General features: G+C 59.2%; 42 protein-coding genes and 2 riboswitches (2 of these 44 running past the window's edge). Of the genes, 25 read left to right on the top strand and 17 right to left on the bottom strand.

Annotated elements, in window-relative coordinates; genetic code table 11:
* Positions 1–1,713, bottom strand: the 5' portion of a protein-coding gene (gene leuS / locus PL640_RS15785; RefSeq protein WP_271362565.1) for a leucine--tRNA ligase. Its footprint begins 918 nt before the window's first position; the window shows 1,713 of its 2,631 coding nt (coding positions 1–1,713); its start codon is at positions 1,711–1,713; its stop codon lies beyond the left edge, outside the window.
* Positions 1,714–1,905: 192 nt separating this feature from the next.
* On the opposite strand from leuS, the gene PL640_RS15780 reads away from it, so the two are divergent.
* The gene (locus PL640_RS15780; RefSeq protein WP_271362564.1) at positions 1,906–2,565 is read left to right on the top strand and encodes a YggS family pyridoxal phosphate-dependent enzyme; all 660 of its coding nucleotides are present in this window, start codon (positions 1,906–1,908) and stop codon (positions 2,563–2,565) included.
* Positions 2,566–2,626: 61 nt separating this feature from the next.
* On the opposite strand, the gene PL640_RS15775 is transcribed toward PL640_RS15780, so the two are convergent.
* Complete coding sequence (locus PL640_RS15775; protein ID WP_046799628.1) at positions 2,627–3,328, bottom strand: DUF1013 domain-containing protein; 702 nt, start codon at positions 3,326–3,328, stop codon at positions 2,627–2,629.
* A gap of 235 nt (positions 3,329–3,563) precedes the next feature.
* Between PL640_RS15775 and acs the strand changes: the two genes are divergently transcribed.
* Positions 3,564–5,519, top strand: coding sequence for an acetate--CoA ligase (gene acs / locus PL640_RS15770; protein ID WP_269700996.1), 1,956 nt, complete (start codon positions 3,564–3,566; stop codon positions 5,517–5,519).
* Positions 5,520–5,615: 96 nt separating this feature from the next.
* On the opposite strand, the gene PL640_RS15765 is transcribed toward acs, so the two are convergent.
* From PL640_RS15765 to PL640_RS15740, 6 genes are all read right to left on the bottom strand, one after another.
* Entirely contained in the window at positions 5,616–6,623 is a 1,008-nt protein-coding gene (locus PL640_RS15765) for a TRAP transporter substrate-binding protein (protein ID WP_046799626.1), read from the bottom strand.
* A 30-nt stretch (positions 6,624–6,653) separates the two neighbouring features.
* On the bottom strand, positions 6,654–7,931 hold the full coding sequence (locus PL640_RS15760; RefSeq protein ID WP_269347228.1) for a TRAP transporter large permease: 1,278 nt from the start codon (positions 7,929–7,931) through the stop codon (positions 6,654–6,656).
* A gap of 4 nt (positions 7,932–7,935) precedes the next feature.
* The gene (locus PL640_RS15755) at positions 7,936–8,466 is read right to left on the bottom strand and encodes a TRAP transporter small permease (RefSeq protein WP_142842195.1); all 531 of its coding nucleotides are present in this window, start codon (positions 8,464–8,466) and stop codon (positions 7,936–7,938) included.
* A gap of 116 nt (positions 8,467–8,582) precedes the next feature.
* A complete protein-coding gene (locus tag PL640_RS15750) occupies positions 8,583–9,743 on the bottom strand; it encodes a fumarylacetoacetate hydrolase family protein (RefSeq protein WP_271362563.1) in 1,161 nt (386 codons plus the stop codon).
* 209 nt (positions 9,744–9,952) lie between these two features.
* On the bottom strand, positions 9,953–10,669 hold the full coding sequence (locus PL640_RS15745) for a FadR/GntR family transcriptional regulator (protein ID WP_142842197.1): 717 nt from the start codon (positions 10,667–10,669) through the stop codon (positions 9,953–9,955).
* 117 nt (positions 10,670–10,786) lie between these two features.
* Positions 10,787–12,232, bottom strand: a complete 1,446-nt coding sequence (locus PL640_RS15740; RefSeq protein WP_271362562.1) for an FAD-binding oxidoreductase — start codon at positions 12,230–12,232, stop codon at positions 10,787–10,789.
* 217 nt (positions 12,233–12,449) lie between these two features.
* On the opposite strand from PL640_RS15740, the gene denD reads away from it, so the two are divergent.
* From denD to PL640_RS15720, 4 genes are all read left to right on the top strand, one after another.
* Entirely contained in the window at positions 12,450–13,436 is a 987-nt protein-coding gene (denD, locus tag PL640_RS15735; protein ID WP_271362560.1) for a D-erythronate dehydrogenase, read from the top strand.
* Positions 13,433–14,335: an NAD(P)-dependent oxidoreductase gene (locus PL640_RS15730; protein ID WP_271362559.1), complete on the top strand. Its 903-nt coding sequence runs from the start codon at positions 13,433–13,435 to the stop codon at positions 14,333–14,335. The genes denD and PL640_RS15730 overlap by 4 nt, the downstream gene beginning before the upstream one ends.
* 9 nt (positions 14,336–14,344) lie before the next feature.
* On the top strand, positions 14,345–16,129 hold the full coding sequence (locus PL640_RS15725; protein WP_271362558.1) for an IlvD/Edd family dehydratase: 1,785 nt from the start codon (positions 14,345–14,347) through the stop codon (positions 16,127–16,129).
* Between the two features lie 123 nt (positions 16,130–16,252).
* Positions 16,253–17,227, top strand: coding sequence for a threonine ammonia-lyase (locus tag PL640_RS15720; protein WP_271362557.1), 975 nt, complete (start codon positions 16,253–16,255; stop codon positions 17,225–17,227).
* A 15-nt stretch (positions 17,228–17,242) separates the two neighbouring features.
* On the opposite strand, the gene PL640_RS15715 is transcribed toward PL640_RS15720, so the two are convergent.
* Positions 17,243–18,346, bottom strand: a complete 1,104-nt coding sequence (locus PL640_RS15715) for an NAD(P)/FAD-dependent oxidoreductase (protein ID WP_271362556.1) — start codon at positions 18,344–18,346, stop codon at positions 17,243–17,245.
* Positions 18,347–18,574: 228 nt separating this feature from the next.
* Here PL640_RS15715 and PL640_RS15710 point away from each other — a divergent pair, with 228 nt between their 5' ends.
* Positions 18,575–18,718, top strand: coding sequence for a hypothetical protein (locus tag PL640_RS15710; protein WP_142842205.1), 144 nt, complete (start codon positions 18,575–18,577; stop codon positions 18,716–18,718).
* Positions 18,719–18,794: 76 nt separating this feature from the next.
* Here PL640_RS15710 and PL640_RS15705 read toward each other — a convergent pair whose 3' ends face one another.
* Complete coding sequence (locus PL640_RS15705; RefSeq protein ID WP_271362555.1) at positions 18,795–19,973, bottom strand: M20 aminoacylase family protein; 1,179 nt, start codon at positions 19,971–19,973, stop codon at positions 18,795–18,797.
* A gap of 575 nt (positions 19,974–20,548) precedes the next feature.
* Between PL640_RS15705 and PL640_RS15700 the strand changes: the two genes are divergently transcribed.
* Both PL640_RS15700 and PL640_RS15695 read left to right on the top strand, forming a co-directional pair.
* Positions 20,549–29,044 (top strand): GH36-type glycosyl hydrolase domain-containing protein, encoded by an 8,496-nt coding sequence (locus PL640_RS15700; RefSeq protein ID WP_271362554.1) that lies wholly within the window; start codon positions 20,549–20,551, stop codon positions 29,042–29,044.
* Between the two features lie 369 nt (positions 29,045–29,413).
* The gene (locus PL640_RS15695) at positions 29,414–29,659 is read left to right on the top strand and encodes a hypothetical protein (RefSeq protein WP_271362553.1); all 246 of its coding nucleotides are present in this window, start codon (positions 29,414–29,416) and stop codon (positions 29,657–29,659) included.
* An 80-nt stretch (positions 29,660–29,739) separates the two neighbouring features.
* Here PL640_RS15695 and PL640_RS15690 read toward each other — a convergent pair whose 3' ends face one another.
* Positions 29,740–31,503 (bottom strand): glucan ABC transporter ATP-binding protein/ permease, encoded by a 1,764-nt coding sequence (locus tag PL640_RS15690; protein WP_142842208.1) that lies wholly within the window; start codon positions 31,501–31,503, stop codon positions 29,740–29,742.
* A 338-nt stretch (positions 31,504–31,841) separates the two neighbouring features.
* Between PL640_RS15690 and PL640_RS15685 the strand changes: the two genes are divergently transcribed.
* The 6 genes from PL640_RS15685 (at position 31,842) to PL640_RS15660 (ending at position 40,377) form a co-directional block, all read left to right on the top strand.
* On the top strand, positions 31,842–32,579 hold the full coding sequence (locus PL640_RS15685; protein ID WP_142842209.1) for a helix-turn-helix transcriptional regulator: 738 nt from the start codon (positions 31,842–31,844) through the stop codon (positions 32,577–32,579).
* A gap of 106 nt (positions 32,580–32,685) precedes the next feature.
* Complete coding sequence (gene pyc, locus PL640_RS15680; RefSeq protein ID WP_271362552.1) at positions 32,686–36,147, top strand: pyruvate carboxylase; 3,462 nt, start codon at positions 32,686–32,688, stop codon at positions 36,145–36,147.
* Positions 36,148–36,273: 126 nt separating this feature from the next.
* Positions 36,274–37,074 (top strand): DeoR/GlpR family DNA-binding transcription regulator, encoded by an 801-nt coding sequence (locus PL640_RS15675; protein WP_271362551.1) that lies wholly within the window; start codon positions 36,274–36,276, stop codon positions 37,072–37,074.
* A 12-nt stretch (positions 37,075–37,086) separates the two neighbouring features.
* On the top strand, positions 37,087–38,277 hold the full coding sequence (locus PL640_RS15670) for an MFS transporter (RefSeq protein WP_271362550.1): 1,191 nt from the start codon (positions 37,087–37,089) through the stop codon (positions 38,275–38,277).
* A 120-nt stretch (positions 38,278–38,397) separates the two neighbouring features.
* Complete coding sequence (gene ispG / locus PL640_RS15665) at positions 38,398–39,648, top strand: flavodoxin-dependent (E)-4-hydroxy-3-methylbut-2-enyl-diphosphate synthase (protein WP_271362549.1); 1,251 nt, start codon at positions 38,398–38,400, stop codon at positions 39,646–39,648.
* A gap of 66 nt (positions 39,649–39,714) precedes the next feature.
* A complete protein-coding gene (locus PL640_RS15660) occupies positions 39,715–40,377 on the top strand; it encodes an OmpA family protein (protein ID WP_065114337.1) in 663 nt (220 codons plus the stop codon).
* A 31-nt stretch (positions 40,378–40,408) separates the two neighbouring features.
* Here the strand turns inward: PL640_RS15660 and PL640_RS15655 are convergent, their stop codons facing one another.
* Positions 40,409–41,323 (bottom strand): polyprenyl synthetase family protein, encoded by a 915-nt coding sequence (locus PL640_RS15655; protein ID WP_142842218.1) that lies wholly within the window; start codon positions 41,321–41,323, stop codon positions 40,409–40,411.
* A gap of 135 nt (positions 41,324–41,458) precedes the next feature.
* Between PL640_RS15655 and mtgA the strand changes: the two genes are divergently transcribed.
* A complete protein-coding gene (gene mtgA / locus PL640_RS15650) occupies positions 41,459–42,205 on the top strand; it encodes a monofunctional biosynthetic peptidoglycan transglycosylase (protein ID WP_271362548.1) in 747 nt (248 codons plus the stop codon).
* Positions 42,206–42,219: 14 nt separating this feature from the next.
* On the opposite strand, the gene PL640_RS15645 is transcribed toward mtgA, so the two are convergent.
* Both PL640_RS15645 and metA read right to left on the bottom strand, forming a co-directional pair.
* The gene (locus PL640_RS15645) at positions 42,220–43,239 is read right to left on the bottom strand and encodes an aldose epimerase family protein (protein WP_271362546.1); all 1,020 of its coding nucleotides are present in this window, start codon (positions 43,237–43,239) and stop codon (positions 42,220–42,222) included.
* A 74-nt stretch (positions 43,240–43,313) separates the two neighbouring features.
* Complete coding sequence (gene metA, locus PL640_RS15640) at positions 43,314–44,240, bottom strand: homoserine O-acetyltransferase MetA (protein ID WP_271362545.1); 927 nt, start codon at positions 44,238–44,240, stop codon at positions 43,314–43,316.
* Between the two features lie 82 nt (positions 44,241–44,322).
* Positions 44,323–44,399: riboswitch (SAM riboswitch) on the bottom strand.
* 89 nt (positions 44,400–44,488) lie between these two features.
* On the opposite strand from metA, the gene PL640_RS15635 reads away from it, so the two are divergent.
* From PL640_RS15635 to PL640_RS15605, 7 genes are all read left to right on the top strand, one after another.
* On the top strand, positions 44,489–45,142 hold the full coding sequence (locus PL640_RS15635) for a thiamine diphosphokinase (RefSeq protein WP_271362544.1): 654 nt from the start codon (positions 44,489–44,491) through the stop codon (positions 45,140–45,142).
* A 4-nt stretch (positions 45,143–45,146) separates the two neighbouring features.
* Positions 45,147–46,973, top strand: coding sequence for an ABC-F family ATP-binding cassette domain-containing protein (locus PL640_RS15630; protein WP_271362543.1), 1,827 nt, complete (start codon positions 45,147–45,149; stop codon positions 46,971–46,973).
* Between the two features lie 91 nt (positions 46,974–47,064).
* Positions 47,065–47,457, top strand: coding sequence for a VOC family protein (locus tag PL640_RS15625; RefSeq protein ID WP_137085453.1), 393 nt, complete (start codon positions 47,065–47,067; stop codon positions 47,455–47,457).
* Positions 47,458–47,502: 45 nt separating this feature from the next.
* Positions 47,503–47,613: riboswitch (TPP riboswitch) on the top strand.
* Between the two features lie 37 nt (positions 47,614–47,650).
* Positions 47,651–48,664 carry a thiamine ABC transporter substrate binding subunit gene (gene thiB, locus PL640_RS15620; protein ID WP_271362540.1) on the top strand — a complete coding sequence of 338 codons (1,014 nt, stop codon included), beginning with the start codon at positions 47,651–47,653 and terminating at the stop codon, positions 48,662–48,664.
* 19 nt (positions 48,665–48,683) lie between these two features.
* Positions 48,684–50,324, top strand: coding sequence for a thiamine/thiamine pyrophosphate ABC transporter permease ThiP (gene thiP / locus PL640_RS15615; protein ID WP_271362539.1), 1,641 nt, complete (start codon positions 48,684–48,686; stop codon positions 50,322–50,324).
* Complete coding sequence (locus PL640_RS15610; protein WP_271362537.1) at positions 50,321–51,037, top strand: ATP-binding cassette domain-containing protein; 717 nt, start codon at positions 50,321–50,323, stop codon at positions 51,035–51,037. The genes thiP and PL640_RS15610 overlap by 4 nt, the downstream gene beginning before the upstream one ends.
* Positions 51,038–51,344: 307 nt before the next feature.
* The gene (locus PL640_RS15605; RefSeq protein ID WP_271362656.1) at positions 51,345–52,805 is read left to right on the top strand and encodes a M48 family metalloprotease; all 1,461 of its coding nucleotides are present in this window, start codon (positions 51,345–51,347) and stop codon (positions 52,803–52,805) included.
* A 4-nt stretch (positions 52,806–52,809) separates the two neighbouring features.
* On the opposite strand, the gene PL640_RS15600 is transcribed toward PL640_RS15605, so the two are convergent.
* The gene (locus PL640_RS15600) at positions 52,810–53,406 is read right to left on the bottom strand and encodes a TetR/AcrR family transcriptional regulator (RefSeq protein WP_271362654.1); all 597 of its coding nucleotides are present in this window, start codon (positions 53,404–53,406) and stop codon (positions 52,810–52,812) included.
* A gap of 97 nt (positions 53,407–53,503) precedes the next feature.
* On the opposite strand from PL640_RS15600, the gene PL640_RS15595 reads away from it, so the two are divergent.
* The gene (locus PL640_RS15595) at positions 53,504–54,013 is read left to right on the top strand and encodes a DinB family protein (protein WP_271362536.1); all 510 of its coding nucleotides are present in this window, start codon (positions 53,504–53,506) and stop codon (positions 54,011–54,013) included.
* Between the two features lie 57 nt (positions 54,014–54,070).
* Here PL640_RS15595 and leuC read toward each other — a convergent pair whose 3' ends face one another.
* A complete protein-coding gene (gene leuC / locus PL640_RS15590) occupies positions 54,071–55,480 on the bottom strand; it encodes a 3-isopropylmalate dehydratase large subunit (protein WP_271362535.1) in 1,410 nt (469 codons plus the stop codon).
* Between the two features lie 412 nt (positions 55,481–55,892).
* Between leuC and PL640_RS15585 the strand changes: the two genes are divergently transcribed.
* The gene (locus PL640_RS15585) at positions 55,893–57,170 is read left to right on the top strand and encodes an MFS transporter (RefSeq protein ID WP_142842243.1); all 1,278 of its coding nucleotides are present in this window, start codon (positions 55,893–55,895) and stop codon (positions 57,168–57,170) included.
* 48 nt (positions 57,171–57,218) lie between these two features.
* Here PL640_RS15585 and PL640_RS15580 read toward each other — a convergent pair whose 3' ends face one another.
* Positions 57,219–57,671, bottom strand: partial view of an amino acid ABC transporter permease gene (locus PL640_RS15580; protein ID WP_271362534.1) — the 3' portion only. It continues 381 nt past the right edge of the window; the window shows 453 of its 834 coding nt (coding positions 382–834); its start codon lies off the right edge, out of view; its stop codon occupies positions 57,219–57,221.

The following is a 57,671-nucleotide window of genomic DNA, read 5'->3' as shown; positions in this document are numbered from 1 at the left end:
GACGCCGACATGGCCGGTCTCGCGCATGGCGCGGGTGAAGAAGCGCGAATAGAGCAGGTGCAGGATGGCATGCTCGATGCCGCCAATATATTGATCGACCGGCAGCCAGTGATTGGCAACTTTCGGGTCGGTCGGCTGGTCTTCCCACGGCGCTGTAAAGCGGGTGTAATACCAGCTGGAATCGACGAAGGTGTCCATCGTGTCGGTTTCGCGCCGCGCATCATGGCCGCATTGGGGGCAGGAAACATGACGCCATGTGGGGTGGCGATCCAGAGGGTTGCCGGGCACGTCGAAAGTGACATCGTCGGGCAGCTTGACCGGCAGATCCTTTTTCGGAACCGGAACCACGCCGCAGACTTCGCAGTGAATAACCGGGATCGGGCAACCCCAGTAACGCTGGCGGGAAATGCCCCAGTCGCGCAGGCGGAAATTGACCTTGCGTTCGGCCTGCGGCGCATTCCCCAGCATCTCGGCGGACAGCTTCTGCACGACGGCTTCGAAGGCGTCGGCCGTCTTCATGCCGTTCAGGAAGCCGGAATTGATCATCACGCCATCATCGGTGAAGGCGGTGTCTTCAACGGTAAAGCTTGCGGCGTCGGGACCTTCGGGTGCGACGACGGCCACGACCGGCAGGCCGTATTTGCGGGCGAAGTCCAGATCGCGCTGGTCACCCGAGGGGCAGCCGAAGATTGCGCCGGTGCCGTAATCCATCAAGACGAAATTGGCGACATAGACGGGCAGTTCCCAGCTGGGATCCAGCGGGTGAACGACCTTGACGCCGGTGTCGATGCCCTTCTTTTCAGCGGTTTCAAGCGCTGCCAGAGAGGTGCCATGGCGGCGGCATTCGTCGCAGAACGCGGCAATATCAGGGTTCTTCGCCGACAGTTCCTTTGCCAGCGGATGGTCGGCGGCGATCGCCAGAAAGGAGGCGCCGAACAGGGTGTCGGGACGCGTTGTATAAACGGTGATGTCGGAAAAACCTTCCGGCGCCGTCTTAGTGACGGTCTGCCAGCGCAGCGACAGGCCTTCGGAACGGCCGATCCAGTTCTTCTGCATCAGGCGCACTTTTTCCGGCCACTGGTCCAGTTCATCCAGTTCGTCCAGCAGGTCCTGGCTGAAATCAGTGATGCGGAAGAACCATTGCGTCAGTTCGCGCTGTTCGACCAGTGCGCCGGAGCGCCAGCCGCGGCCGTCGATCACCTGCTCATTGGCCAGAACCGTGTGGTCGACCGGGTCCCAGTTGACCTTGGACTGCTTGCGGTAAACCAGGCCCTTTTCCATGAAATCGACAAACAGCGCCTGCTGACGATGGTAATATTCCACATCGCAGGTTGCGAATTCACGGGTCCAGTCCAGTGACAGGCCCATGGATTTCAGCTGGCCGCGCATGGTGGCGATGTTCTGGTAGGTCCAGTCCTTGGGGTGGACCTTGTTCTGCATGGCTGCGTTTTCCGCAGGCATGCCGAAGGCATCCCAGCCCATCGGGTGCAGAACGTTGAAGCCACGCGCGCGCTTGTAACGCGCAACCACATCACCCATCGCGTAGTTGCGGACATGGCCCATATGGATGCGTCCCGAGGGATAGGGAAACATCTCCAGAACGTAATACTTCTCGCGCGGATCGCTGTTATCGGTGACGAAAACCTTGTCTTCGTTCCATTTTTGCTGCCAGCGCGGCTCGGCGTCGCGAGGATTGTAACGTTCGATGGCCATTGTCTAAAATTCCGGGTATCGAGGGGAAAAATTTGCGCTGACCTTCACCATGAAACGACCGGGGCGTCAAGTTTGGCGGGGCATTCGGGCGTTCAATCTTGGTCAGCGTGCCTCAAATGGTGCTAAAGGTGCTTGGCATCAAGGTAATCGGCGTCTAGTTAGCGGTTCGAACGGTTTAAAAAAGGTCTTGTGATGGAAATCGAAGCACGTCTTGAAGATGTCAGGCAGCGCATTGCGGATGTTGCGGAAAAATCCGGTCGCAAGGCGACGGATGTTGCCCTGGTTGCTGTATCGAAGACATTCGACGCAGAAGCGATCCAGCCCATCATCGATGCCGGCCAGCGCGCGTTTGGCGAAAACCGCGTGCAGGAAGCACAGGGCAAGTGGCCTGCCCTCAAGGAGAAGACATCTGATATCGAGCTGCATCTGATCGGCCCGCTGCAATCCAACAAGGCGGCGGATGCGGTGGCGCTGTTTGACGTCGTGCAGAGTATCGACCGGGAAAAGATCGCCCGCGCGCTTGCCGAAGAATGTGCCATACAGGACCGCAGCCTGCGATTTTATGTGCAGGTCAACACCGGCCTCGAGCCGCAGAAGGCCGGCATCGACCCGCGTGAAACCGTTGCCTTCGTAGCTTTTTGCCGCGACGAGTTGAAATTGCCGGTCGAGGGATTGATGTGCATTCCGCCGGCAGAAGAAAATCCCGGGCCGCATTTTGCGCTTCTGGCCAAGCTTGCCGGGCAATGCGGCCTTGAGAAGCTTTCCATGGGCATGTCCGGCGATTTTGAAACCGCCGTCGAGTTCGGCGCCACCAGCGTTCGGGTGGGCTCGGCGATCTTCGGCAGCCGGTAAAATCCTTAAAAATAAAAAACCCGGCGCTGCGGCCGGGTTTCAAATGTCGGAAAGACTTCGATCAGTATTGATCGTCCTCGTCTTCGTCCTTCGGTGCAGACTTCAGCGAGGAGAGCTTCTTGAACACGGCGTCGGCGTCGATCTGCTCTTCTTCCTCACGCTGGAAGTTGTAATCCAGACCTTCCGTCGCCGTTGCCGGCTGCAGTGTGTTGCCAAGCTCTTCGGCTGTTGGCAGCGGACGGCCGCGCGAAGCGCGTTCGACTTCAAGATCAAGATCGATCTGGCTGCAAAGGCCGAGCGTTACCGGATCCATCGGCGTCAGGTTGGCCGAGTTCCAATGGGTGCGGTCGCGAATCTGCTCGATGGTGGATTTGGTGGTGCCGACGAGGCGCGAAATCTGCGCGTCCTTCAGTTCCGGATGGTTACGAACCAGCCAGAGAATGGCGTTCGGACGGTCCTGGCGCTTGGAAACCGGCGTATAACGCGGGCCACGGCGCTTGGATTCCGGCACGCGCACCTTCGGCTCGGAAAGCTTGAGCTTGTGGTTGGGGTTGCCTTCGGCGCGGGCGATCTCGTCGCGGGAAAGCTGTCCCGTCGCGATCGGATCGAGACCCTTGATGCCCTGTGCGGCTTCACCGTCGGCAATCGCCTTGACTTCCAGCGGATGCAATTTGCAGAACGTGGCTATCTGGTCGAACGACAGCGCGGTGTTGTCAACCAGCCATACAGCAGTTGCCTTTGGCATGAGCAATTGTTGAGCCATAGATACAGTCCTTCTGTCCGTCCGCGCCGGTGTCGCGGGCGTGGTATCAACCACTGAATTTCCGGGATATGACGGCTCTATAGCGGCATTGCATCAGAATTGCAATTCTTTGCGAAACAAATGACCTTTGTCTAATTGCCGTGTGCATTTGAACTGCTATGAATTCAACACATGCCTGAGGTGGGAGTCTCAAGGCGCGCTCATAACAGGACATACTTGGTTTCAGGAGGAGTTTATGTCTGCCAAAATCTACCCGGTGCTCAAATCGGCGAAAGCCCGCACGCTCATCGATAATGAGCGGTACCAGAAATGGTATCAGGAGAGCGTCGAGGATCCGGAAAAATTCTGGGACAAGCACGGCCGGCGGATCGACTGGTTCAAGCCCTATACCAAGGTGAAGAACACCTCCTTCAAGGGACGTGTACCGATCAAGTGGTTCGAGGATGGCCTGACGAACGTCTCCTACAACTGTATCGACAGGCATCTGAAGACGCATGGCGAGCGTACGGCGATCATCTGGGAAGGCGACAATCCCTATATCGACAAGAAGATCACCTATAACCAGCTCTATGATTATGTCTGCCGTCTGGCCAATGTGCTGAAGAAGCACGGCGTCAAGAAGGGTGACCGCGTCACCATCTACATGCCGATGATCCCCGAGGCAGCCTATGCCATGCTCGCCTGCGCCCGCATCGGTGCCGTGCATTCCGTCGTTTTTGGCGGCTTCTCGCCGGAAGCGCTGGCCGGCCGTATCGTCGACTGCGAATCAACCTTCGTCATCACCTGCGATGAAGGCGTGCGCGGCGGCAAGCCGATCCCGCTCAAGGAAAATACCGACAAGGCGATCGATATCGCCGCCAAGCAATATGTCATCGTCAACAAGGTTCTTGTTGTGCGCCGCACCGGCGGCAAGACCGGATGGGCGCCGGGCCGCGATATCTGGTACCATCAGGAAATCGCCACGGTGAAACCGGATTGCCCGCCGGCGAAGATGCGGGCGGAAGATCCGCTGTTCATCCTCTACACATCGGGTTCCACCGGCAAGCCGAAGGGCGTTCTGCACACGACGGGTGGTTACCTCGTCTATACGTCGATGACGCATGAATATGTGTTCGACTACAAGGATGGCGAGGTCTTCTGGTGCACGGCGGATGTCGGTTGGGTTACCGGCCATTCCTACATCGTCTACGGGCCGCTTGCGAATTGTGCGACGACGCTGATGTTCGAAGGCGTTCCCAACTTCCCGGATCAGGGTCGTTTCTGGGAAGTCATCGACAAGCACAAGGTCAATATATTCTATACCGCACCGACGGCGCTCCGGTCGCTGATGGGGGCGGGCGACCAGTTCGTCACACGTTCGTCGCGCGACAGCCTGCGGCTGCTTGGAACGGTCGGCGAGCCGATCAATCCGGAGGCATGGGAGTGGTATTACCATGTGGTCGGTGAGGACAAGAGCCCGATCGTCGACACCTGGTGGCAGACGGAAACGGGTGGCATTCTGATATCGCCGCTGCCGGGGGCGACCGATCTGAAACCGGGTTCGGCGACACGGCCATTCTTCGGCGTGCAGCCGCAGCTTGTCGATGCTGAAGGCAATGTGCTGGAAGGGCCGGCCGACGGCAATCTCTGCATCACCGACAGCTGGCCTGGCCAGTCACGGTCGGTTTATGGCGATCACCAGCGCTTTGTCGATACCTACTTCTCGACCTACAAGGGCAAGTATTTCACCGGCGATGGCTGCCGGCGTGACGAGGACGGTTATTACTGGATCACCGGTCGTGTCGATGACGTGCTGAACGTCTCCGGCCACCGCCTCGGTACCGCCGAAGTCGAATCCGCGCTGGTGTCGCATCACCTCGTTTCGGAAGCGGCCGTGGTCGGTTATCCGCATCCCATCAAGGGACAGGGCATTTATTGCTATGTCACGCTGATGGCGGGGCAGAATGGCGATTATGCGCTGCGCGAAGAGCTAGTGAAGCATGTGCGCAACGAGATCGGGCCGGTTGCAACGCCGGACAAGATCCAGTTCGCGCCTGGCCTGCCCAAGACCCGCTCCGGCAAGATCATGCGTCGTATTCTGCGCAAGATCGCCGAGGATGATTTTGGTGCGCTTGGGGATACATCGACGCTTGCCGATCCGGCGGTGGTGGAAGACCTCATCGCCAACCGCCAGAACCGCACGGCGTCCTGATTTTCCGGAAAGGCTGCTTCGGCAGCCTTTTTCTTTCCGGAAACGAAAACACCCGGAAGCGAACTTCCGGGTGTTTCTTATTCAGTACAGACAGGCTTACTGGCCGCGGATTTTCTTCAGGTCGGCCAGAACGGCGTCAACAACGTCCGCACCGATTTCAGCCTTGTGCTTTTCGTAAACGACCATCGACTTCTCGCGGATACGCGCCTGCTCTTCCGGAGACAGCGAGTTGACCTCGAGACCGGCAGCCTTGATCTTTTCCAGCGACTTCTGGTTCAGTTCACGGATGACCTTGCGCTCTTCGTCGCGGCCGACGACTGCGCATTCACGCAGGGCCGTCTGTTCTTCGGGCGTGTAGCTGTCGAAGATCGGCTTGGAGAAAAGGAAGAGGAACGGCGTGTAAGCGTGGTTCGTCTCGGTGATGTACTTCTGCACCTCGTAGAACTTGGAGGTGTCGATCGTCACATAGGGGTTTTCCTGCGCGTCGATCGCGTTGGTTTCAAGCGCCGAGAAGACTTCGCCGAAAGCCATCGGCGTCGCGTTGGCGCCGAGGTTCTGGAAGGTGTCGAGGAAGATGTTGTTCTGCATCACGCGGACCTTGAGGCCCGAGAAATCTTCCCACTTGTTCACGGCATGCTTGGAGTTCGACAGGTTGCGGAAGCCGTTTTCCCAGTAGGCCAGGTTTACGAGGCCCTGTTCTTCCAGCTTCTTGTTCATCATGTCGCCGAAAGCGCCGTCCATGACCGCGTCAGCTTCCTTGTCGTTCGCAAAGAGGAACGGCAGGTCGAAGACGCCGAGCGACGGGATGAGACCGACGAGCGGCGACGAGGACGTCACGACGGCTTCCTGAACGCCGGAGCGCAGGGCCTGCGTTGCCTGAAGGTCACCGCCGAGAGCGCCGCCCCAGAATGCCGTCAGCTTCAGCTTGCCGCCCGACTTGTCGTCGAGGCAGGCCTGCATGGCCTTGATGCCGTTGCCGACCGGGTGATCCTGGTTGATGCCGTTTGAAACGCGGATGTTACGGCTGTTGAATTCGGCCATTGCCGGAGCAGCGGCGCCTACGGCGAAAGCGATGGCCGTGGTGGTCAGAAGAAGCTTTCTCATAATATCCTCCCTTGGATTGTGTTCGAGAAATTAACGAAGGTACTGCAACGGAACCATGACGATGTCGGGGAAAATCACCAGCAGCGCCAGGACGATGGTTTCGGCAACGAGGAACGGCCACACGCCGATCGTGACCTTGCCGAGCGGGATGCGGCCGACGCCGCTGACGACGTTGAGAACCACGCCGACAGGAGGGGTAATCAGGCCGATGGCGTTGTTGATAATGAAGAGAACGCCGAAATAGACCGGGTCGATGCCCGCCTGCTTGATGATGGGCATCAGAACAGGCGTGAGGATCAGGATGGTCGGCGTCAGGTCGAGCGCGGTGCCGACGATGAAGACCAGCACCATGATGACGACCATCAGCAGCATCGGACGATCGATCAGCGGCTCGATATAGCTTGCGACTTCGTTCGGAATGTTCGCTGCCGTGATGAGCCATGCGGAGACGAGCGCTGCGCAGACGAGGAACATGATGATCGAGGTGCTTTTGGCGGCGCGCAGAAGCACATGGAAGAGATCCGCCGGCTTCAGTTCGCGGTAGATCACCATGCCGACGAAAAGCGCGTAAGCGGCTGCCACGACGGCGGCTTCCGTCGGCGTCATGATGCCGGCCTTGATGCCGCCCAGAATGATGACGGGCATGCCCAGCGCCCAGCCGGCACGCGCGGTGGCGACGAGACGTTCCTTGGCGGTGGTTTTCGGCAGCGGCTTGATGTTGTCCTTGCGCACCACGATCAGCCAGGCGACGATCAGCGAAATACCCATCAGAATGCCGGGAACGATACCTGCAAGAAACAGCTGGGTGATCGAGACGTTGGCGGCGACACCGAAAACGATGAAGGCCATGGACGGCGGAATGACCGGGGCGATGATGCCGCCTGCGGCGATGAGGCCACCGGAGCGCGGAATATTGTACCCGGCCTTGGCCATCATCGGGATGAGGATTGCGGCGAGAGCTGCGGTATCAGCTGCTGCCGAGCCGGAGATGCTGGCCATGATGATGGCTGCGACGATGGCAACGATGCCGAGGCCGCCCCTGATATGGCCGACGCAGGCAATGGCGAAATCAATGATGCGGCGCGACAGGCCGCCGGAATTCATCAGTTCGCCAGCCAGAATGAAGAAGGGAATGGCGAGCAGCGTGAAGGTGTCGGCGCCCGAAATCATGTTTTGGGCGATGATCGCGGTGTTGAACATGCCCATGTACCACATGAGCACGACGCCGCAGAACATCAGCGAGAAAGCGACGGGAACGCCAATCGCCATGGCTCCCAGAAGAGAGCCGATAAAAACGAGAAGGGTCATGGTATCAGCGCTCCGAAAGCTGTTCGATCGTCAGGTTCTCGCCCGCAAACTGGGCGATTTCGTCTTCTGTGACGCGGCCCGTCAAAAGACGGTACAGGCGTTCCAGTGCGATGATGAACATCAGGCCGCCGGTGAACATGCCGATGCCATAGACCCAGATCATCGACAGCTTGGTAACCGGTGCATGCATGCTGGCGTTGATGCCTGACTGCTTCCAGGTTCCCCAGAAGAAGATGGCGGAACAGGCCAGAATGATGATGTTCGACGCGATCATGCAGACGATGCGGGCACGGCGGGAGAGGAACATCACGAGCGTTTCGATGCCCATGTGACTGTTCTCACGAAATGTCAGCACCGCGCCGATGAAGGTCAGCCAGACGAAGAAATAACGCGACAGTTCTTCCGAGACGTTGATGCCGGAATTCATCGTGTAACGCATGACGACGTTGACGAAGACCATGATCGACATGCCGGCGAGCAGCAGGACGAGAATGATTTCGAGAATCCGGTAAAAGAGATTGATGGTCTTTGGCATTTTCCCCTCCCGAAGAAACATCTGGAGCATTTTCGGCGAAGGATCGCCGTCAATGCGCCACCTATTGGTTTTTGCAATTCCGGAGGCAAAACCGCGATGCGGTTTTGCTGAATTGCTTAGAGCAACCCACGTTTCGCCAGGTTGCGCATCAAGGCCACGGTGCCGAATGTCCATTCAGGGCATTCATCCGTCGTCGTGACCCAGTTGATCAACTTGCCGAGCTTGGGCGTGGAGATTTCGACACGGTCGCCCTTGGCGTGGGTGAAGCCGAGACCCGGGCCATGGCGGTCCTTGACCGGCGCGAACATCGTGCCAAGGAAAAAGACGGCGCCATCTGGATATTGATGGTTGCGGTTCAAGAGCTGAGACGCGAGGTTTTCCGGCGTGCGGCTGATTGCCTGCATCGCGCTGACGCCCGTCATGGTGAAACCGTCTTCACCTTCGACCAGAAGCGAGATCTGCGACTGCTTCACGTCTTCAATTGTGAAGTTGCCGTCGAACAGGCGGATGAAAGGCCCAATCGCGCAGGAAGCGTTGTTGTCCTTCGCCTTGCTGAGGAGCAGGGCGGAACGGCCTTCGAAATCGCGCAGGTTGACGTCGTTGCCGAGGGTTGCGCCGACAATGCGGCCGTCGGAGGTGATGGCGAGCACCACTTCCGGCTCCGGGTTGTTCCATTGCGATTTCGGGTGAACGCCGATCAGTGCGCCGCAGCCGACCGAAGCCATGGCCTGCGCCTTGGAGAATATTTCCGCATCCGGGCCGATACCCACTTCCAGATATTGCGACCAGAGGCCCATTTCCTGGAGCAGTTTCTTGACCTCGGCGGCCTTTTCGGAGCCGGCCTCAAGTCCGCGTAGATTGTCGCCGAGAACCGGCGCCAGCCGTCCGCGGATTTCCTGTGCGCGAAGCGGGTCGCCCTTGGCCTGCTCTTCGATCACGCGTTCCAGCATGCTGTCGGCGAAGGTGACGCCGGCGGCCTTGACGGCCTGAATGTCGTTGGGCGCAAGAAGTTCGCCGGCGGAGCCGTCCAGAAAGGCTTCGAACGCACCCAGCGCCACGAACGTACCGGTGTCGGCAAGCCGCTCCACCAGATCCGTCTTTTCCAGAAGTTCCGACATGGTGGGGGAGATGGAGGTGAGGTCATAAAGCACGCCGCCCTTGAGCAGGACGGGGCAGGGGCCGCCTTCGCTTTTCGACCAGACGCGGCCAACGAGCAAAGCGTTTTCATAATCCTCAGGCAAAATTGCGGTAGCGTCGATGGACCTTGCGCCGGTCATATATGTCCTCCCCTTTCAGCCTTCCGACAGGCCGCCTCCTGCGGTCTTATTGTCTGGATGTCTGACAACCTAATCTCATTCTTCTTAGTATGACTTTTCCAACGAGTCTAGCGGTCTCGCCGACAAAATTATCGTCTTTTGTTGCTGGATATCCGCAAAGCCCGGAAACCTGTCCTATAGCTTTACGATTCACGCATTTATTCTTCTATTCAGAAGATATCCAGTTCGAGATTGACCCGGCTTGCGGCACCGATCAGGTGCTTGCGCATGGCGTTTTTGGCGGCGGTCGCATCGGCCTTCTCGACGGCTTCATAGATTGCCACATGTTCGGCGATCGTCACCTCGAGAATCTCACCAAAAACCGCGCGGGAGAAAGCGATGTTGATGGCCGAGCTGATGCGTTCCGCGATGAAGCCGAGGAACATCAGGAAATATTCGTTCTGGGTTGCCTCCGCTAGAATGCGGTGAAAGTCGAGATCGGCGGCAACACCTTCCGTCGACCAGTCGTCAGCGGTCTTCATCTTTTCCAGCGCCGCGGCCAGCCGCGCCAGCTGCTGCGGGCTGCGGTGCAATGCTGCGAGCCCCGCCGCCTCGATTTCGAGCGGCATGCGAAGCTGGAAGAGATCGCGGAAGTTCTCCGGGTCGTTGAGACGGGAGCGCTCAATGCGGATGGACAGCCTCTGCCGGGGATCGGTGACGAATGCACCCACGCCCTGGCGGGTTTCGACGAAACCTTCATTGCGCAACTGCGCGATCGCTTCGCGAATGACCGAGCGGCTGACGCCGAAGGTTTTCGCCAGAACATGTTCCGTTGGCAACCTGTCTCCCGGCCCGAGTTTCGAATCATTGATCTCGCGTGCGATCTCTGCGGCAATCCGGCCGGGCAGATGGTCGTTGCGATGTATCTGATTGAACTCCAGCGTCATGATTGCTCCCGTTCCGCAGAAACGATTGGTTCATTTTACCCGCTGCAGGCGACTTCCTCCTTCGCCGTCAGCGGGTTTTAAAGGGCGGCGAACTCAGCCGCCCTTGCCATTCTTCGATTAGCTATCCGGTTGCAGGCTTATCTGGCAACCGGGATTCATCCGCAAATCGGGGTCGAAGGCATTTTTCAAACCCGTGATCATCCGGCGCTGCACATCCGATAGCCGGCTTTCGAAATCGGAGCGTTTCAGGCGGCCGATGCCGTGCTCGGCACTGATGCTGCCGACGTAACGGTCGAGGACCTCGTTAACGAGCGTCTTGGACTTGTAGATGAACGCCTCACGCTCCTCCGGTGTCGCACCATTGGGCGGCAGGACGTTGAGATGGACGTTGCCGTCGCCGACATGGCCATAGGAAACCGCAAGGCATTCCGGCAGCTTTTCCGCCAGTTCGGCTTCCGCCTCGGCCACGAAAGCCGAAAGTTTCGAAAGCGGCACCGAAATGTCGGTACGCATATGGCTGCCGCGCAGCGCCTGACCCTCGTTCATGCCCTCACGGAAAAGCCACAGCGACTGCGCCTGCGCCCGCGAGGAGGCGATGACGCCGTCCAGTACCAGACCGTCTTCCATGACGCCCTCAAGGAAGCGGCCCATCAGATCGGCGGTATCCACCAGACCGGAGCCGGAAATTTCCATCAGCACATAGGCCGGGTAATCGCCGGCGATCGGCATCTTGAGGTCGGGGATTGCCTCGATCGCCAGCGTGAAGGCCACCGGCGGCATGAATTCGAAGGCGGACATCAGGTCGCAGCATTCGCGGCGGGCGCGACGGTAAAGCTTGATGGCATCGTCAAGCGAATTGAGGCCGAGCAGCGCCGTCTCGACATGTTCAGGATTGGGGTAAAGCTTGACGGCAACGGCGGTGATGATGCCGAGCGTTCCTTCCGCGCCGATGAAAAGCTGCTTCAGGTCAATGCCGCGATTGTCCTTGCGCAGCGTCGACAGGCCGTTCCAGATGGTGCCATCCGGCAGGACGACTTCGAGACCCAGAACCAGCTCGCGGGTCATGCCGTAACGCAGGACATTGATGCCACCGGCATTGGTTGAAACGTTGCCGCCGATGCGGCAGCTGCCCTGCGCGCCGAGCGACAGCGGGAAAAACATGCCCTTGTCTTCAACGGCGTCCTTGAATTCCGAGAGAATGCAGCCGGCTTCCACGACGGCGGAAAAATCGTCGCTGTCTATGGCGCGGATGGCGTTCAGCCGCTCAAGGTTCAGCACGACCTGATGTTTCGGGGCATCGGGAATGCCGCCGAGCACCAGCCCGGTATTACCGCCCTGGGGGATGATGGCGAGGCCGAGTTCAGCGCAGGCGCGCACCGTGTCGGACACTTCCTGCGTAGAACGAGGGCGGATGACGGCCACGGCCGAACTGGTGACATCACCGTGCCAGTCACGGCAATAGCGCAACATGTCTTCCTGCGATGTCAGCAGCAGGGCTTCGCCAAGCCTGTTCTTCAGCGAGAACCGCAATTCCTCGATATCGTGTTCACTCACGATCGTCATTCCACCCTCTCCGTCCAATCCGCCCTAAAATATGAAGGCAAGGGTTTGTGGCCTTGCTTTTGCCGGCGCCCCTGCTTTTGTTAGTTTGTGAAAAAATACTATTTTCAATCGGATCATATAAGGTTATCAGACAACCTTACAAGCTAATTTATCGGTCCATCGGCCGATGATGTTTTTTCGGTCTCGGGAGAATGACCGGGACACAGAGGAGGAAGACATGCATATCGCAATCATCGGCGCCGCAGGCATGGTTGGCCGCAAGCTGACGCAGCGTCTCGTGAAAGATGGATCGCTGGGTGGCAAGCCGATCGAAAAATTCACGCTTATCGACGTGTTCCAGCCCGAAGCGCCCGCCGGTTTTTCCGGTGCTGTCGATGCGCGCGCAGCTGATCTCTCCGCTCCGGGTGAAGCTGAAAAGCTGGTAGATGCCCGTCCGGATGCCATCTTCCATCTCGCCGCCATCGTGTCCGGCGAAGCCGAACTCGATTTTGACAAGGGCTACCGTATCAATCTCGACGGCACCCGTTATCTCTTCGATGCCATCCGCATTGCCAACGGCAAGGATGGTTATAAGCCGCGCGTGGTCTTCACCTCGTCGATTGCCGTGTTTGGTGCGCCGCTTCCCTATCCGATCCCGGATGAATTCCACACCACGCCGCTGACAAGCTATGGCACACAGAAAGCGATCTGCGAGCTGCTGCTGTCCGATTACAGCCGACGCGGGTTCTTCGATGGTATCGGCATCCGCCTGCCCACCATTTGCATCCGCCCCGGCAAGCCGAATGCGGCCGCCTCCGGCTTCTTCTCCAATATCCTGCGTGAGCCGCTGGTCGGCCAGGAAGCAGTTCTGCCGGTGCCGGAAAGCATTCGCCACTGGCACGCCTCGCCGCGTTCTGCCGTCGGTTTCCTTCTTCATGGTGCGACGATTGACGTCGAAAAGGTCGGTCCGCGCCGCAACCTGTCGATGCCCGGCCTCAGCGCCACTGTTGGCGAACAGATTGAGGCGCTGCGCAAGGTGGCTGGCGAAAAGGCCGTTGCCCTCATCCGCCGCGAGCCGAACGAGATGATCATGCGCATGTGCGAGGGCTGGGCACCCGGCTTTGAGGCCAAGCGTGCCCGCGAGCTGGGCTTCACGGCTGAAAGCTCCTTCGAAGAGATCATTCAGGTGCATATCGAAGACGAACTGGGAGGTTCATTGAAATGAGTGTCGGTCGGGAGGAGAAAAAGCGGTCGGTTGCCTTTATCGGCACGGGCCTGATGGGTGGGCCGATGGCCCGGCGTCTGTTGGGTGCGGGCTTTTCGGTTTCGGTCTGGAACCGCAGTGTTGATAAGGCGCAGGCTCTCGTTGCCGATGGCGCGGTTGTTGCGGCATCGCCCGCTGAGGCCGCCAAAGGCGCCGACATCGTCATCACCATGTTGAGCGATGGCAAAGCCGTGGGTGAGGTGCTGTTCGAGAATGGGGTCGCTGAAGCGCTCGAAAAGGGTGCTGTCGTGATCGACAGCAGCTCGATTGCGCCGCCGATCGCACGCGAGCATTCCTCGCGGCTTGAGGCGCTTGGCATTCATCACGTCGATGCGCCGGTCTCCGGCGGTGTTCCGGGCGCGACGGCCGGCACGCTTGCCATCATGGCTGGCGGTGACGAGGCTCTGGTCGCCGGTCTTGCGGATGTCTTTGCGCCGATGGGCCGGCTGACCTATGTCGGTCCCTCAGGTGCTGGCCAGCTCTGCAAACTCGCCAACCAGCAGATCGTCGCCATCACCATCGGCGCTGTTGCCGAGGCGATGATGCTGGTGGAAGCGGGTGGCGCATCCCGGGAAGGTTTCCGCAATGCCATCCGCGGTGGTTTTGCCGAAAGCCGGATTCTGGAGCTGCATGGCGAACGCATGGTGAAGCGTAATTTCGTGCCGGGCGGCCCATCCAAGTTCCAGCTCAAAGATCTGAACGGCGTGCTGGCAATGGCGAAGGATATGTCGCTCACATTGCCGCTGACCCAGCAGGTGACGCGGGAATTCGACGACTTCGTCGGCGATGGCGGAGCCGATATCGACCATAGCGGCATCCTGCTTTACCTCGAAAAACTCAACAACCGGGAACAGGGCTGAGGCGATCTGATGAGCGACGACAAGGCACCCATGCGCCGCCTGCGATCCCAGGACTGGTTCGACAATCCAGACCATCTCGACATGACGGCGCTCTATCTGGAGCGCTTCATGAATTACGGCGTGACGCCGGAAGAGCTGCGTTCCGGCAAACCGGTCATCGGTATTGCCCAGAGCGGCAGCGATCTGACGCCCTGCAACCGCGTCCATGTGGAACTGGTCAAACGGGTGCGCGATGGTATCCGTGATGCGGGCGGTATTCCCATCGAGTTTCCGACCCATCCGATGTTTGAAAACTGCAAGCGCCCGACGGCGGCGCTTGACCGCAATCTTGCCTATCTCAGCCTTGTGGAAGTGCTTTACGGTTATCCGCTCGATGGCGTCGTTCTGACGACGGGCTGCGACAAGACCACGCCTTCGGCGCTGATGGCGGCAAGCACGGTCGATATTCCGGCCATTGTGCTTTCCGGCGGGCCGATGCTCGACGGTTATCATGACGGTGATCTGGTTGGTTCCGGCACCGTCATCTGGCGTATGCGCCGCAAATATGGTGCGGGCGAAATCACCCGTGAGGAATTCCTGCAGGCGGCGCTGGAATCAGCCCCGTCGGTCGGCCATTGCAACACCATGGGCACGGCGTCCACCATGAATGCCATGGCGGAAGCGCTCGGCATGTCGCTCACCGGCTGCGGTGCTATCCCGGCCGCTTATCGCGAGCGCGGCCAGATGGCCTATCGCACCGGCCGCCGCGCGGTGGAACTGGTTGTCGAGAATATCAAGCCCTCCGATATCATGACGCGTGACGCGTTTTTGAACGCGATCCGCGTCAACTCGGCAATCGGCGGCTCGACCAATGCCCAGCCGCATCTGGCGGCGATGGCGAAACATGCAGGCGTCGAGCTGCGCGAGGAGGACTGGCAAGTCCACGGCTACGACATTCCGCTCATTGCCAATGTTCAGCCGGCCGGCAAATGGCTGGGTGAGAAATATCACCGCGCCGGCGGCACGCCCGCGATCATGTGGGAGCTTCTGCAGGCCGGCAAGCTTGACGGAAACTGTCCGACGGTTACCGGCAAGACCATGGCGGAAAATCTGGAAGGTCGGGAATCGACCGACCGCGACGTGATCCTGCCCTATGACAAGCCGCTGAAAGAACGCGCCGGTTTCCTCGTCCTCAAAGGCAATCTCTTCGATTTCGCCATCATGAAGACAAGCGTGATCTCGGCGGAATTCCGGCAACGTTATCTGAGCGAGCCGGGCCGCGAGGGGATTTTCGAGGGCAAATGTGTGGTTTTCGATGGTTCGGAAGACTATCACGCCCGCATCAACGACCCGGCGCTTGATATTGACGAGCGCACCATCCTCGTCATTCGCGGAGCCGGTCCGCTCGGCTGGCCGGGTTCGGCCGAGGTCGTCAACATGCAGCCGCCGGACGCGCTGTTGAAAAAAGGCATCACCAGCCTGCCGACAATCGGCGACGGCCGGCAATCGGGGACGGCGGATAGCCCGTCGATCCTCAATGCCTCGCCCGAAAGTGCAGCCGGTGGCGGGCTCGCCTGGCTTCGCACCGGCGACGTGATCCGCATCGACTTTAATGAAGGTGCATGCAACGCGCTGGTGCCGGAGGCAGAGCTTGAAGCGCGCAAGGCTGACGGCATTCCGGCGGTGCCGGCGGATGCGACGCCCTGGCAGCGCATCTACCGTCAATCGGTGACGCAGCTTTCGGATGGCGCTGTTCTGGATGGGGCTGCGGATTTCCGAAGGATTGCCGAGAAGATGCCCCGGCACAATCACTGATTGGCACTGATAAGAGATGATGAAAATCCCCGGCGACGACCGGGGATTTTTCTTTTCCGGACGGTTTCACAATTGATTGCGACCTCCTAATGTACCTGCAAATCCGCATCACAGGAGCAGGGCATGACAGATATTTCCATGATCGAGGCGGCGCGTCAGCGTATCGGCAACCAGGCGGTGCGGACACCGCTGCTGTCATCGCCGTTTCTGGATGAGATTGCCGGGCGAAAGCTCTTCGTAAAGGCCGAGTGCCTGCAAAGGACGGGTTCCTTCAAGTTTCGCGGCGGCTGGTCAGCTGTCTCCGGCCTGCCTGCCGAGGTGCGCGCTAAGGGCGTGCTCGCTTTTTCTTCGGGTAACCACGCGCAGGGTGTGGCGCTTGCCGCCCGCCTGCATGGTGTTCCCGCCGTCATCATCATGCCCTCCGATGCGCCGAAGATAAAAATCGACAATACCCGCGCCTATGGTGCGGAGGTGGTGCTTTATGATCGGGCTAACGAGGATCGAGACGCCATCGGCGACCGGCTGTCGCGCGACCGTGGGCTGACGCTGATCAGGCCTTACGACGAACCCCTGGTCATTGCCGGGCAGGGGACGGTGGGGCTGGAGATTGCCGAACAGGGTGCGGAACTGGGGATCGGTGCAGCCGGGGTTCTGGTGCCCTGCGGTGGCGGAGGTCTCACCTCGGGTATCTCGCTCGCACTTGCCGCGAAAGCACCGAACTACAAGGTCAGGACTTCAGAACCGGAGCGGTTCGACGACGTGGCGCGCTCCCTTGCCGCGGGTAAGATAGAGCGCAACGCCACGACCTCGGGTTCGATCTGCGACGCGATCGTCACGCCGCAACCCGGTAACATCACCTTCCCGATCATGGCCGGGCTTTGCGGAAAAGGCATTGCCGTGACTGATGAGGAAGCGCTGCGGGCCGCGGTCCTTGCCTTCAACCGGTTGAAGATCGTTGTTGAACCCGGCGGTGCGGTGGCTCTTGCCGCGGCGCTTTTCCATGGTGGTGAACTGGGGAGTGAAACTCTGATTGCGGTTGCGTCCGGCGGCAATGTCGATCCCGGGATCATGGCGGACGCGCTGTCGCGTTTTGGCTGAGACGGCTCGCTGAGATTAGTCCCTGAGCCGTTCCGCAATGTCTGCGGCAATCGCCAGTGAGGCGGTCAGGCCGGGGCTTTCTATGCCAAAAAGATTGACGAGGCCGGCAAGTCCGTGGGTCTCCGGCCCGTCGATGCGAAAATCCATGGCGGGTTCGTCGGGTCCGGAAATCTTTGGCCGGATGCCGGAATAGGCGGGTACCAAGGCATTCTCTGGAAGGTCCGGCCAGTAACGCCGTATGGCATCGCCGAAACCCTCCATGCGGCGGGGATTGACGGCGTAATCGATGGTTTCGACCCATTCCACGTCAGGGCCGAACCGGGCCTGACCGGCGAGATCGAGCGTGAGGTGCACGCCGAGGCCGTGGGTATGCGGTGCGGGGTAGATGAGCCGTGAAAACGGCGACTTGCCTGCCAGCGAAAAATAACTGCCCTTGGCAAAACGCGCTTGAGGGATCGCTTGTGCCGGCAGGCCCTCGATCTTTTTTGCCGCCATCGGCGCGACGAGGCCGGCGGAATTGATGAGCAGGCGGCATGTCAGGCTCATCGGCTCTTTGCCGCCGACATGAACCCGGAACCCTCCGCTGATTGCGTGCGCCCTTTCGAAGGGTGCGTTGAAGGCAAGGGCGGCGCCATGGTCTTCCGCTTCACCGAGCAACGCCAGCATATAGCCGTGGCTGTCGATGATGCCGGTTGAAGGTGAAAGCAGGGCTGCCCTGCAGGCGAGAGCGGGCTCAAGCGAAAGCGCCTGCCTTTCATCGATCAGCTCCAAGTCTTCGCAGCCGTTGGCCTCACCCTTGTCCTCGAGCTCTGCCAGCAGGGCGGTTTCAGCTTCATCTGCCGCCGCGATGAGTTTGCCGCAGCGGCGATGCGAAACACCGTGGCTCTGGCAGAAGGCATAGAGCCGCGCCTTGCCCTCCACGCAGAGCCGGGCCTTGAGGCTTCCGGCCGGATAATACAGCCCGGCGTGAATGACCTCGCTGTTGCGGGAAGAGGTCGCGGAGCCGAATTCCCTTTCGCTCTCGAGGATGATGACAGAGAGGCCGCGCATCGACAATTCACGGGCCGTCGCCAGCCCGATTACTCCTGCCCCGATGATGATGGCGTCGATATCCATCATGTCTCCCTGTCTGCAGATAGTCGATTTGAACGAACGCCGCCGCGCCGCGTTAATATTCCGCGATGGGTAGATTGATGCTTGTTGGGAGGCAAGTGGCGACCCCTATTTTTCCCAATTGGCGCTTCTTATGGAATTTTATCTCTACTGGAACGGTAGGGGATGAAGCTATTCTTTGGGTGAAATTAACCACTGCCCGTTCGACGGGCGAGACAGGGAAGGGAGTGCACAATGTCTTATTCCAAGGCAGGAAAAGTGAAAGACTTTGTCGCGCAGCCCCAGTCGCCGCGCAGCTGGAGAGATTCGGTTCATGCGGCTCTTGTCGGCGTCTGCGTGGCGTTTGTCGCCGCCGTCATATTCGGTCTCGTTCCCTGATCCTCCCGGCTTTTCCATCAGGGCACTTGAGAACAAAAGGCCGGTCGCTCCTCCGACCGGCCTTTTTCATGCGCATTCACACCTTTAGATAATCCTCGGCCAGATCGACCCAGAAGGCGGTTCCGATCGGCAGGATGTCGTCGTTGAAGTCGAATTTCGGGTGGTGCAGCGGCGGGTCGTTGTCGGTGCGCGCCGTGCCGAGGAAGAAATAACAGCCGGGCCGTTTTTCCAGCATATAAGCAAAATCTTCGGCGCCCATCGACGGACGCTGCATCTCGGCCACCTTTTCGGCGCCGGCAAAACGGCGGGCGAGATCGGCGACATAGTCCGTCTCCGCCTTGTGGTTGATGGTTGCGTTATAACCGCGCTCGTAATCGATGGTGACGCTCATGCCGTAACTTGCGGCCTGGCCTTCGGCTATCGCCCGAATGCGTTTTTCCAGCTCGTCGCGCACGCCCGCATCGAAGGAGCGGATGGTGAGCAGCATCTCCGCCGTTTCGGGAATGACGTTGCTGGCGACACCAGCATGGAATGCACCCACGGTGACGACGGCCGACAGTTGCGGATGGATATTGCGGGAGACCACGGTCTGCAGCGCCATGATGATGCTTGCACCGGCAACGATGGGGTCTGCCGCATCCTGCGGTTCGGCGCCGTGGCCGCCATAACCGTTGACGGTGATCTTGCATTCATCGACGGCGGCAAGGATCGGTCCGTCGCGCAGCACGAATTGCCCGAAGGGCACGCCCGGATCGTTATGCAGGGCAAAAACCGCATCGCAGGGGAAGCGGTCAAACAGGCCGTCCTCGATCATGATGCGGGCGCCGCCGAAATTCTCTTCCGCCGGCTGGAAGATAAGATGCAGCGTTCCATCGAAATTCCGGCGTTCAGCAATGATCTTTGCTGCACCCAGCAGCATGGCGGTGTGGCCGTCATGGCCACAGGCATGCATAACGCCTTGATTGGCGCTGGAATATTCCGCCCCGGTCTCCTCGTGGATCGGCAGGGCGTCAATATCTGCGCGAATGCCGAGCGTGCGTGCGCTGTCGCCATTGCGAAGCGTCGCGACGATGCCGGTGCCGGCAAGCCCCCGCGTTACCTCATAGCCCATTTCCACCAGCTTTTCGGCAATGAAATCCGACGTCTTGAATTCGGAAAGGCCGATTTCGGGATGGCGGTGCAGGTGGTGGCGGATCGCCACCACATCCGGCATGTGATTGGCAAAAGAGGTGATGGTGGCGGTCTGTCTGGTCATTTTCGAAGTCCCGGTTTACGCCGCTTTTTTCCGGCGCCTTTTAGCAAGGACATAGCAGCATATGCCTCTGCGCGTAAGAGGCGTTCCGGTGCCCGAAATGCCCTGAAATTCAGGGCTTGCATCGTGTCGCGACAGGTGGCATGGAACTATTGACGTCCTGGGGCATTAGCTCCTTTCGGATGTGGCGCGGGCCTTCTTGGCTTCGTGTTGCCTTTCAGGTTGTCAACGGGGGACTATCGGGCGTTGCGCGAACAATTTTCGCCGTTGGGGAGTGTGCGAAATCCGGTTGGAACGGCTTTGCCGGGCCGTGGGACAAGATTTTCCTGTCGCCGGAAATACCCTGTTAGCACTGATCTTCCGCCTTGCAGATTTTTCGGAAAAATCATGCCACCCGATGTGGCCCCTACGGATATCCTTCATCGGATGATACGATCGGCCCGACGCCCGGCCCGGTTCACCGAAGGTTCAGGATAAGTCATAAATATAGCGTGGCCCGATTTTCGTGTGTGCTCCCGCCACGGACGAAATGCCGGTCAAGTCGAACAAGTATCCCTTAAGTTCAGAATACGAGCCCGATGTCATTTCATATCACTCCGACCGCCGCCGCCCGTGATTCCGAGACGAAGCAGATTGATCACAACGATTCGATCCGCGCGTCCTATATGACGATCGAGGAATTGCACGATGCGGGTGCCGCGCTTTCCCGCGATGGTGCCGATAGTCTTCCCGGCTTCATGGAATTCGATTTCTTCGAGCGTCACCGCGAGAACGAGAAGGAAATCCTCAGGGTCTACCGCACGACGGCTGTCGATGCGGAAAATGGCGCGACGATCACGCCAGCGGCGGAATGGCTGCTCGACAATCACTACGTCATCGAAGAAGCTATCCAGGAAGTGCGCCGCGATTTTCCGCGCAAATTCTATCGCCAGCTGCCGACGATGACGGTGGGCGGGGTGACGATCCCGCGGGTCATGGCGCTCGGCTGGCTTTATGTCGCCCATACTCACAGCACGGTTTCGCGCGAAAACATGACGGCGCTGGTGGATGGCTACCAGACCTCGAAGACGCTGCAGATCGGCGAATTGTGGGCGCTGCCTTCCATCATCCGTTTTGTCCTCATCGAAAATCTGCGCCGTATCTCCATTCGCGTCGAGCGCTCGCGCCGCATGCGCCAGAAGGCAAACGAGGTCGTTGACGAGATCATCCGCCTGAATGATGCCGAAGCTTCGGCCGCGCTTCTGAAACAGGTCGATTCGCTGGTTGACGATCCGACTTTCGCAACACAGTTCCTTTATCGTCTCCGCAATGGCTCGCAGACCTCCGGTTTGGCGGTTGCTTGGCTTGAAGAGCGGCTGCATGCCGCCGGTACTGACGCCGAAAACGTCATGATGTCGGAACATAATCGTCTGGCCTCTGGCAATGTGACGATGGGCAACATCGTCAAGAGCCTGCGCGAAATCGACGATACCGAATGGTCGGTGTGGTTCGAGGAAGTCAGCCATATCGACAAGGTTCTGCGCGAGGAGACCGATTACGAAGTTCTCGATTTCGGTTCCCGCAACACCTATCGCAACACGATCGAGCTTCTGGCTCGTCGTTCTCCCAAGACCGAAGTTGAGGTTGCGCGCGCCGCTGTCGAAATGGCACGCTCCGATATGCCTGCCGGTGCGGATGAAAATCATCGCGTCAATGTCGGCTCCGTGCTTGTCGGCCAGCGACGGTTCGAGCTTGAAAAGGCTTTGGGTTACCGGCCGCTGGTGTCGCAGCATATCGTCCGCTCGATGCGCAAGTTCAACTGGCTGGCAATCGCCGCGCCGGTGCTTCTGATCACCGCGATTGCCATGCTGGCGGTCGGCTGGTTCCTCGCGGAAGCGGGCATGCCCTGGTATGTCGTCACCGCCTTCCTGCTGATGTTCGCATTGCCGGCCTCGGAAGGGGCGACGGGTCTCTTCAACACGCTCGTCACCTTCTTCGTGAAGCCGTTCCGGTTGGTTGGATACGAATTCAAGAACGGCATTCCACAGGATGCCCGCACGCTGGTTGCCGTGCCCTGCATGCTGACCAGCCGCGACAGCGTTGACGAAATGATGCGCAATATCGAGGTGCATTATCTCGCCAATCCGCATGGCGAGATTTATTTCTCGCTCGTCAGCGACTGGCGCGATGCGCAATATGAGCAATCCGATGAGGATCTTGAGATCCTCGATTATGCCAAGCGCGAGCTTGCGGCGCTGAACAGCCGTTATGCCTTTGACGGCAAGACGCGTTTTTACCTGCTGCATCGACGCCGCATCTACAATCCGGCCGAAGGCTGCTGGATGGGTTGGGAGCGCAAGCGCGGCAAGCTGCATGAGCTGAACATGCTGCTGCGCGGCGACAAGGATACGACATTCCTCGGCGGCGCAAACATCGTGCCGGCCGATGTCAAATATATCATGACGCTGGATGCCGATACGCGCCTGATGCGCGATGCGGTGACCAAGCTCGTTGGCAAGATGCATCACCCGATCAACCGTCCGGTGATCGATCCTGTTTCCGGCCGTGTTGTCGAAGGTTACGGGCTGTTGCAGCCGCGCGTAACGCCCTCGCTGACGACAGGCAAGGACGCTTCCGTCTTCCAGCGCGTCTTTTCGATCAATCGCGGTATCGATCCTTACGTCTTCACCGTTTCCGACGTCTATCAGGACCTGACCTCGGAAGGCACCTTCACCGGCAAGGGCCTCTACGACGTGGATGCCTTCGAGGCAGCGCTGAAGGGCCGTATCGAAGAGAACTCCATCCTCAGCCACGATTTGCTCGAGGGCTCCTTTGCGCGCTGCGCGCTGGTGACCGATGTGGAACTGGTCGAGGATTTCCCGACCCGATACGAGGTGGAAGTGTCGCGCCAGCATCGCTGGGCGCGTGGTGACTGGCAGCTGCTTCCCTTCATCCTTGACCGTGCCCGTGGCGTTACCGCCATCGGCCGCTGGAAGATGGTCGATAACCTGCGCCGCTCGCTCACACCGATCGCCTGGTTCTTCGCCTCGATCCTCGGCTGGTATTTCATGGATCCGCTCGGCGCGTTGATCTGGCAGATCCTGCTGATCTTCTCGCTCTTCGTCGCGCCGACGCTTTCGCTGCTCTCCGGCCTCGTGCCGCGTTCCACCGATATCGTGCCGCAGGCGCATTTCCACACCATCTGGTCGGAAATCCGCGCCACCAATGCGCAGGTTGCGCTGCGTATCGTCTTCATTGCCGATGCCGCCTGCATGATGACGGATGCGATTGTCCGTTCGCTCTACCGTCTGCTCGTCAGCCACAAGCTGATGCTGGAATGGCGCACGGCCGCCAGCATGCAGTCGAGCGCCCAGGGCAGCATCATCGATTATTACCGCCAGATGTGGCATGCGCCTGTCGTGGCGATGCTCGGCCTGCTGTTTGCGGCGCTGCCGGGGGACAATGCTTTCCTCATCGGTATTCCCTTCACGCTGCTCTGGGTTCTGTCTCCCGCCGTTGCCTGGTATGTCAGCCAGTCCGCTGAAACCGAAGACCGGCTGTTCGTTTCGGAACATGTGTCCTTCGAGCTTCGCAAGATTGCGCGCCGCACCTGGCGTTATTACGAGGCCTTTGTGACGCCGCAGGAAAACCACCTGCCGCCGGACAATTTCCAGGAAACGCCGGAGCCGATCGTCGCTTCGCGTACTTCGCCCACCAATATCGGCGTCTATCTGCTCTCCATCATTTCGGCACGCCAGTTCGGCTGGATCAGCTTTGCCGATACGCTGGAGCGGATCGAGAATACGATCCAGACCGTCGAGAAGATGGAGAAACATCGCGGCCATCTCTACAACTGGTATCACACTGACACCTTGCAGACGCTTGGTCCGCGCTATGTTTCGGCCGTGGACAGCGGCAATCTCGCCGGTCACCTGATTGCGGTTTCGTCCGCCTGCCGCGATTGGGCGGAAGCCCCTTCCGCCCATCTTCAGGGCAATCTCGACGGTATCGGCGACGTTGCCGGTATCCTGCGCGAAACGCTGAAGGCGCTGCCCGACAACCGCAAGAACCTGCGCCCGCTGCATCGCCGTCTTGAAGAGCGCATCATCGGCTTCTCGAACGCGCTTGCCTCCGTCAAGCGCGAGCATGAATTTGCGTCGATCCGCGTCATCAATCTGGCGGTGCTCGCACGCGACATCCAGAAACTTGCCACCAATGTCGACCACGAGGTGAAGTCGGCGCAGAGCGCGGAAGTGACGCGCTGGGCGCAATTGCTGGTGGAATGCTGCGAGTCGCATATTTCCGACAGCGCCATCGATCTCACCAATATGGAGCCGCTGCGCCAGCGTCTTGCCTCGCTGCGCGACCGCAGCCGCAACCTTGCCTTCTCGATGGACTTCACGTTCCTCTACCGCAAGGATCGCCGTCTTCTGTCGATTGGCTATCGCGTCGAAAGCAAGGAGCTGGATGAGGCCTGCTACGACCTTCTGGCTTCCGAATGCCGTCTGACCAGCCTGTTTGCCATCGCCAAGGGCGATCTGCCGACCGAGCACTGGTATCGTCTCGGCCGTCAGGTCGTGCCGATCGGTGCGCAGGGTGCCTTGGTCTCCTGGTCGGGTTCGATGTTCGAATATCTGATGCCGCCGCTTGTCATGCAGGAGCGTCAGGGTGGCATTCTCAACCAGACCAACAATCTGATTGTCAAAGAACAGATGAATCATGGCCGTCGTCTCGGCACGCCATGGGGCATTTCCGAAGCGGCTTTCAACGCCCGCGATCACAACATGAATTATCAGTACACCAACTTCGGTGTGCCGACCCTTGGCCTCAAGCGTGGCCTTGGTCAGAATGCGGTGATCGCGCCCTACGCGTCGATCCTCGCCAGCCAGTATGATCCTGATGGCGCGCTTGAGAACCTCGACAAGCTGCGCAAGCTTGGGGCGCTTGGCCAGTACGGCTTCCACGATGCGGTGGATTTCACGCCGACACGGGTGCCTGACGGCAAGGTCTGCGCGGTGGTCTATAACTATTATGCCCACCACCATGGCATGTCGATTGCGGCTGTCGCCAACGTCGCCTTTGATGGCGTGCTGCGCGAACTGTTTCACTCCGATCCGGTGATCGAGGCGGCTGAGCTGCTGCTGCAGGAAAAGGCACCGCGCGAAGTTCCGGTCATGAGCGCCAAATACGAGCCGGAAACACCCGGCAAGGAACAGGCAGACCTGTTGCGTGCAGAAGTGCGCTCCATCGCCGATCCGGCGGTGCGCGACCGCGAAGTGGTGTTCCTCTCGAACGGCCATTATTCGACGATGCTCACCTCCACGGGTGCAGGTTATTCGAAGTGGAACGGCCAGGCGATTTCCCGCTGGAAGGCGGATCCGACAGAAGATCGCTGGGGCACCTTCATCTTCCTGCGCGACACCACCAATGGACAATGGTGGAGTGCGACGGCCGAGCCGCGCGTCATCGAAGGCGAAAAGACCAAAACGATCTTCACCGACGACAAGGCTGAATTCCACAAGACAACAGGTGATCTGCAGAGCGTTGTCGAGTGCATCGTCGCGACTGAGCACGACGCCGAAGGCCGCCGTATCACGCTGCTGAATGTCGGTTCCGAGGATCGCTATATTGAAGTGACCTCCTATATGGAGCCGGTCATCGCGTCTGAAGATGATGACAATGCCCATCCGCTTTTCTCGCGCATGTTCGTGCAGACGGAAATCGGCCGGCGTGGCGATGTCATCCGTGCCTGGCGCAACCGTCGCAGCCCGAACGAGCCGGGTACCGTGATCGCGCATCTGGCCGCCGACAATGCCGGCCCGTCACGCCCGACGGAATTCGAGACGGATCGCGCCAAGTTCATTGGTCGCGGTCGGTCGCTGCGCGAAGCCGCTGCTTTTGATACCGGAGCGACGCTTTCCAGCACGGATGGTTTCACACTCGATCCTATCCTGTCGCTGCGCCGCACGGTGCGCGTGCCGGCGGGCAAGAAGGTGAGCGTGATCTTCTGGACGATTGCCGCGCCGAGCCGCGAGGAAGTCGATAAGGCAATCGACCGTTATCGTCATCCGGACGCCTTCGCGCATGAACTCGTACATGCCTGGACGCGCACGCAGGTGCAGATGCGCCATGTGGGCGTTACCTCGCAGCAGGCGGCCGCCTTCCAGCATCTCGGCCGTTATCTGACCTATCCGGACATGCATCTGCGTGCGGATTCGGAAACGCTGAAAACGGGTCTCGCCTCGCAGCGCGCCTTGTGGCCGCTTGCCATTTCGGGTGATTTCCCAATCTTCAGCCTGCGCATCAACGACGACATGGACATGGATATCGCCCGTGAGGCGCTGAGCGCCCATGAATATCTGCGTTCGCGTGGCGTGATCTTTGATCTCGTTATCGTTAATGAGCGGGCCGCGTCCTATGCGCAGGACATGCAGCATGCGCTGGACCACATTTCCGAGGCGCAGCGCCGCATCAATCCTGCGGATGGCGGTCGCCCACACGTCTTCTCCGTGCGTCGCGACCTGATGGATGAAGAGACCTGGAGCGCGCTTCTCGCCGCCTCCCGCGTTGTTCTTCACGTGCGCAACGGCAAGATTGTCGACCAGATCAACCGTGCTGTATCGCTGTTTGCCGCCCATCGCGGTCCAGATGGTACGAGTGACGCGGCGCAGGCCCGTTTGCCTGTGCCGACCTTCCCAATCGCGGAGCCGGTCGAGGATGCGGGCGATCTCGATTTCTGGAACGGTTTTGGCGGCTTCGCCAAGGGCGGCCAGGAATATGTCGTGCGCCTCAATGGCGGGCAGTCGACGCCGCATCCGTGGATCAACGTTGTTTCGAACGAGAGTTTCGGTTTCCACATTTCGGCCGAAGGTGCCGGTTTCAGCTGGAGCCGCAATTCGCGCGACTACCAGCTGACGCCATGGAGCAACGATCCGGTCATCAACCGGCCGGGTGAGGCTTTCTATGTCGCCGATGTGGAGACAGGAAAGCTCTATACGCCGTGTGCCGCGCTGTCGCGTGATCCCGAAGCCATGTTTGAAACCCGTCATGGCCTCGGATATTCCGTGCTGACCGGTGTAGCGGATACGCTCGAAGTCGAGCTGACACAGACCGTTGATCGCGAAAAACCGGTCAAGTTCTCGCAGGTCATCGTTCGCAACAAGGGCACCAAAAGCCGCCGCCTGAAGGTCTATGCCTATGTGGAATGGGTGCTCGGCAATAACGGCCAGAAGTCCGCGCCGTTCATTCTGAGCAGGCACGATGCTGCCAGCAACGCGATCTTCGCGTCGAACCCCTACAGCATCGACTACAGCGCCCGTACGTCCTTCCTGACGCTCGACACCGAGGCGAGCGGGTTTACCACCAGCCGCCGGGAATTCATCGGCCGCTTCGGCTCGGCACAGGCGCCGCAGGGCATCGTATCCGGTGCCGCACTCAGCGGCAGTACCGAGGTTGATGGTGACCCCTGCGCCGCGCTGATGCAGGAAATCCACCTGAAGCCCGGCGAAGAGCGGCACATGACCTTCATTCTCGGCGATGCCGACAATGCGGAGGAGGCCGAAGCGCTGGTGAAAGATGCACGCCAGGCCGACTTCCAGTCGGTGCTGGAAGAGAGCAAGGCTTTCTGGACCGGCTTTACCGGCCAGCTGCAGGTTTCCACGCCCGATGCCGGCTTCAACCATATGGTCAATAACTGGCTGCCCTATCAGGCGCTGGCTTGCCGAATTCTGGCACGCACGGCCTTTTACCAGTCGAGCGGCGCATTCGGCTTCCGCGACCAGTTGCAGGATACGCTGGCCTTCCTGCTCTATCAGCCGGATCTCGCCCGCAAGCAGATCGTGCGCGCGGCTGGCCGCCAGTTCCCGGAAGGCGACGTACAGCACTGGTGGCTGCCGCTGACGGGCGCCGGTGTCCGCACGACCATCTCGGACGACGTCGTCTGGCTTGCTTATGCGATCAACCAGTATGTCTCGGCCACGGGCGATGCCGCCATCCTCGATGAGAGCATTCCCTTCCTGAAAGGCCCGGCATTGATGCCCGGCCAGCACGATGCTTTCTTCCAGCCGGAGACGAGCGAGCGGTCCGTCACGCTTTACGAACATGCCGCGCTTGCACTTGATCTCGCCATTCACCGCACCGGTGAAAACGGTCTGCCGCTGATCCTCGGCGGTGACTGGAACGACGGCATGAACCGCGTCGGCGTCGGCGGCAAGGGCACCAGCGTCTGGCTCGGCTGGTTCCTCTCAGGTGCATTGCGCGATTTCATCGAGATCGCCGAAAAGCGTGGTGATACCGACCGTGTTGGCAAGTGGGCGGCGCATCGTGAAAAGCTGCGTAATGTTCTCGAAACCGCCGGCTGGGACGGCAGCTATTATCGCCGTGGTTACTTCGATGATGGCACGCCGCTCGGTTCCGCTGAAAGCGAGGAATGCCGGATCGATTCGCTCGGCCAGAGCTGGAGCGTTCTCTCCGGTGAGGGCGAGGAAGGTCGGTCGCGGCAGGCAATGGATGCGGTCATGGAACATCTGGTCGATGAACAGACCGGCATCATCCGGCTGTTCACACCGCCCTTCTCGCGTGCGCCGCATGATCCGGGCTACATCAAGGGATATCCGCCGGGTGTGCGCGAAAACGGCGGACAATATACCCATGCGGCGACCTGGGTTGTTCTGGCGCTTGCCAAACAGGGCCGAGCCCAGGAGGCGTGGAACTGCTTCAAGCTGCTCAATCCGGTCAATCATGCACTCGATGCGGCCTCATCGGAAACCTATCGGGTCGAGCCCTATGTGGTGACTGCGGATGTTTATGGTGAAGGCGCCTATGCAGGCCGGGGCGGCTGGAGCTGGTACACGGGTTCGGCCGGCTGGCTCTACCGTGCAGCGATCGAAGGTATTCTCGGCATCACCCGCACCAACGGCAAACTTCATATATCGCCGTCGCTGCCGGATGACTGGAGCGGTTTCTCGATCAAGATCACGTTGGATGGCAAGGCGAGAAACATCGCCGTCAGCCGCAAGGCTGATACGGCGGAGGTTTCAGTGTCTGTTGACGGCAAGGATCTGGCGGCGGGCGACCGGGTGATACCGTTCGACTGAGGCAATCAGCTCTGTTTTGCTTAAGATCAGGCTCCTGCGGTGACGCAGGGGCCTGAATTTTTATGGCCACTTTTGCATCCGGTTTAGCGCGTTGGCGGTGTCATGGTCGTGAAGCTCTACTGCTTTCACAGTTGCCGGCTGAAAGTCAGCGGCGCCGAGAGGTGTTCATCTACGAAATCCTCGTTGGACCTGACGGAATTGTCAGGCTCGGGTGACGTTCACGGCTTTCGGGCAGAGGCAGTCCTTGCAGGCATTCTATTTGCGAATGGCAGCAAGCTGTCATGGATGGCCGGTTTCAGCACCCGTAGTGATTTGAAGTGCTCTTCGCGTGTGTCGCGATAATTTCGTTAGGTCGAAAGGAAAGCTATTTTGCAGTTCAACATCTCGTTCACACAAACCGCGCTGCTGGCATTCTTGGTGGTCCTGTCCTTGGCATTGTCGTGTTGGCTGGCGCGCTACCCTTCGAAAACAAGCGTCGGAGTGACGCTCGGTGTGTTTCTCGGCGTTTTCTTAATCAATGCCACGGCGGGCCTCGTTGCCTTTCTGGGAAATGCCCTTCCATTCGGACAGATAGATTTTTGGCTGGCAAGTTCTTTGGCTGACATTCTCCGATAGGTCACCTGTAAGCGAAGCAGGCAAAGAAAAAGGGCGGACAAAATGTTGTCCGCCCTTTCCGTATTCCGTTCGCCAGCGCCTCAGGACGCTATGGCTTTTGGCCGGGGCTGGCCTTCATCTTCCGTCAGCAGCCCGCTGGTGCGCAGCAGCGAGGTGAAGCGTCCGCCGCGTTGGCTCAGCTCATCGAAAGTACCCTTTTCGATGACCCGGCCCTGATCAAGGAAAAGCACGAGATCGGCGTCGCGAACCGTGGAAAGGCGGTGGGCGATGATGAAGGTGGTGCGGTTCTTTCTCAGCGCATCCACGGCGGCCTTCACGCGGGCTTCCGTTTCGACGTCGAGCGCGCTGGTCGCCTCGTCGAGAACCAGAATGGGCGCATTCTTCAGGATGGCGCGGGCAATGGCGATGCGCTGGCGTTCACCGCCGGACAGGCGGTTACCACGCTCGCCCACCTGCGTGAGGTAGCCGGTAATACGGCTGTCGATGAAATCCGTCGCCGCTGCCGCTGCCGCTGCTTCCACCACTTCGGCATCGGTTGCCGATTCGCGGCCGAGGCGAATGTTTTCGCGGATGGAACGGTTGAGCAGGCCGGCATCCTGGAACACGGTGGCGATGGAGTTGCGGAGCGAGTTCTTCGTCACCGTCGAAATATCGGTTCCGTCGATCAGGATCTGGCCGGAATCCGGGTCATAGACGCGCTGCAACAGGTTGATGAGCGTGGTCTTTCCGGCGCCGGTTGGTCCGACAATGGCGATGGTTTCACCGGCCTTGGCCGTAAACGAGACGTCATGAACGCCCTGCTTGGTGTTGGCAAAACCGAAATTGATGTTGCGGAATTCCACGGTGCCGGAGACGTTCGACAATTCGCGGGCGTCGCCCGGTTCTTCACGTTCCTTGACGGAATCCTCCAGCACGAAGAAATCTTCAAGCTTGGCGCGGGCTTCGAAAATCTGCGTCACGAACTGGCGCATCTGGTCCAGGCGGCCGATCAGGAGATTGGCAAAACCGATGAAGGCGATAACGTCACCGACGCGCAGTTCGCCGTTCTTCACCAGCACGGTACCGATGACGAGAATGATCATCATCGAAACGGTGGAGGCGGTGCGGTTAAGCGCGCTGGCGAAAGCCCACCAGTCGAGAACAGGATATTGGGCGCTCAGCAGTTTTTCGGTGAAGGATTTCAGCGCCTTCGTTTCAGCTTCGATGCGGTTGTAGCTGTGCAGCACCGACACGTTGCTGATGGAATCGCTGACATGGGCAAAAACGCTGTGATAATGCTCTTCGACCGAAGCCTGCCCGTCCTTGGTGCGGCCCATCACCCACTTGCCGATGAACCAGTAAACGATGCCGAGGCCGATCAGCACGAAGCTGAGGCGCAAGTCCATGGCCATGGCTGTCGGGATGAGCAGCACCAGCGCCACGAAGGTGGCCAGATGCGTGCGCATGAATTCCAGCCATAGGCCGAACAGCGTCTCGCTGGCGCGCAGCAGGGTGTGCAGGGCGTTGGACGTGCCACGCAGATGGTGCCAGGAGAGCGGCATCGAAATGATGCGACCGAATGCTTCCGTCAGCAATGTTGCACGCCGGCCATGCGCCAGCCGGTCAGCCTCGCGGGCGACCGCGACGTAAGCGACGGTGTTGAAGACGCCGAAGCCCGCCCACAAAATGAGGATGGGCGTAACATTGGTGCCGGAAGAAATGGCGTCGATGATACGGCCGAACAGCACCGGTTCGGCAATGGTGATCGCTGCAAGAATGACGTTGGCGATGACGACCACCGTCACCCGCCATTTATGAACGGTCAGATAGCGCAGAGCGCGTGTGTAAACCTGAAACAAGGTCAAATTTTCAATCCAGTCCGAGCGTCTTTTTCGTGCGGTTAATTGTTCGGCCTCAACGCCATGCTACTTTAGCAATGTTGCATGAGACGGCGAAATTTGTGTAATTATCGCTCTTTCTGTCTGAATGGCGGCTTAACAAATTGACCGCGCGTGCGAACCGAAAAAAACCGAACCCGATGTTTCTGGGGACGCCGTCACAAGATTTCGCATCTTCGTTTCAAGGATTGCTAACGACGATATGTTCAATCTGAAATGACCGGCGCCCGAGTAACATGACGTCATCGCGGGACCATGTCCTTCGTGTCATCCCTTTCAAATCAAGCTCCGGACCCTGTGTCTTTATGCACGATATTCTTCATTTCATCTCTGCGTGTTACCAGGCGGGAAACGCTGATCGCGTTCGCGCCGATTTTGCCACGCTCATACGCGAATATGGTTTCGAATATTTCCTTGTCAGCAGGCGTCTGACCGGTGAGATCGCCTCTACCGGCCAGATTCTCGCACAACATCTGCCCGACGGCTGGCTCGAGGTCTACCGGGCCAAAAAATATAATCTTGTCGATCCCGTTCGCAAGGTGATCGGCATGGTGCACAAGCCGTTTCAATGGAAAGAAGCGCTGGAAGGATTGCCGCGTGCGATGCACCGAAAAAGGGCGAGCGTCTTTTTTCACGATGCTGGCCGTTATGGTCTGCAGGGTGGTTATGCCTTTCCCGTGCATGGCCGCGCGGGGTTTATCGGCGCGGTCTTCATTGGCGGCCAGGACCGGCAATTGCCGTCGTTGCAGGTTGAACTGCTTGATGCGGCGACACGCGCGGTGTTCTGGCGCCTGCTTGACCTTTCCGGTCAGGCCCATGGTCTCAACAATGCCCCGGATGTTTCCGCTCTGGAGTTGACGAGGCGTGAAATGGAAGTGCTGACGCTGATGGCAGATGGCATGACTTCGACGGAGATTGGACGCCAGCTATCCATCTCCAACCATACTGTCGATTGGTACATCAACGGAATCCAGCGCCGTTTCAGCGCCAAGAACCGACAGCATACCGTAGCACTTGCTTTTCGCCATGGTTTGCTGAGCTAACGCAAACAGGACAGTTCTCGCCGGAATTGCCCTTTCCAAGACCGGGTTTTGCTGCTTAATTCCGCAGTGCAGCAGAAATTTTGTTTTGGCGTGTGGGGAGACCGTCTTGAAGATATCGAAAATACTTGTTGCCAACCGATCCGAAATAGCGATCCGCGTTTTCCGGGCAGCCAACGAGCTTGGGATAAAAACCGTTGCGATTTGGGCGGAAGAAGACAAGCTGTCTTTGCACCGCTTCAAGGCGGACGAGTCCTATCAGGTCGGCAGGGGTCCGCATCTCGCCAAGGATATGGGGCCGATCGAGAGTTATCTGTCGATCGAGGAGGTCATCCGCGTGGCCAAGCTCTCCGGAGCGGATGCTATCCATCCTGGTTATGGTCTTCTGTCCGAAAGTCCTGAATTCGTGGAGGCCTGCAACGAGGCCGGCATTACCTTCATCGGACCGACGGCGGATACGATGCGCCAGCTCGGCAACAAGGTCGCCGCCCGCAATCTGGCGATTTCCGTTGATGTCCCCGTGGTTCCCGCCACCGACCCGCTGCCGGACGATATTGCGGAAGTGGAGCGCATGGCTGAGGCAATCGGCTATCCGGTCATGCTCAAGGCCTCCTGGGGCGGCGGCGGTCGCGGTATGCGCGCCATTCGCAAAAAGGAAGATCTGGCCCGTGAGGTAACGGAAGCCAAGCGTGAGGCGAAAGCCGCTTTCGGCAAGGACGAGGTCTATCTCGAAAAGCTCGTGGAGCGTGCGCGCCACGTGGAAAGCCAGGTGCTTGGCGATACCCACGGTAATGTCGTGCATCTGTTCGAGCGTGATTGTTCGATCCAGCGGCGCAATCAAAAGGTCGTGGAGCGTGCACCTGCACCATATTTGTCTGAAGCCCAGCGTCAGGAACTGGCGGCCTATTCGCTGAAGATCGCCGCTGCGACCAATTATATCGGTGCCGGCACGGTCGAATATCTGATGGATGCCGATACCGGTAAATTTTACTTCATCGAGGTCAATCCGCGCATTCAGGTGGAGCATACCGTCACCGAAGTCGTGACCGGTATCGATATCGTCAAGGCGCAGATCCATATTCTCGAAGGGGCTGCGATCGGTACGGCGGAATCCGGCGTTCCGCGCCAGGAGGATATCCGCCTCAACGGCCATGCGCTGCAGTGCCGCATCACGACGGAAGACCCGGAACACAACTTCATTCCGGATTACGGTCGTATCACCGCCTACCGCTCCGCTTCGGGCTTCGGTATTCGTCTGGATGGCGGCACGTCCTATACGGGCGCTGTCATCACCCGTTATTACGATCCGCTGCTGGTGAAAGTCACCGCGTGGGCGCCGCAGCCGGATGAAGCAATCAGCCGCATGGACCGTGCGCTGCGCGAATTCCGTATCCGTGGCGTTGCGACCAACCTCACCTTCCTTGAAGCCATCATCGGCCACGACAGTTTCCGCAACAATACCTACACGACACGCTTCATCGATTCGACGCCGGAGCTGTTTGCGCAGGTCAAGCGTCAGGACCGCGCCACCAAGCTTTTGACCTATCTTGCCGACGTGACAGTCAATGGTCACCCGGAAACCAAGGGACGCGCCAGACCGTCCGACAAGGCGGCAAAGCCCATCGTGCCTTACATCGATGCGCCGACGCCTGATGGTACCAAGCAACTGCTGGACAAGCTCGGTCCAAAGGGCTTTGCGGACTGGATGCGCAACGAAAAGCGCGTGCTGGTCACCGATACGACCATGCGTGATGGACACCAGTCACTTCTGGCCACCCGCGTTCGCACACATGATATCGCCCGCGTTGCCAGCGTTTACGGCAAGGCGCTGCCGCAGCTTCTGTCGCTGGAATGCTGGGGTGGTGCGACATTTGATGTCTCCATGCGCTTCCTGACCGAAGACCCTTGGGAGCGTCTGGCGCTCATCCGCGAAGGCGCACCGAACCTGCTGCTGCAGATGCTTCTGCGTGGTGCAAACGGCGTCGGGTACAAGAACTACCCCGATAATGTCGTTAAATATTTCGTCCGTCAGGCCGCAAAGGGTGGCGTCGATCTTTTCCGTGTCTTCGACTGCCTGAACTGGGTGGAGAATATGCGGGTCTCGATGGATGCGATTGCCGAGGAGAACAAGCTCTGCGAGGCGACCATCTGCTATACCGGCGATCTGTTGAATTCGGCGCGTCCGAAATACGATCTCAAATATTATACCGGCCTTGCCGCCGAGCTTGAAAAGGCAGGCGCGCATATCATCGCCGTCAAGGACATGGCAGGCCTGTTAAAGCCGGCTGCCGCCAAGGTTCTGTTCAAGGCGCTGCGCGAGGCGACAGGTCTGCCGATCCACTTCCACACCCATGATACGTCGGGCATTTCCGCCGCGACCGTTCTTGCGGCCGTGGATGCCGGCGTGGACGCCGTCGATGCTGCAATGGATGCTTTCTCCGGCAATACGTCGCAGCCATGCCTTGGCTCGATCGTGGAGGCGCTGGCGGGGTCGGAGCGTGATACGGGTCTCGATACCGAATGGATCCGCCGCATTTCCTTCTATTGGGAGGCCGTGCGCAACCAGTATGCGGCATTCGAAAGCGATCTGAAGGGGCCGGCCTCGGAAGTCTATCTGCATGAGATGCCGGGTGGCCAGTTCACCAACCTCAAGGAACAGGCCCGTTCGCTGGGTCTGGAGAGCCGCTGGCACGAGGTGGCGCAGGCTTACGCCGACGCCAACAGGATGTTCGGCGATATCGTCAAGGTAACACCGTCTTCCAAGGTTGTCGGTGACATGGCACTGATGATGGTCAGCCAGGATCTGACGGTTGCCGATGTCGAAAACCCTGATCGTGAAGTGTCCTTCCCGGATTCGGTGGTTTCGATGCTGAAGGGCGATCTTGGACAATCGCCGGGCGGTTGGCCGGAAGCCCTGCAGAAAAAGGCGCTGAAGGGCGAAGCACCCTATACGGTTCGTCCGGGTTCGCTGCTGGCGGATGCCGATCTCGACGAGGAGCGCAAGGTCATAGAATCCAAGCTGGAGCGCAAGGTAGACGACTTCGAGTTTGCGTCCTATCTGATGTATCCCAAGGTGTTCACCGACTTCGCGCTCACCGCCGAGACCTATGGCCCGGTTTCCGTGCTGCCCACCCATGCCTATTTCTACGGCATGGAGGATGGCGACGAACTGTTTGCGGATATCGAACGCGGCAAGACGCTGGTCATCGTCAACCAGGCTTCGTCCGGTACGGATGAAAAGGGTATGGTGACGGTGTTCTTCGAGATCAACGGCCAGCCACGCCGCATCAAGGTTCCGGATCGCGCCCACGGCGCCTCCGGTGCTGCCGTGCGCCGCAAGGCAGAACCCGGCAATGCGTCGCATATCGGTGCGCCGATGCCGGGCGTGATCAGCCGCGTCTTCGTCAATCAGGGTCAGGAGATCAAGGCCGGCGACGTGCTTCTGTCCATCGAGGCCATGAAGATGGAAACCGCGCTTCACGCCGAGCGTGACGGCAAGGTCGCTGAGGTTCTGGTGCGCCCTGGCGACCAGATCGACGCGAAGGATCTGTTGATCTCCTACGCCGAATAAAGGCGTATTACATCGGCAATAAGAGTGCAGACGCCCGCCTTTCGGCGGGCGTTTTTTATTGCGCTGCTGCAAAAACTCGAATATGCCTGTTCGTGCACGTTTATTCCTGTTTATGCATGAGTCTCGATGAGCGATCATTTTGTCAGTGAGCGGCAGGCGCTCATCCTAGCGCAGTTACGGCAAAGCGGCCGCGTGCTTGCGCAGGATCTTGCCCAGAATTTCGGTGTTTCTGAAGACACGGTGCGCCGCGACCTGCGCGAGATGGCGGCGCGCGGGGAATGCCTGAGGGTTTATGGCGGAGCGCTGCTTTCTGATAGCATGACGGTGCCGTTGAAGACGCGCATTACTGAGGATGCCGATCGCAAGGCCCTGCTGGCGCGTGCCGTCATTCCGCTTCTCGAGCCGGGCATGGTCGTCTTCATCGATGCCGGCTCCACGAACCTCGCTGTCGCAAGGGCCATTCCCGCCGGTCTCAAGTTGACGGTAGTGACCAATACACCCGCCATAGCCGCCGAACTGACGGGGCGGGCCGATATCGATCTTGTGCTGATCGGCGGCAAGGTCGATCCGGCCGTCGGCGCTGCAATCGATGCCATGGCGCTAAGACAGCTCGAACTGATGCGGCCTGATCTCTGTATTCTCGGTGTTTGCGGTGTCGCGGCGGAGACGGGTCTGTCTGCGGATGTTTTCGAGGATGCGGTGTTCAAGCGGCTTGCCTGCAGCGCCAGCCAGCGGATCGTCGCCGCAATAACGACGGAAAAGCTCGGCCATAAGGCAGCTTTTCACGTGCATGATTTTTCCCCACCGCTTTGCCTCGTGCTGGAACAGGATGCCGACCGCGCATTGGTCGAGGCACTGTTGGCAAAAGGTGTAGATGTTCATTGCGGCGACGAAGACGCCGTTCAATTTTCCCACGGTCAAGTCTGAAGGATATTACCGATGAATGGCCCCACGACATTTTCGCCGACGGCTGCGCGCTCGTCCTATCTGACGCGGCACAGGCTGGGTGTTTCCCTGCTCTTCTTGATGAACGGCTTCATGATGGGCTCATGGGCGCCCAAGATCCCGGAATTTGCGGCGCGGCTGTCGCTCAGCGAAAGCGCGCTTGGCCTGATCATTCTGGTTTTCGGCGTCGGCTCGCTGGTTTTCATGCCGATTGCCGGTTCCCAGATCGCCCGTTTCGGCTCGCGCACGGTCAGCCTGGTCACTGCGGCGATCTTCCTGCCGACACTGCTGTTCATCTCCTGGGCTGGCACGATCTGGGCGGGTGTGATTGCGGTCTTCCTGTTTGGCGGCCTCACGGGGGCGATGGATGTCGCCATGAACGCCAATGCCGTGGCGGTGGAGCGGGACATGCGCCGCGCGATCATGTCGTCCTGCCATGCCTTCTGGAGCCTTGGCGGCCTGATCGGCGCCGGTCTTGGCGGTTATCTCATCACGGCAATCGGTGTGCAGGGCCATGCCATTGCGTTGACGGTCATCGCGCTTGTATTGCTGGTCATTGCCTGGCCGCGGGTTCTCGCGGATCGTCCGCATGCCGAGGCCGAACGTCCGAAAGGCGGCTTGCCGCTGACGCCGCTGCCGTGGATCATCGGCCTGATGGCGCTGTTTTCGATGGTGCCGGAAGGCGCGATCCTCGATTGGGGTGCGCTTTATCTGCGCAATGAACTGGGGGCTTCCGTCTCGCAGTCCGGTTTTGCCTTTGCGGCCTTCTCCATGACCATGGCGGCCATGCGTTTTGCCGGCGATCTGGTGCGTGACCGGTTCGGCGCGGTCAACACCCTGCGATTCTGCTCGGTCATGTCGATCACCGGTCTCTTGATTGCCGGCCTTGCGGGAAGCTCCACTTTCGTGATTATCGGCTTTGCCATTGCCGGCATCGGCATTTCCAACATGGTGCCCATCGCCTTCTCCGCGGCGGGCAACATGCCGGGGCTGGCACCGGGAATCGGGCTCTCCGTCGTCACCACCATGGGTTATTCCGGCATTCTGGTGGCGCCATCCGCCATCGGTTTCATTGCCGAACATACGGGTCTCGCCAGTGTCTTCCTTGCATTGCCGTTGCTGCATGTGGTGGTTTTGCTGCTTTCGCGGCTTGCCCGGCATGCGGATGGAGCAGGCAAAGAATAGGCGTCTCGAATTTTGCCATGATTGCGGTAAAGTAGAAGCTCTTATGCGTTGGGTGTTGACAAGCCGGCCCCCTTGTTTCACCTCAATTGCCAGACCTTGCCGCAAGCTCCAGAGACCGCCATGACGTCACATGCCGATTACGATCCAAAGCCCCGCCGCGCATCCGTCGCTGTCGACGTGGGCGGCGTCATCGTTGGTGGCGGTGCGCCCGTCGTCGTGCAGTCGATGACCAATACCGATACCGCTGACATCGACGCCACCGTGCAACAGGTGGCAGCGCTTTTCCAGGCCGGTTCGGAAATGGTGCGTATTACCGTTGACCGCGACGAGAGCGCTGCCGCCGTGCCGAAAATCCGCGAGCGGCTGTTGCGTCTCGGCATGGATGTGCCGCTGATCGGCGATTTCCATTATATCGGCCACAAGCTTCTGGCCGATCATCCGGCCTGTGCCGAAGCGCTGGCGAAATACCGCATCAATCCCGGCAATGTCGGTTTCAAAGACAAGAAGGACAAGCAGTTCGGCGAAATCGTCGAAATGGCGATCCGTTATGACAAGCCCGTGCGCATCGGCGTGAACTGGGGATCGCTGGATCAGGAATTGCTGACCACGCTGATGGATCATAACAAGGAAGAGGGGTTTCCGCTCTCCGCCCGTCAGGTCACGCGTGAGGCCATCGTCCAGTCGGCGCTGATTTCCGCCGAGCTTGCCGAAGAGATCGGCCTGCCGCGCAACCGCATCATCCTTTCGGCCAAGGTCAGCCAGGTGCAGGACCTGATTGCCGTTTATTCGATGTTGTCGGAGCGCTCCAACCATGCCCTGCATCTTGGCCTGACGGAAGCCGGCATGGGTTCCAAGGGCATCGTCGCCTCGTCTGCCGCCATGGGTTATGTGCTGCAGCACGGCATCGGTGACACGATCCGCGTCTCCCTGACGCCCGAACCGAATGGCGACCGCACCCGTGAGGTGCAGGTGGCGCAGGAATTGCTGCAGGTCATGGGTTTCAGGCAATTCATTCCGGTGGTTGCGGCATGTCCCGGCTGCGGGCGCACCACGTCCACCGTCTTTCAGGAGCTGGCGCAGAATATCCAGAACGATATTCGCAAGAACATGCCGGTCTGGCGTGAAAAATATCCCGGCGTCGAGGCATTGAACGTCGCCGTCATGGGCTGCATCGTCAATGGCCCCGGTGAAAGCAAACATGCCGATATCGGCATTTCCCTGCCCGGAACCGGCGAAAGCCCGGCAGCGCCGGTCTTCATCGACGGGGAAAAGGCGCTCACTTTGCGTGGTCCCAACATTGCCGGTGATTTCGAAGCGCTTGTGGCCGATTACATCGAAAAGCGTTTTGGCCGGAAAGACGCGGCGGAGTAAAGAGTACCGTGAAAAAGCCGGAATTCCACTGTCGTACCTCCTGAACCTCTCGGAGCATCAAAACACATGATCAAAAAAATCGCGATCGTCGCCCTTTGCGGGACCTATCTTTCCGCCTGCACCACCACCGATCCCTATACGGGTGAACAGAAGATGTCGAACACCGCGGGTGGTGCCGGCATCGGCGCCGTGGTCGGCGCGCTCGGCGGTCTGGCTGTCGGCGGTTCGCCGACCGGTCGTCGTAATGCCGCGCTTATCGGTGCGGGCATCGGCGCGCTCGCCGGTGGCGCCATCGGCAATTATATGGATGGTCAGGAAGCCGAGCTTCGCGCCCAGCTTCAGGGTACGGGCGTTTCGGTTTCCCGCCGTGGCGACAGCATCGTTCTCAACATGCCGTCGAACATCACCTTTGCGACGGATCAGGATCAGGTCATTCCGCCGTTTTATCAGACGCTCGATTCCGTCGGCATCGTGCTGAACAAATTCAACCGCACGCTGATCGACATCAATGGTCACACTGATTCCACCGGCAGCCCCGGTTACAATCAGGGCCTTTCGGAGCGTCGCGCCGCATCGGTTGCCAATTACCTCGGCGCGCGCGGCGTCGATCAGCGCCGCATTTCGACGCTTGGTTTCGGTGCTTCGCAGCCGATCGCATCGAATGCAACGCCTGACGGTCGCGCTCAGAACCGTCGCGTTGAAGTGCTGATTTCGCCTCTTAAGGGCTGATTGGGTATAGAGGCTGAGCGGGGAAACCGGCTCAGCTTTTCCGTTCGGCAATGAACCTTGCGGCCGCGATGAGAATTGCAGCCTTTTCGCCATAAGGGGCCAGGAGGTTACTGGCTTCCGTTACCTGTTCCTGCAGCTTGGCGCGCGCCCAGTCTTCACCGCGCAAGGCGACCAATGTTCCCTTGCCGCGTGCGGCATCCTTGCCGGTTGCCTTGCCCATGGTGGCGGCATCGGCAGTGAGATCGAGAAGATCGTCGGCGAGCTGGAAGGCGAGGCCGATTTTTTCGCCGAAGAGGCGTAGCCTTTGCCGTTCGGAAACATCACTTCCGGAAATGATCGCGCCGGCCTCGCAGGCGAAACGCAGCAAAGCACCGGTTTTCATAGCCTGCAATGTAATGATGCCGGCTTCATCCGGCGCCTTTTTTTCCGCAGCAAGATCAAACGCCTGTCCGCCGGCCATGCCGCCGATGCCGGCTGAGCGGGCAAGTGAAAGCACGAGTGCGGCCTTACGCTCGGCCGCAAGCGGGTTTTCATCCGAGGCGATAATATCGAAGGCGAGCGTCAGCAGGCTGTCACCGGCGAGAATGGCGGTCGCCTCATCGAATTTGCGATGCACCGTCGGCTGGCCGCGGCGCAGGTCATCGTCGTCCATGGCCGGCAGATCGTCATGCACAAGCGAATAACAATGCAGGCATTCCAGTGCCGCGCCGACATAATGGGCAGCTTCGGCATCTCCGCCCAGAAGGGCGGCGCTTTCGATAACGAGAAAGGGCCGCAGGCGTTTGCCGCCGTTCAGCACACCATGGCGCATGGCGTCGAGCAGGTTTTGCGGACGCGTGATCTCGTCTGCGCGTGCTTCACCGGAAAGCAGGCGGCCAAGCAGGGCTTCGGTTTTTGCCGCGTTTTCGCGCAGCCTCGTTTCGAAATTCGTCATCTGAGCGTCCATGTCGCGCTCTTTGACATGCCGCGCGGGGCCAGGCAACCTTTTCGTGATTCCCGGGCGTAACTGTTTGACCAGACTCGCCTTGAAGACGGCAATGGACTATGAAAGGCTTCGATTGGCGCGGGGCTGGGACGGATATTGAGCAGTACGCCTGAAAGCGACGCAGATTACGCCGTGCTGGCGGAAGACCGGAGCAGTCCGAAGGTGGATTTTCGCACGTTGGCAAAGCGCATCATCATGACCTTGCTGGCTTTGCTGATCCTGCCCTATCTGCTGATTCCCGTCTATGCGCTGCCGTTCATGCGGCCCGTTTCGACGCTGATGCTTGCCGATCTGGTAACACTGCAGGGCTATGACCGGCGCTGGGTTCCGCTCGAGGATATTTCACCACGTCTTGTGCAATCCGTGATGATGTCGGAAGACGGGCAATTCTGTTTCCATGGTGGCGTGGACTGGAACCAGATGCAATCCGTGGTCAGCAATGCACTCGATGGCGCCTCCACCCGCGGTGCCAGCACCATTCCAATGCAGACAGCCAAGAACCTGTTTTTATGGAACGGTCGCTCTTTCCTGCGTAAAGGGCTGGAACTGCCGCTGGCGATCGCGGCCGATTTTGTCTGGTCCAAAAAGCGGATGATGGAGATTTATCTCAACGTTGCGGAATGGGGGCCGGGCATCTACGGCATCGAGGCTGCCGCGCAGCATCATTTCAAGGTGCCGGCGGCAAAGCTCAGTTCCCGTCAGGCGGCGCTGCTCGCCGTTTCCCTGCCCAATCCCATTGACCGGGTCGCCAGCAAGCCTGGGCGTGGCCTGCAAAGGCTGGCTGGTCTTATCGAGCGGCGCGCCCGGGCCTCGGGCGCTTATGTCGGCTGCGTACTGGACTGATCCAGCCCGCCCGCTCAGCCCTTCGTGAAAATATAATCTGTTTCCTGACGCAGGGTTTCGCCCGGCCGCAAGATCGCGTGCGGAAAGTCAGGGTGATTGACGGCATCAGGCCAGATCTGCGTTTCGAGGCAAAAACCGGCAAAGGGACCATAGTGGCGGCCATCGAGGCCGGGAACCGGAACGTTCAGCTTGAAGGCCGAATAGAACTGCACACCGGGTTCGGTGGTGTGAACCTCAAGGGCGATATCCGAGGCCGGCGAATAGGCGCGGGCAATCTTGCGCTTTGCGCGGCGCTCGGGCGAGAGGCAGAAATTGTGATCGTAGAGGACCTGCTCACCATCCTCCTTGCGCCGCATCGGTGTTGGCTGGCGCAGGTCGAAGACGGTGCCTTCAACCGAGCGGATTTCGCCTGTTGGTATCTGTTTGTCGTTGGTAGGCAGGTAAAAATCAGCGGCGATGCTGATCTCATGCCCTAGTGCGGTATCCGCACCGTCGAGGTTGAAATAGGAGTGCTGGCAGACATTGGCGATGGTCGGTTTGTCGGTCACCGTTTCGTAGACCACCGAAAGCACGCCGCCGTCGAGGATCGTGTAGGTGGCGGTGACCGTGCAGTTGCCGGGATAACCGGCGCGACCGTCGGCATCGATGATCTGCAGAACGGCATGGCTTTCGCCATGCTCCATCAGCATCCAGTTGCGTTTGCCCATGCCGTCGCTGCCGCCATGCAGATGGGTTACGCCCTTTTCGTTCAGCTCCAGCTGGTATTCATGCCCGTCGATGGAGAATTTGCCGTCGCCGATGCGGTTGGCATTGCGGCCCGGGGTGGCGCCGAAATAGGAGGAATATTTGTAGTCCTCGAATTTATCGAAGCCGAGAACGAGCGGCGGCTGGTGACCATCGAGGCGCAGATCCTGAATGACCGCGCCCCAGGTGATGACCTTGGCCGTCAGTCCGCCCTTCGAGATGGTGACGCGTTCGACCTTTTCACCGGTCGCCGTGAAACCGAAATTCTCGCGTGCTGCCCCGTCGCTCATTGCATCATTCTCCCGATTGCCACGAATTGCCGGGCGGACGTTGCGTCATTTCCCGGCAATTCGCAATCGGCAATTTACGCGGCGAGTTTGCCGATGGATTCGAGATCGTAGGGCGTCGTCTGATATATCTCGTTGATCCAGTTGCCGAAAAACAGATGGGCGTGGCTGCGCCAACGGTTCAGCGGGGCAAGCTCCGGGTCATTGTGCGGAAAATAATCATGCGGCAGCTTGATGGGCACACCGGCATTTGCGTCGCGGAAATATTCATCCGAAAGCGAGGTTGAATCATATTCGACATGATTGAACATATAGAGCCTGTTGCCGGCCTTCTCATGCACCAGACACACGCCCATTTCCTCTGACTCCATCAGGATTTCAAGTTCGGGGTGTTTTTCGATGTCGGCGCGGCGTACCTCCGTCCAGCGTGAGACCGGAACCTGGAAATCGTCCGAAAAGCCGCTCAGATAGATCGATGACGGGCAGAGATTGCGGTGACGATAAACACCGAACGCCTTTTCTTTGAGCTCGTATTTCGGCACGCCGTGGAAATGGTAGATGGCAGCCATCGCACCCCAGCAGACATTCAGCGTCGAATGGACATTGGTTTGCGTCCAGTCGAAAATTTGTCGCATCTCGGCCCAGTAGGTCACATCTTCATAGTCCAGCATCTCGATGGGCGCGCCGGTGATGATGAAACCGTCAAACTTGCGGTGGCGCACTTCCTCCCACGTTTCATAGAAGGACAGAAGATGTTCTTCCGGCGTGTTCTTGGCGCGATGGCCGCCGATACGGATCAGCGAAAACTCCACCTGCAACGGCGAGGCGCCGACGAGGCGGGCCATCTGCACTTCCGTCTTGATCTTGTTCGGCATGAGGTTGAGAAGCCCGATCTGGAGCGGGCGGATATCCTGCCGGATGGCCGCCGTTTCGGTCATGACCCGCACGCCCTCATGAACGAGGGTCTCAAAGGCGGGAAGCGTATCGGGAATCTTGATCGGCATGTCGAACTCTCTTTTCGGGTGACGTAAAGAACGTTGCGAAAACAAAAAAACCGGCAGCGAAATCGCAGCCGGTCCCAGGAAATTGCCCTTTTCCTCGACCCTTTAGCGACTTCTTTAAAGTGGCTGCAAGCCGGTCGGCAAATCACCACTGAAGCGTTTCATAATCCCGAAGCCGGCGAAAATCAATATAGGCTGATTTCATCGGGTTTCGGCTTTCCCTTTTTGGCTGAGGTGCGATAAGGCAGGGCATGGATAAAGAGCGCTTCACCATTCTGCTTGGCGGCGATGTCACGGTTACCGACCGCCTGAAGCTGGCGGTTGCCGATAGCCGCGTGATTGCGGCCGATGGCGGCATGCGCCATGCCGGACCGCTCGGCCTCAGACCGGAGCTTTGGGTGGGGGATTTCGATTCCGCCAGTGAAGAGTTGCTGGGCGCCTGGCCCGATGTGGAGCGCCAGCCTTATCCGGCCGCAAAGGCCGTGACTGATGGCGAGATCGCGGTCTCGGAAGCACTCTCCCGTGGGGCCCGTTCGCTGCTGCTGGTGGGGGCGCTTGGAGGCGAGAGAAGCGACCACGCGCTACAACATCTTCTTTATGCGGTGGCGCTTGCCGAACGGGGTCTCGACGTGACACTGACGTCAGGCGACGAGGAGGCGCAGCCACTTCTTCCCGGTTTGCTTGATGTCGATCTGCCGGCCGGTTCGCTGTTTTCCGTGGCCGGATTTACCGCCCTTCAAGGGCTTGATATCGGCAATGTGCGTTATCCGCTTGACGATTTCGCGCTTGCTTTCGGCTCTTCCCGCACTATTTCCAATGTCGCGAATGGCGGCCCTGTGCATTTCTCGCTGAAAAGCGGCAAAGCCATCGTCCTCGCCCGCCCCTATGATCTGACCGGAGCCTGACGCCTTGGCACCCCCAATTTTGAAACTCGACGATATCAAGCTGACTTTCGGCGTGACCCCGCTGCTCGACGGCGCCAATTTCCAGGTGGAGCCGGGCGACCGCATCTGCCTTGTCGGGCGCAACGGTTCGGGCAAGTCGACCCTGATGAAGATCGCTGCCGGTCTGGTCGAGGCACAGTCGGGCGAGGTTTTCCGCCATCCTTCCGCTACCATCCGTTATCTGGAGCAGGCACCGGATTTTGCCGGTTACGATACCGTTCAGGCCTATGCCGAAGCGGGGCTTGGGCCAGGTGACGACCCTTATCGGGTGACTTACCTGCTCGAACATCTCGGCCTGACGGGACAGGAAAATCCGGCAAGCCTTTCCGGCGGCGAAGCGCGGCGTGTGGCGCTTGCCCGCGTCATGGCGCCGGAGCCTGATATTCTGATGCTGGACGAGCCGACCAACCATCTGGACCTGCCCACCATTGAATGGCTTGAAAGCGAATTGCAGCAGACGCGCAGCGCGCTGGTGCTGATTTCGCACGACCGGCGTTTTCTCGAAAAAGTCTCGACCTCGACCGTGTGGCTCGATCGCGGCCAGTCGCGCCGTCTCAATCGCGGTTTTGCCCATTTCGAGGAATGGCGCGACAAGGTGCTGGAAGAGGAAGAACTGGAACAGCACAAGCTCGGCAAGGCCATCGAGCGTGAAGAACACTGGATGCGGTACGGCGTGACTGCGCGGCGCAAGCGCAACATGCGCCGTGTCGGCGAACTTCAGGCCATGCGCGCCGAATATCGCGGCCACAAGGGGCCGCAGGGCTCCGTGCAGGCCACGGCTTCGGACGTGCGCGAATCCGGCAAGCTGGTCATCGAGGCCGAGGCCGTCACCAAGGCTTACGATGAGCGCGTGATTGTCGCGCCGTTTTCGCTCAGGGTGCATCGTGGTGATTGCATAGGTTTCGTCGGGCCGAATGGTGCCGGCAAAACCACACTTTTGAAAATGCTGACCGGCCAGCTTGAGCCCGATAGCGGAACGGTGAAGCTCGGCACCAATCTGGAAATCGCAACGCTTGATCAGAAGCGTGAGGATCTCAATCCCAACGATACGCTTGCGCATTACCTGACTGATGGGCGCGGCGACAATCTGCTGGTCAATGGCGAAGTGAAGCACGTTACGGGTTACATGAAGGATTTCCTGTTCCAGCCGGAACAGGCCCGCACGCCGATCCGCAACCTCTCCGGCGGCGAGCGTGCCCGTCTTATTCTGGCGCGCATTCTGGCGCGGCCGACCAACCTTTTGATCCTCGACGAGCCGACCAACGATCTCGATATCGAAACGCTCGATCTGTTGCAGGAAATCGTTGCGGGTTTTTCCGGCACCGTCATCCTCGTCAGCCACGACCGTGATTTTCTTGACCGTACCGTCACCTCCACCATCGCACCCGCCAATCCGGATCAGCCGGATGGACGCTGGATCGAATATGCCGGCGGTTATTCGGATATGATGGCGCAGCGCAAGGGCGCGGCGGAGGAAAAACGCAAGGCGGAGAAACAGGAAAAGGCGAAGGCCGCACCTTCGACTTCCGCTTCGCAGGACCCTGCAAAGGCCAAGGGCAAGCTTTCTTTCAAGCAGAAATTCGCACTCGAAAATCTGCCGAAGGAGATGGAAAAAGCGCAGGGCGAAATCGCAAAACGCGAGCAGCGCATGGCCGATCCCGCGCTTTTCACCAAGGATCCCGCCACATTCAATACGCTGGCGCAGGAAATGACCAAGCTGCGTGAAAAGCTCGAGACCATGGAAGAAGAATGGCTGGAGCTGGAGATGCTGCGCGAGGAACTGGAAGGCTGAAGGCGATCGTCTTTTGCTGATTGAGCCGCATCCGCCTTTGACAGGGAGGCGGAATTGCCGTTTCCTGTGCGGGTTCGGAGGAGTTCAGAAAATGCGCATGATCTTCGTCAATCTGCCCGTCAAGAATATCGAGACATCCAGAAACTTCTTCACGGCGCTGGGTTTCAGCTTCAATCCAGAATATTCTGACGATCGAACGCTCTGCATGATCGTGGAGGAGAACATCTTCGTGATGCTGCTCCAGGAAGAGCGTTTTCGCGATTTCATCAATGGCGATATCGCCGATGCGAAGAGTAGCACCGAAGTGCTGACCTGCCTTTCCGCCGGAAGCCGCGAGGAAATCGACCGGATGATTGCAACCGCGCTTGCCTCCGGTGGCAGCGGCTGGAAACCCGTTCAGGATCACGGCTTCATGTATGCCGGCAGTTTTCAGGATCCTGATGGTCACGTCTGGGAATTGGTGCATATGACGGCGCAGGGCTGACGACAGCCATCTTGCCAATCGCAGACGGCGGGACTACACCATCATCTTGATCTAACGGGGTGTCTTTTGTGCTTGCGTGCAAAAGGCTGAGAGGCTTGCCAACCCGAAGAACCTGATCCGGTTCATACCGGCGGAGGGATTAGACGGCTTCAAGGCAGGCGGCTATTTCCCTTTTTGTTTTGAGGAGATACTCGTGCGCCGTCGTCTTTTCCTGAATTCCATCGTTGCCGCCTCGCTGTTTCTGCCCGGCCTTGCCGTTGCACAGGACAAGCAGGAACTCACCGTCTACACCTATGAGAGCTTCGTGTCCGAATGGGGACCCGGTCCCAAGGTCAAGGAAGCCTTCGAGAAGGTTTGTGGTTGCACGGTCAATTTTATCGGCGTGGCGGATGGTGTGGCGCTGCTCAACCGCCTGAAACTGGAAGGTGCGGGATCCAGGGCGGATGTCGTCGTCGGTCTCGACACCAACCTCGTCGCGGAAGCGAAACAGACCGGCCTTTTCGATGTCAGCGGCATCGATACGTCGGCGGCCAAGGTGCCGGGTGGTTATGAGGACGATGTCTTCGTCCCCTATGATTATGGGCACTTCGCGGTCATCTATGACACGCAGACGGTAAAAAACCCACCGACGAGCCTGAAAGAACTGGTGGACGGCGATCCTTCGCAGAAGATCGCCATTCAGGATCCGCGTACCTCCACGCCGGGGCTTGGGCTACTTCTGTGGGTGAAATCGGTATATGGAGACAAGGCTCCCGAGGCCTGGGCGAAGCTCAGGAAACGCATCCTGACCGTCACACCGGGCTGGTCGGAATCCTACGGTCTCTTCACCAAGGGTGAGGTGCCGATGGTGCTTTCCTACACCACTTCGCCCGCCTATCACATGGTCGCCGAAAAGACGGATCGCTATCAGGCTGCCTCCTTCTCGGAGGGGCATTATATCCAGATCGAAGTGGCCGGCCTTCTCAAAAACGCACCGCACAAGCAATTGGCAAAGCAGTTTCTTGCTTTCACGCTCACATCAGGTTTTCAGGATGCCATTCCCGAAAACAACTGGATGATGCCGGTTGCGGCGACATCGAAGCCTTTGCCCGAGGCGTTTTCCAAACTCGTCGTGCCTGCCAAGACCTTTCTGATGGATCCGGAACAGGTGGCGAAGAACCGCAAGGCCTGGATCGACGAATGGCTTGCGGCCATGAGCATGAATTGAGGAAAAGGCACGTCCACCCATGATGCTGCGTCGCGACTACCAGCGATCCATTTTTTTCGGAACGGCGGCCTTTGCCGCCGTTTTCCTGTTCATGGCGCTCGCCGTTGCGGCCCTCCTGTCTTTTGATGTCGGCGTATCGGCTGCGGGCATCATGGATACCTATACGCTGCGTATCCTGCGCTTCACGCTTTATCAGGCAATGCTTTCCACCTTCCTGTCCATCGTTCTCGGCCTGCCGGTGGCGCTGGCGCTTGCCCGGCGGCGGGATTTTTGGGGAAGGATATGGATTATCAGGCTGATGGCGGTGCCGATGGGGCTGCCGGTCATTGTCGGCGCATTCGGCATTATCGCCATCTGGGGCAGGCAGGGTGTCTTGAATACGGCTCTCGTTTTTGCCGGCGCGGAGCAACCCTTCAGCATTTACGGCCTTTCCGGAATTCTTATCGCCCACGTGTTCTTCAATCTGCCGCTCTGCGTGCGGCTGATGCTGGCCGGGCTGGAGCGCATTCCGGGTGAATATTGGCGCATGGCGGCAAGCCTCGGCATGGGGTCGGTTTCGACTTTCCGCTTCATCGAATGGCCGGCGATTTCCCGGCTTGTTCCCGGTATTGCCGGACTTGTCTTCATGCTGTGCGCCACCAGTTTCACGCTGGTGCTGCTGCTTGGTGGTGGCCCGGCAGCCACGACACTGGAGGTGGCGATCTATCAGGCGCTGCGGTTCGATTTCGATCCGCAGCGGGCGATCGCGCTCTCAGTTTTACAGATCGTCCTTACCGCAATCCTGCTTGGCCTTCTTGCCTTTCTGCCATCGCCGGAAGCGGAAATCGCCTCGCTTGGGCGGCCCCTTCGCCGCTTCGATGGCAAAGGGGCTGGTGCACGTCTTTGGGATGGGGCGGCGATCATTTTTGCGGTTCTGCTGATCGGACTGCCGCTTGTGGCCGTAGCCGTCTCAGGCTTGAGTGCCGACCTGCCGCGCCTTCTGTCAGCACCGATCTTTTTGCGAGCGGCCGCCACCAGCCTTGCCATTGCCGCGCTCTCCGCAACTCTCGTCGTGCTCTGCTGTTTTGCGATCATCAGTGCGCGTCAGGCCGTTGGTTCACGGCGGCGGGCGGTTCGGCCGTTGCGCTTTCTGTCCGCCACGCTCGGCGCGGGGTCTTCGCTTGTACTGCTGGTGCCGCCTGTCGTGCTCGGCAGCGGATGGTTTCTGTTGTTGCGGCCCCTCGGTGATGTCAGCTTTTATGCGCCGGTTCTCGTGGCGATCATCAATATGCTGATGGCGCTGCCGCTTGCCATGCGGGTGCTGGAGCCCGCCTTTAACAGCCATTTTCTGCGCACTGGCCGGCTTTCCGCCAGCCTCGGGCTACAGGGGCTGACGCGGCTGAGATTTGCCGATCTGCCGGTCCTGTGGCGGCCCGTAGTGATGGCGTTTTCCTTTGCCATGGCCCTGTCCCTCGGCGATCTCGGGGCGGTTGCCCTGTTCGGGTCGGAAAGTTTCGTCACCTTGCCATGGCTCGTTTATAGCAATATGGGCAGCTACCGCACCAATGACGCTGCCGGATACGCGTTTATCCTCGGTGTCGTCTGTCTGTTGCTTGCCGCAGGCGGCGTTTCACGACAGTCACGATCACCAGGGGCGCAATCAGCAAGGGCAAACATATGACCGGTGATGATTTCGCAGTTCGACTGGACAGGGTCAGGCTGCTGCTTGGAACGCAGGATTTCGATCTGGATTGCACCTTTCTACAAGGCCAGGTAACCGCCGTTGTCGGCGCATCCGGTTCGGGCAAGTCGACGCTTCTCAATCTGGTCGCCGGTTTCGAGACGCCTGATTCCGGCCGCGTGGTGATCGGCGGGCAGGACATGACGGCGCTCGATCCTTCCGAAAGGCCTGTTTCATCGATCTTTCAGGATAATAATCTTTTCGCCCATCTCGATATTTTCACCAATGTCGCGCTCGGCGTCAGTCCGGGGCTGAAATTGCAGGCACAAGACCGGAGTAACATCGAGATGGCGCTGGCGCGCGTTGGTCTTGCGGGTTTCGACAGGCGCCTGCCCGGCACGCTTTCCGGCGGGGAAAGACAAAGGGCGGCTCTGGCACGTGCGCTGGTAAGGAAAAAACCGGTCATGCTGCTGGATGAGCCCTTTGCCGCGCTCGATCCGGGACTGCGCGCGGGCATGACCTCGCTGCTTCTCGACTTGCATGCCGAAACAAAAAATACGGTGATTATTGTCTCACACCATCCGGACGACATAAAAAAGCTGGCGCAGCGGGTGGTTTTTCTTGATCGCGGCCGCGTTGTCTACACCGGCCCGACCGCAGATTTCTTTGCCACACAAAATGTGAAGGCGGTGGACAGTTTTCTGAACGGCTGATCGCCTTATTTTCGACGTGTGCCGCTGGCAATCGCTTTAGATGACTTCAATGGCGCTAATTTGCACTTGCCAGTTTCAAGTTGTTGCCCGAGAAAAGACGGGAATTATTGCGTTCTTCAGGAATATTCCGGACTTGATGGATCGTTTTTACCGTATCGGCATTCATGGCTCGTTGGGGCGAATCTGTTATTCTGGTCTGCAATTAACGGATGATCAGGAACGTTAGGGGCAGGCATAGAGAATGAGAAATAGCATGACTGCACAGTGGAGGTTCTTCTCCCGTTCAGGCCTTCGCCGTTCGGGCAGGATGGCTGCTGCCTGGTCCGTGCTGACGGCGTCTGCCGTATTCCTGTCGTCGTGCCAGTCCCTGTTCAGCCCGGCCTACCAGTCCACATTGCGCCCATCGGACAATCCGCAGACCGTGGAAGAGGTGCAGAAGAACGATCCCCGTGCGCAGATGGGTGCACGCGAACATCCGCGCATCGTGGCGAGTTATGGCGGCGAATATCGTGACGCCAAGACCGAACGGCTTGTTGCCCGCATCGCCGGCGCGCTGACGGCCGTTTCGGAGAATCCGCAGCAGTCCTATCGCATCACCATCCTGAATTCGCCTGCCATCAACGCCTTTGCGTTGCCGGGCGGATATCTTTACGTGACGCGCGGGCTTCTGGCGCTCGCCAATGACGCCTCGGAAGTGGCCGCCGTGCTTTCGCATGAGATGGGCCATGTCACCGCCAATCACGGCATCGAGCGTCAGCGCCGGGAAGAGGCGGAGGTGATCGCCAGCCGTGTGGTCGCGGAGGTTCTGTCGAGCGATCTGGCCGGCAAGCAGGCGCTTGCACGCGGCAAGCTTCGGCTCGCTGCCTTCTCGCGCCAACAGGAATTGCAGGCGGATGTCATCGGTGTGCGCATGTTGGGCGAGGCCGGTTACGACCCATTCGCATCGCCGCGTTTTCTGGATTCCATGGCGGCCTATGCACGGTTTTCCTCGGCTGATCCCGAAAACGACCAGAGCCTCGACTTCCTTTCCAGCCACCCCAACACGCCGCAGCGCATTGAGCTTGCGCGCCGCCATGCCCGTGCCTTTGGGCAGGAAGGCCAGGTCGGGGATCGTGGACGTGACTGGTTCCTGGATGGCATAGACGGTCTGCTTTATGGCGACAGCCCGCAGGAAGGGTATGTCCGGGGTCAGACGTTCCTGCACGGAACGCTTGGCATCCGTTTTGACGTGCCGGAAGGTTTCGTCATCGACAACAAGGTGGAAGCCGTTCTGGCCACAGGACCCGGCGATATGGCGATCCGTTTCGACGGCGTGGCCGATCCCAAACAGACCACCCTTGCCAATTACCTGACCAGCGGCTGGGTTGCCGGTCTCTTGCCGGAAACCGTCAAGGAAACGCAGATCAATGGTCTGGAGGCCGCGACAGCCCGGGCAAGTGCGGATAAATGGGATTTCGACGTGACCGTCATTCGTGTCGGCCAGCAGATATTCCGGTTCCTGACGGCGGTGCCGAAGGGCAATGCGCAGCTTGATTCCATCGCCAATGTGCTGCGCACGAGCTTCCGCAAGATGACCCCGCAGGAAATCGCATCGCTGAAGCCGTTGCGCGTGCGCGTGGTGACCGTGAAGCCCGGCGAAACCGTGGCGACGATCGCTGCGCGAATGATGGGAACCGAGCGCAAGCTTGACATGTTCCGCATGATCAATGCGATGAGCGCCACCGCCACGCTTCAACCCGGCCAGCGCGTGAAGATCATTTCGGAATAAGATCTCAGCTCGCCGTTACCTCATACAGGTAGGCGTGAACGAGTGAGGTCATTTCCCGCCTGATCCTGGGTGACTGCAATTCCCCGCGCCTGGCGGCGTTGTGAATGATGCCGTCAATGGCGTCGGACACGATCAGAGCGGCAGTCCGGCTGTCCATCGCTGATCCGGCTGGCAGGTGGGCCGTTATCGCTGCCGAGTAAAGACCGAGATATTCCTTTTCAAAAGCGCTGTTGGGATCATTCATTTCCGCGTGGCTGGGTGCGTCATCCAGCAGGACTTTATGAAGTCCGGGATGGAGGCTGTGCACAGCAATCATGCCGGCCACCAGTTCTTCTACGAATTGGAGGAGCGATTGCCTTTGCTCAGTGACGCTCTTCATGACCGCGAGGCAATCTTCAAGGTGGCGATGGCGCACCGCTTCGACAATCGAAACCTTGTCCGGGAAATATTGATATAGCGAGCCGATGCTGACACCGGCGGTTTCCGCCACCCTATTTGTGGTGAAACCCGCCCAGCCATGATCGCTTAAAATGCGAGCAGCCGCGTGGACGACGGCATCGACGGTGGCTTTCGAGCGCTCCTGGCGCGGCTCTTTGCGCATCGCGGTCTTTCGTTTTGCAATGCGAGTAGACAAGGCACCCTCCATGGCGAAAATATAAACATAGTGCTCACATTTTCAGGATGTAAAGGATATTGTCATGATGGACCTGCTCAGGAGTTTGCTCGGCTATCACGCATGGGCGAACAGGGATTTGTTCGAGAAGCTGCAACAACTCGATCCCGAGCAAAATGCCTCCCAGCAGCACACGGCAATTCGGTTGATCAATCACTATTATGTTGTCGCGAGAATTTTTGCGGGTCACCTCACCGGAACGGCGCATGGCTTTGTCTCTGACAATACCGAGGCAACGCCGGAATTGAATGATCTTGCAAGGGATGTCGCAGCTCTGGATGGCTGGTATCTCGACTATATCGAGAAAACATCGCCCGCATCGCTTGGCGAATTTGTCGTTTTCACCTTCACTGATGGTGACAAAGGTTACATGTCCCGTGCCGAAATGATCTCACACGTGGTCCTGCATGCCGGCATTCACCGAGGCGAGGTTGCGCGCATCCTGACCCAACTCTCAATTATGCCGCCCTGGGATACATTTGCCGTGTTCGTGCACGGTACGCAGCCACAACGGCGTTTGCAGGGCGCGCAATAAAAAGCCACCCGCCCCGGTTTGGAGCGGGTGGCTTTTCTGATGGCTGGCTTCAGGCTCTTATTGCCATTCGCGCACGTCGACGAAGTGGCCGGCAATTGCCGCCGCCGCCGCCATGGCCGGGGAAACGAGATGGGTGCGGCTCTTGTAACCCTGACGGCCCTCGAAATTGCGGTTCGAGGTGGAGGCGCAGCGTTCGCCGGGCTTCAGGCGGTCGTCATTCATGGCAAGACACATGGAGCAGCCCGGTTCGCGCCATTCGAAACCGGCGTCGAGGAAAATCTTGTCCAGGCCTTCCTGTTCCGCCTGTTCCTTGACCAGACCCGAGCCGGGCACGATCATGGCCGAGACGGTGGGGGCCACCTTGCGGCCATCGACGATTTTCGCCGCTGCACGCAAATCCTCAATGCGCCCATTGGTGCAGGAGCCGATGAAGACGCGGTCAACGGCGATATCGGTAATGCGGGTGCCGGGTTGCAGGCCCATATATTCCAGCGCGCGCCACTTGGAGGTGCGCTTGTTCTCTTCCTCGATATCATCAGGATTGGGAACGACGCCTTCGACCGAAGTTACGTCTTCCGGTGATGAGCCCCAGGAGACGATGGGCGGCAGATTGGCTGCGTCCAGCACCACGACCTTGTCATAATGGGCGCCTTCGTCGGATTTCAGCGTCTTCCAATAGGCGATTGCCTGTTCCAGCGTTTCGCCCTTCGGCGCGCGCGGCTTGCCCTTGATGTATTCGAAAGTGGTTTCGTCAGGTGCGACCAGGCCGGCGCGGGCACCGCCCTCGATGGTCATGTTGCAGACCGTCATGCGGCCTTCCATGGAAAGCGACCGGATCGCCTCGCCGGCAAATTCGATCACGTGACCGGTGCCGCCGGCCGTGCCGATCTCGCCGATGATCGCGAGGATGATATCCTTGGCGGTCACGCCCTCCGGAACCTTGCCATCAACACGCACCAGCATGTTCTTGGCCTTTTTCTGGATCAGTGTCTGGGTGGCCAGAACATGTTCCACTTCCGATGTGCCGATACCATGCGCCAGCGCGCCAAAAGCGCCGTGAGTGGAGGTGTGGCTATCGCCGCAGACGATCGTCATGCCCGGCAGGGTGAAACCCTGTTCGGGGCCGACGATATGGACGATGCCCTGCCGCTTGTCGCGCTCGGAATAATATTCGACACCGAAATCCTTGGCGTTCTGCGCAAGCGCTTCCACCTGAATGCGGCTTTCCTCGTTCTTAATGCCTTCCAGCCGGTCGGCGGTGGTGGGAACGTTATGGTCGACCACCGCAAGCGTGCGCGCCGGCGAATGCACCGGGCGGCCAGCGATGCGCAGACCTTCGAAGGCCTGCGGACTCGTCACCTCATGGACCAGGTGACGGTCGATATAGAGAAGACAGGTTCCGTCCGGGTCACGGTTGACGACGTGGTCGTCCCAGATTTTATCATACAAAGTGCGGGGTGCGCTCATGGCTCTATGCCTTGTCATGGAAAAGGGTAATCAGGGTTCAGTAAGGCGATGGACAGCAGGTGCTGTCAGGCGAGCCTAAGTCGGCTGGTGAGCGCCCCGGAAACGCGCGCAAAGAACCGTGCCGGCAGACGCTTGTGGTCCTGCAGCACATAAACATTCTGAGCGAGACATCCGAATTTAGATCCCATGGCAACTTTAATAGCAGATCGGCAGTTTTACGGCAATATGAATGCTCACTGGCCGTCAGGGGGCCGTTCGGTATCCTTCATATGCGCTGCATCAACAGTAAATGCCGGTCTCATAACGTGTTCCAGTGGTTATGATGCGGTGCAACTTGCGTATTTTGCGCTGCACATATAGATGGGTTCCCTTATCATTTGCATTCGACGAGAAATCGAAGGGAGGAAAGCATATGGTATCCGAAAAAGCCCTCATCTCGAAGATCACCTGGCGGCTGATGCCGTTTCTTGGCCTTCTCTACCTCATCGCCTATATCGACCGCCAGAATGTCAGCTATGCCAAGCTGCAGATGGTGGATGCGCTGAGCCTCAGCGAATATGCCTATGGCCTTGGTGCCTCGCTGTTCTTCATCGGTTATTTCATCTTCGAAGTGCCGAGCAATCTGTTCCTCAACCGTTTCGGCGCCAGCAAATGGTTCGCCCGCATTCTGGTTTCCTGGGGTGCGGTCACCATCGCGCTTGCCTATACGCAGAACGCAACGATGTTCTACATCCTGCGCTTCCTGCTCGGGCTGTGCGAAGCTGGTTTCTTCCCTGGCGTGCTGTTCCTGATGACGCTGTGGTTCCCGCGTGATTATCGCGGTCGAATGATCGGCCTGTTCATGATTTTCAGCGCGCTTGCCAATGCGATCGGCGCGCCGCTTGGCGGCATGCTGCTAGATCTGGATGGTTTCCTCGGTTATGCCGGTTGGGAATGGGTGTTCCTGGCAACCGGTATTCCTGCCGTCATCGCCGGTATCGCCACCTTCTTTTATCTGGATGATACGCCGGAAAAGGCGAAGTTCCTGACGCAGGATGAAAAGGACTGGCTGAAGAACCGGCTGGCTGAAGAAAACAAGGGCATGGAAGAACATGCGGAGGATGGCTTCAAGGCGCTCATCAATCCGCGCGTGCTGTTCATGGCGCTTTGCTATGTTGGTTTTCCGCTGGCCGCCTATGGTCTCAGCTACTGGCTGCCGACGATCGTGAAGAGCTTCGGCGTTTCCAACACCGCCAATGGTTTCATCAACATCATCCCGTGGGTGATCGTGGCTATTGCCCTGTTCGTTGTGCCTAACGCTGCCGACAAGGCGAAGAACAAGACGCCCTACATCGTCGGCCCGGCTTTTGTCGGCGCGTTCTGCCTGCTGATGTCGGCGCTGCTCAGCGATCCGGTCCTGCAGTTCAGCTTCCTCTGCATCGCCGCTGCGGGCATCTTCGCCGGCCAGCCGGTGTTCTGGAGCCTGCCCGGCCGCTTCCTCAAGGGAGCTGGTGCCGCCGCAGGCATTGCCGCCATCAACTCGGTGGGCAATCTCGGTGGTTTCGTGGCGCAGAATGTGGTGCCGTGGATCAAGGATCAGACCGGCAGCACGATTGCGCCGATGTTCTTCCTTGCCTTCTGCCTGGCGCTTGCGGGTGTGCTGGTCATTATCGCCGCGCGTAAAATGGGTGATCAGGCCAGGGCGGCCTGATTTCCTTTGATCAATACGACAGCCGGCTCTACCGGCTGTCGTCTTTTCTTACCCGCGTTTTGAGCGCATTGCCTTCTCGATCCGCCGCAGCATCAGCGAAAGGCCGATGGTCAGGATCAGGTAGATGTAGGCGACGATCGAATAGGTCTCGAAAAAGCGGAAAGAGCCTGCCGCATAGACTTTTCCCATTTGAGTAATATCGGTGACGCCAAGCACCGAGACGAGCGAGCTGTCTTTCACCATCGAAACGAAATCGTTCGAAAGCGGCGGAAAGATCGTCCGGATCGCCTGTGGCAGGATAATCAGCCTGAAACGCCGGTAACGGCTGAAACCAAGGGCCTTTGCCGCCTCGATCTGCCCCTCCGGGACAGCCTGTATGCCGGCGCGGAAAATCTCCGCAATGAAGGCCGCATAACCGATCGTCAGGGCGATGATTGCCCGCCAGGTCAGCGACACGTCCCGCACCATCAACGGCTCCAGCCAGCCATTGGTGACGAGCGG

It is taken from the genome of Agrobacterium sp. ST15.16.024 (assembly GCF_027956545.1).
Taxonomy (GTDB): domain Bacteria; phylum Pseudomonadota; class Alphaproteobacteria; order Rhizobiales; family Rhizobiaceae; genus Agrobacterium; species Agrobacterium cucumeris.
The sequence above is the reverse complement of the archived record's forward strand: the minus strand, read 5'-3'. Positions and strand labels throughout refer to the sequence as shown.

Excerpts from the sequence above, each read along its gene's own strand:
- PL640_RS15780 (WP_271362564.1), top strand. The coding sequence starts at position 1,906 with ATGGAAATCGAAGCACGTCTTGAAGATGTCAGGCAGCGCATTGCGGAT.
- PL640_RS15775 (WP_046799628.1), bottom strand. The coding sequence starts at position 3,328 with ATGGCTCAACAATTGCTCATGCCAAAGGCAACTGCTGTATGGCTGGTT.
- acs (WP_269700996.1), top strand. The coding sequence starts at position 3,564 with ATGTCTGCCAAAATCTACCCGGTGCTCAAATCGGCGAAAGCCCGCACG.
- PL640_RS15765 (WP_046799626.1), bottom strand. The coding sequence starts at position 6,623 with ATGAGAAAGCTTCTTCTGACCACCACGGCCATCGCTTTCGCCGTAGGC.
- PL640_RS15760 (WP_269347228.1), bottom strand. The coding sequence starts at position 7,931 with ATGACCCTTCTCGTTTTTATCGGCTCTCTTCTGGGAGCCATGGCGATT.
- PL640_RS15755 (WP_142842195.1), bottom strand. The coding sequence starts at position 8,466 with ATGCCAAAGACCATCAATCTCTTTTACCGGATTCTCGAAATCATTCTC.
- PL640_RS15750 (WP_271362563.1), bottom strand. The coding sequence starts at position 9,743 with ATGACCGGCGCAAGGTCCATCGACGCTACCGCAATTTTGCCTGAGGAT.
- PL640_RS15745 (WP_142842197.1), bottom strand. The coding sequence starts at position 10,669 with ATGACGCTGGAGTTCAATCAGATACATCGCAACGACCATCTGCCCGGC.
- PL640_RS15740 (WP_271362562.1), bottom strand. The coding sequence starts at position 12,232 with ATGACGATCGTGAGTGAACACGATATCGAGGAATTGCGGTTCTCGCTG.
- denD (WP_271362560.1), top strand. The coding sequence starts at position 12,450 with ATGCATATCGCAATCATCGGCGCCGCAGGCATGGTTGGCCGCAAGCTG.
- PL640_RS15730 (WP_271362559.1), top strand. The coding sequence starts at position 13,433 with ATGAGTGTCGGTCGGGAGGAGAAAAAGCGGTCGGTTGCCTTTATCGGC.
- PL640_RS15725 (WP_271362558.1), top strand. The coding sequence starts at position 14,345 with ATGAGCGACGACAAGGCACCCATGCGCCGCCTGCGATCCCAGGACTGG.
- PL640_RS15720 (WP_271362557.1), top strand. The coding sequence starts at position 16,253 with ATGACAGATATTTCCATGATCGAGGCGGCGCGTCAGCGTATCGGCAAC.
- PL640_RS15715 (WP_271362556.1), bottom strand. The coding sequence starts at position 18,346 with ATGATGGATATCGACGCCATCATCATCGGGGCAGGAGTAATCGGGCTG.
- PL640_RS15710 (WP_142842205.1), top strand. The coding sequence starts at position 18,575 with ATGTCTTATTCCAAGGCAGGAAAAGTGAAAGACTTTGTCGCGCAGCCC.
- PL640_RS15705 (WP_271362555.1), bottom strand. The coding sequence starts at position 19,973 with ATGACCAGACAGACCGCCACCATCACCTCTTTTGCCAATCACATGCCG.
- PL640_RS15700 (WP_271362554.1), top strand. The coding sequence starts at position 20,549 with ATGTCATTTCATATCACTCCGACCGCCGCCGCCCGTGATTCCGAGACG.
- PL640_RS15685 (WP_142842209.1), top strand. The coding sequence starts at position 31,842 with ATGCACGATATTCTTCATTTCATCTCTGCGTGTTACCAGGCGGGAAAC.
- PL640_RS15675 (WP_271362551.1), top strand. The coding sequence starts at position 36,274 with ATGAGCGATCATTTTGTCAGTGAGCGGCAGGCGCTCATCCTAGCGCAG.
- PL640_RS15670 (WP_271362550.1), top strand. The coding sequence starts at position 37,087 with ATGAATGGCCCCACGACATTTTCGCCGACGGCTGCGCGCTCGTCCTAT.
- ispG (WP_271362549.1), top strand. The coding sequence starts at position 38,398 with ATGACGTCACATGCCGATTACGATCCAAAGCCCCGCCGCGCATCCGTC.
- PL640_RS15660 (WP_065114337.1), top strand. The coding sequence starts at position 39,715 with ATGATCAAAAAAATCGCGATCGTCGCCCTTTGCGGGACCTATCTTTCC.
- PL640_RS15655 (WP_142842218.1), bottom strand. The coding sequence starts at position 41,323 with ATGGACGCTCAGATGACGAATTTCGAAACGAGGCTGCGCGAAAACGCG.
- PL640_RS15645 (WP_271362546.1), bottom strand. The coding sequence starts at position 43,239 with ATGAGCGACGGGGCAGCACGCGAGAATTTCGGTTTCACGGCGACCGGT.
- metA (WP_271362545.1), bottom strand. The coding sequence starts at position 44,240 with ATGCCGATCAAGATTCCCGATACGCTTCCCGCCTTTGAGACCCTCGTT.
- PL640_RS15635 (WP_271362544.1), top strand. The coding sequence starts at position 44,489 with ATGGATAAAGAGCGCTTCACCATTCTGCTTGGCGGCGATGTCACGGTT.
- PL640_RS15625 (WP_137085453.1), top strand. The coding sequence starts at position 47,065 with ATGCGCATGATCTTCGTCAATCTGCCCGTCAAGAATATCGAGACATCC.
- thiP (WP_271362539.1), top strand. The coding sequence starts at position 48,684 with ATGATGCTGCGTCGCGACTACCAGCGATCCATTTTTTTCGGAACGGCG.
- PL640_RS15610 (WP_271362537.1), top strand. The coding sequence starts at position 50,321 with ATGACCGGTGATGATTTCGCAGTTCGACTGGACAGGGTCAGGCTGCTG.
- PL640_RS15605 (WP_271362656.1), top strand. The coding sequence starts at position 51,345 with ATGGCTGCTGCCTGGTCCGTGCTGACGGCGTCTGCCGTATTCCTGTCG.
- PL640_RS15600 (WP_271362654.1), bottom strand. The coding sequence starts at position 53,406 with ATGCGCAAAGAGCCGCGCCAGGAGCGCTCGAAAGCCACCGTCGATGCC.
- PL640_RS15595 (WP_271362536.1), top strand. The coding sequence starts at position 53,504 with ATGATGGACCTGCTCAGGAGTTTGCTCGGCTATCACGCATGGGCGAAC.
- leuC (WP_271362535.1), bottom strand. The coding sequence starts at position 55,480 with ATGAGCGCACCCCGCACTTTGTATGATAAAATCTGGGACGACCACGTC.
- PL640_RS15585 (WP_142842243.1), top strand. The coding sequence starts at position 55,893 with ATGGTATCCGAAAAAGCCCTCATCTCGAAGATCACCTGGCGGCTGATG.